The following is a 43228-nucleotide window of genomic DNA, read 5'->3' on the forward strand; positions in this document are numbered from 1 at the left end:
AAATTAGAATTGACAGATTTTCAAAAAGGTAGCGCAATACCAACTTTTGCATTAACTCAAAGAGTTCAAACATTAATCAATTCAGATTATAGTGAACAACGTAAAGAAGTTTCAAAAAAACTAAATATTTTACTAAACGTTTCAGACAAAGGTACTTACTATGATTTGAAAGATTTATATCCCGAATATGCTAGACGAAATGATATCGTGGAAAGTTTATACGGGTTCACAACAAGTTTTAAAAATTCCCCTGTAAGTATTTTTGAAAAAGATGATTTTGAGAATAAATCCTTCAAACCTAAACCTTTCAAACCATCAGTAAAGAAAAATTTAATTGTTGAAGTAAATAAAATTAATTCTGAAATAGAAAAAGAAGAAAAAAATGCATTTGCAACAATAAGTATCATAAAGAGAGGGGAAAAAATAACAAATAAGATTAAAGAAGTTATTTTACCTAATCATCACTCACTTTCATATTCGCCTGAAATCATTAACGTAAACAACAAACAATACATTTTACACCACCCTTTAAGATGTTTGTTTGAGAAAATTGAAAATTATTATCTAATAGAAAATGAAATTTTAGATTTAATTGGAACTGGAGAAACTCAAGATGAGGCTGAAATAAATTTTAACGAAGAGTTTGATTTTCTATACCAAAGATTAAATAACCTAAATGACAATGAGTTATCAGAAAAATTCGTAAGAATTAAAAACTTCATTAATAGTTTTGTAAAAGAAGTTAAATAAATGACATTAGATAAGAAAAAAATACTAAAAAACTTAATTAAAAAAGGTTTTACAGACAATACAAATAGAAGTGTTGACCATAAATACTTGGAATATCACCACAACGGTAAACTTATCGCCTATACTAAATTAAGTCACGGAAGTAAAAAAGAAATTGATAATTACCTAATAATCCAAATGGCTAAACAATGTCAAATTTCTAAAAATGATTTTGTTGACTTGGTTAATTGTCCACTATCTGCTGAAAAATATTTAGAAAAACTTATTGAAAATGGAATTACAAAATAAAAATTATTTTATTTAAAATTTTCAAATCTTAAAACAAGTAAACACTTTAAACAAAATTCCGCATATATTTATTTTAACTTACTGTTGAAAAATATTGTAATAAAATCAATTATTGTATTCTATTGATTAATCAAACTTTATTCAAACTTGAATAATCAAATTATATCCCTATCTATTCACGTGTTTGAACATAACTTTTATCCGACCATTACGCGCATACGCAAGAGTTGAGGTTATCTAACAACTACGCGCGCGTATAGTTTCGATTTTATTGTTTAGAACAAAGACTGTTTTCGAATCAATAAAAAGGAAGTCTTTAAATCAATAAAAAGAGCACTGTTTTTAAATCAATAAAAAAAGACTGTTTTTAGACCAATAAAAGGGGTGTTTTCTTAATCGTGGGGCAATGGTTGGGCAAATGTGTTATAAAGAAAAACGCAACTACCTATAAATTAAGTAATTGCGTTTAATTAAGTGCGGGTAAAAGGACTCGAACCTTCACACCTTGCGGCACCAGATCCTAAGTCTGGCGTGTCTACCAATTTCACCATACCCGCTGATATGATTTTGAGACTGCAAATATATATAATAGTTAGCTATTATAAAATATTTATTTGCTTTTTAATAAAGTTTTTTTGCTTCATTAAAAATAAAAATGCCTCTCAATAAATTGAGAGGCATTTTTTATATACATAAGTCAATATTACGCCTCAAATGGAGTAATAGAAACAAAAGATTTATTATCTTTTTTCTTTTGGAATTGTACAACTCCATCAACTTTTGCATGCAAAGTATGATCCTTACCCATGTAAACATTTTCACCTGGATTATGCTTAGAACCTCTTTGTCTTACAATGATATTTCCAGCAATTGCTGCTTGGCCACCATAAATCTTTACGCCTAAACGTTTCGATTCTGATTCTCTACCATTCTTCGAACTACCGACACCTTTTTTGTGAGCCATGATGTTTAAGTTTTTAAGTTATTATTCTTGAGTATCTTCTTTTTTAGCTTTTACAGCTTTTTTCTTAGGAGCTTCTACTTCATCAGTTGCAGCTTTAGCGGCAGCTTTTTTAGGGGCAGCTTTTTTCTTAGGAGCTTCTACTTCTTCAGTTGCAGCTTTTTTAGGAGCAGCTTCTTTCTTAGGGGCAGCTTTTTTAGTTGCTCCAGAAGATTGAATTCCTTCAATTACAATTTGAGTTAAAGACTGTCTGTGACCATTCTTAACTTTGTAACCTTTTCTTCTTTTCTTTTTGAAGACAATTACTTTGTCTCCTTTTAAGTGTTTTAAGATTTTTGCTTCAACTGAAGCTCCATCTATAGCTGGGGCGCCTATAGTTACAGTGCCATTGTCGTCTAACATAAGAACTTTGTCGAAAGAAACTTTGTCTCCTTCTTGTTCAGCTAAACGGTGCACATAAACCTTAAGGTCTTTGCTTACTTTAAATTGTTGCCCTGCTATCTCTACGATTGCATACATAACAAATGTGTATTTAGTTAATTTTTCAAGTTTGCAAATATACAACAATAATTATATCAAACAATTATATCCTTATAAATATTTTTAAATCTAAAAAAAGTAAAGCAAACATGTAACAATATCTTAAATTTACGTCTTATTTATCTATAGAAGAATATTAAACAATAATTAATTTATGAAAAAATCTTTAATGGCTTTAAGTACAGCTCTATTTATTAGCGCTTCTGCTAATGCACAAAAAGTGGAATTTGAAGAGTTTGATTTAGACAATGGACTTCATGTTGTTTTACATCAAGATAATTCAGCCCCAGTTGTAATTACATCGGTAATGTATCATGTAGGTGCAAAAGACGAACAACCAAACAGAACAGGCTTTGCTCACTTTTTCGAACATTTATTATTCGAAGGAACAAAAAACATTGAACGCGGTGAGTGGTTTAAAATTGTAACTGCTAATGGCGGTCAAAACAATGCAAACACTACAGATGACAGAACGTATTATTATGAGATATTTCCATCAAACAATCTTGAATTAGCATTGTGGATGGAGTCTGAAAGACTAATGCACCCTGTAATAAATCAAATTGGAGTTGATACTCAAAACGAAGTTGTAAAAGAAGAAAAAAGATTACGTGTTGACAATCAACCATACGGAAACCTAATTAAGGCGGTTAAACAAAATATGTTTAAAAACCATCCATACAGATGGACAACCATTGGTGAAATGGAACATTTAGACGCTGCAACTTTAGAAGAGTTTACAGCATTTAATAAAAAATTCTACATTCCTAATAATGCAGTTTTAGTTTTAGCAGGTCAGTTCGATAAAGCACAAGCTAAAGAATGGATTAAGAAATATTTTGGCGCTATTCCAAAAGGAACTCCGGTAACTAGAACAAAAGCGGAAGAAGAACCAATTACAAAAGAATTTAAAGCTTCATGGGAAGATCCAAACATTCAAATCCCAATGCTTGTTGCTTCATACAGAACTCCATCAATGAAAACAAGAGATGCTAGAGTTTTAGACATGGTTTCTTCTTATTTATCAGACGGAAAAAGTTCAAAACTTTACAAAAATATGGTTGACGAAAAGAAAATGGCTTTACAAATTGGAGCTTTCAACTACAGCCAAGAAGACCACAGTTTGTATTTCATTTATGGTTTACCAATGGGAACAAATACAACAGCAGATATGCTAAAAGAAATTGACGCAGAAATTTTAAAAATGCAAACAGAATTAATTTCTGAAAAAGATTATCAAAAGCTGCAAAATAAATTTGAAAGTCAATATGTAAACAACAACGCAAATGTTGAAGGTATCGCTGATAATTTAGCAACATACTACTTACTTTATGGCGATATTAATTTAATTAATACTGAAATTGAAATTTACCGTTCAATTACAAGAGAAGAAATTAAAGAAGTAGCAAACAAATATTTAAATTCAAACCAAAGAATGATTTTAGATTATGTACCAACTGCAGAAAAAGCGAAAAACTAAGAAATTTATTATGAAAAAAATAGTTTATATAGCAGCCTGTTTATTTTTAACAATAACGATGCAAGCACAAGATAGAAAGCAACCAAAATCAGGACCTTCTCCAACGGTTAACATTAAAAAACCTCAAAGTTTTACCTTGAAAAACGGACTTAAAGTTTTAGTTGTAGAAAATTCAAAACTTCCTAGAATAACTTATAGTTTAACACTTGATAATCCTCCATATGCTGAAGGAGATAAAAAAGGTGTTTCTGATTTATTAAGTTCTTTATTAGGTAGTGGAACTGAAAAAATATCAAAAGATGATTTCAATGAAGAAGTAGACTTTTTAGGAGCACGTATTAATTATTCTGCAAGTGGAGCTTATGCTTCTGGTTTATCTAGATATTCGAAGAGAATATTAGAATTAATGTCTGACGGAGTTATTAACCCTACGTTTAGTCAAGAAGAATTCGACAAAGCAAAAGCGCAAATCATTGAAGGAATAAAATCTAATGAAAAGAGTGTTACAGCTATTGCTAGTAGAGTTGAAAGCATTTTAACATATGGAAAGAGTCATTATAATGGTGAATACACATCAGAAGAAACGTTAAAAAACGTAAGTCTAGCTGATGTTCAGTTAAACTACAATACTTATTACGTTCCTGGAAATGCTTATTTAGTAATTGTTGGTGATGTAAACTTTAAAACAATTAAGAAAGAAGTTGAAGACTTATTTGGAAGCTGGAAAAAAGCAACTGCTCCACAATTAAGTTACTCAGATCCTTTAGACGTTCAATACAGTAGAATTAATTTTATTGATGCATCAAATGCTGTGCAATCTGAAGTTTCATTAGTAAACCTTTCTAAGTTAAAAATGACTGACAAAGATTACTTTGCTGCAATTTTAGCAAATCAAATCCTTGGTGGTGGTGGTGAAGGAAGATTGTTTTTAAACTTACGTGAAAAACACGGTTGGACATACGGTTCATATTCTTCATTAGCTTCAGGAAAATATATTGGAAAATTTAAATCAAGTGCTTCAGTAAGAAACACAGTTACAGATAGTGCTGTTGTTGAAATTTTCAATGAATTAAAGAAAATTAGAACTGAATTAGTTTCTGCAGAAGATTTACAAAACGCAAAATCAAAATACATCGGGAACTTTGTTATGCAAATTGAAAAACCAGAAACAGTTGCTCGTTATGCTTTAAACAAAGAAACTCAAGGATTACCTGCTGATTTTTACGAAAACTACATTAAAAACATTAATGCTGTTACCGCTCAAGACATTCAAAATGCTGCAAAAAAATACTTTTTAGACAGCAATACTAGAGTAGTTATTGTTGGTAAAGCTGCAGATGTACTTCCAGGTTTAGAACAATTAAGTAAAGACAAAAAACTGCCAATTTTCTATTTTGATAAATTTGGTAACTCTACTCAAAAACCTGAAGTTAAGAAAGAAATTCCTGCTGGCGTAACAGCTCAATCAGTTATCAAAAAGCACATTGATGCTATTGGTGGTGAAAAAGCATTAAAAAGCGTAAAAACAATTGCTGTCTTTTCAAATGGAGAAGTTCAAGGAACACCATTAGAAATGACGCTTAAAACATCATCTAACAAATTATCTGTAGAAATGAAAGCTATGGGAATGACAATGATGAAACAAGTAGTTAATGAAAAAGAAGCTTACATGGTTCAACAAGGTCAAAGAAAAGACTTTACTGGCGATGATTTAAAAGAGATGCAAGATGCTACAGGGACTTTTAAGGAATTAAAGTTACTTACAAGCAAAGAAGTTACTTTGTCTGGAATTGAAACTATGAATGGCAAAGATGCTTATGCAATTAAGAGCGGTAAAACAACTTATTTCTATGATCTTGTTAGCGGGTTAAAAGTTGCTGAATCTAAAGAACTAGAGCAAGGGGGTCAAAAAATGACTCAAACAACTTACTATGAAGATTATAAAGATGTTAAAGGAATTAAATTCCCTTACATCACTAAAATGAATGTAGGTATTGAATTAGAATTAATTACTTCTGAAGTTAAAATTAACGAAGGAGTTACAGATGCTGATTTCAAATAATAAAAACATATAACTTTTTAAAAGCGCTCAAGAAATTGAGCGCTTTTTTTATTTTTTACTCGAAAAATAAACACCAATTAGAACAATTAAAGCCCCAATTCCTTGAATAGAATTAAGCGTTTCATTCATTACAAAATAGCCTAAAATAATGGCAACAATAGGAATTATGTACGTAACAGATGACGCAAAAACAGGTGACGAAATTTGAATTAATTTAAAAAACAGAATATTTGAAAGCCCTGTTCCTACAACTCCTAAAATAGCAATATAAATCAGTGAGTTTTGCACAATAGTTTGGTCTGCAATTTCAAAAAATCCTGAAAAAAACAAAACAATCAATGCTGGAATTGCCATAATGGTAAAATTACCTGTACTAATGGTTAGTGGTTTTAAATCTGACAGATATTTTTTAATTAGATTCACATTAATACCATAAAACAAAGAGGCTAAAACAATTAAAAAAGCATAATAATAATTTTCGGTTGTGTTGCCACCATCTCCAAACAACACCAATAACACACAGCCAACAAACCCAATTAAAACACCAAATATTTGTCTTCTTTGAGTATCAATTTTAAAAAACAACATTCCCATGATCAAAGTCATTAAAGGAGTTAGAGAGTTTAAAATAGAACTTACAGAACTATCAATTTTAGACAAAGCAATTGCGAATAAATAAACTGGCAAGAATGTTCCAAATAAAGAAGTGATAGCAATATATTTCCACTTATGCAATGGAATTTTAGGCAAATGTTTATGTCCAATAATAATTAAAAATACAGCAGCAAATAAAATTCTCAAACTTCCCATTTGAATAGAATTCATTCCTCTTAAACCTAACTTCATAAGTAAAAATGAACTCCCCCACACAGCTCCTAGAAAAAATAATAAATACCATTTTGTGTTTTTACTTTCCATTTTGATCGTTTATGAAGCCAAAATTCACACTTTATTTTTAAATAACACGCCCTTTTTTTAGTAATTTTGCACTAATAATTTAACAGACCTCAATTTAAATGAAAAATAAGATGAAAAATTTAAAAAACTTTATGTTTGTCGTTTTTGCATCAATACTGTTATTAAGCTGTAAGGACGAAGCGATTGACAACAACGAAATTACACCGACAGAAACCACAACAGACACAATAGCTGCACCTGAAAGCACAGCAAGCCTTAAAACAGAAAGTTTCACTATTGAAGGAATGACTTGTGAAATGGGTTGTGCAAAAACAATTGAAAGCAAATTAGCAAACTTAGAAGGAGTTAAAGAAGCTAAGGTAGATTTTGAAAACAAAAAAGCTACAGTTTCTTTTGACGAAACGAAACAAAACAAAAACTCTCTTATTAAAACAGTCGAAGCTGTTGCTGGCGGAGGTACTTACAAAGTAACTAAAGAAAATATTTAGTTCTTAAACTTATTAGATAAAAAAAATCCCGCCAAAAAGCGGGATTTTTTTTATTTCCATTTCATTGTTTCCATAATTTTTCTAACATCTGCTTTGATATAATTTGCAGCTGGAAGTATAGAATCGAAGTTTGGTTTTGAATAGAAATACAAACTACCCGTTATAAAGTTCTTAGTACTATCTGTAACATAAAACTGAATGTTTGTTGCTGCATTTCCTCCTACTTCATAAAACATTCCATAAACTTTCGTGTCTGAATTCACAAAAGGCTGCTCAATTATGTCGTCTGCTTTAATAACGTGTTCGTATGTTAACTTTTGAGCGTCACGTAATAACTTTTCGATATTATTATCTACAGGCTTATAGGTTAAATAAAGAGTGGCTTTCATTTTTGAATAATTCACCTCTAATGCACAATTTTCTTTAAAAGAAACTTCAGAAAGTGTATTTACATCAAATTCAAAATTACATTTTGAAGCCAACTTATCGTAAGAAGCGCTAGGATATTCTAAACTTAGTTGGCAATTGGGTTTTGGAATAGGTTCGTCTCCGCAAGAACATAACAAAAATGAAAAAGGAACTAATAATAATTTATGTAAATAATTAAATTTCATCTTATGCTAACGTAACTTTAATTTGTTTTATTCTCTTATGGTCTAAATTTTCAATTGTAAAAGTGCAGTTTCTAAAAATAATTTTTTGGTTTTTCTTTGGGAAACTACGTGAAATTTCCAAAATAAACCCAGCCAAAGTTTCTGCTTCACCTTTTGATTGCTCAAAATCTTCTTCTACAACATCGACAATTCTATAAAAATCTTTTAAACTGATTTTACCCTCAAATAGAAAATTATTATCATCTATCTTAGAGTAAATTATATTTTCATCGTCAAACTCATCGCTTATGTCACCAACTATTTCTTCTAATATGTCTTCTAGAGACACTAAACCACATGTCCCTCCATATTCATCTACTACAATAGCAAGGTGATTTTTCATGCCTTGAAATTCTTTTAACAAGTTGTCTAATTTTTTATTTTCAGGAACAAAAAAAGGATCTCTTATTAGACTTTGCCATTCAAAATCTTTATCATCAATATGAAGAATCAAATCTTTAACAAACAAAACACCTTCAATTTGATCAATATTATCTTTGTAAACAGGTATTCTAGAATATCCTTTTTCAACAATTTTGACCATAATGTCTTCAAATTTCTCTTCAATATCTAAAGTAAAAAGATCAATTCTAGGTGACATAATTTGGCGTACTTCTGTATTACCAAAAGTTACAATTCCTTCTAATATTTTTTGCTCTTCCTTTGTGGTTTCTGATTGGTTTGTTAATTCTAATGCTTGTGACAACTGATTTATAGAAAAATTTGACTTAACACTGAATTTTTTTTCAATATAGACCGTTATATTACGCATAGGTATTGTTACTGGCGTCAATAATTTGTCCATTATATACAGTGGCATTGAAACCATTTTAGAAAAACTTAAATTATTTCTACTTGCATAAATTTTAGGAAGGACTTCCCCAAACAACAATATTAGAAAAGTAACAATAACCACTTCTAAAACAAATCGTAAAATCCCTTCAGGAACAGAACGAAATAATTTTTCACTTAAAGAAGAAAATAATATTACAACTGCAATATTTATAAAATTATTAGTAACCAATATTGTTGCTAATAATTTTTTTGGAGTTTTTAAAAGTTTTTCAATTATGTTACTTTTATTATAGTCATTTTCCCCAAGTTCGTCTAAATCAGTTTGAGTTAAAGAAAATAAAGCTACTTCAGAACCTGAAATAAAAGCAGAACAAATAAGTAAAAACACAACAGCAATTATACTGTATGTTAATTCAACATCTATAGTCGAAAGTAAACTGGAAGGATCTGTATCCAATTAAAAAAGTATTAATTAAACATTAAAAAGGTAAATCGTCGTTTTCGCCTTTTTCTTTATTGTCGTCAAAATTAGTCATTTTTCCTGACTCGGTGTTATCAGATTTGAAATTTTGCTTATTAGATGACTCTGTTTCTTTTTTGGTCGTCAAAAAAGTAAATTCCATTACTTGAATTTCATTTGTATATTTCGTTGTTCCATCTTCAGCTTGCCATTGACGTGACTTTATGCGCCCTTCAATATAAATCTTATCTCCTTTTGTCAGGTATTTTTCGCAGATTTCAGCTGCTTTGTTTCTCACAACAATATTATGCCACTCTGTCGAAGTTATTTTTTCTCCCGTAGATTTATTGATGTAAACCTCATTTGTAGCTAATGGAAATCTTCCTATGCAATTTCCTCCATCGAAATAATGCATTTTTACTTCGTCTCCTAAATGTCCTATTAATAACACTTTATTTAAAGTCCCGTTCATGGCGTATATTGTTTAATTTAATCAAATATAATGCATTTGAATGTATTATAAAAAGTTTGTTTCTATAAAATTATGCAATACAATTGGGAATGGATACTCTTTTATCTTTTCAATACTTTCTGCACCTTTTAATTCGCCGTTAAAACTCAGTTTGAAAAAGCGAATATGTAAATCTTGATGTGAAAGTTTATGTTTTATATAATTTTCATTAAGCATAAGTATTTCTATTGGCTTAATATCATTAAACCTAAAGGCCTTAATTAACTCCATAGAAGTATCACTGCTTTTTTCCTCAAATTCTTCTATAAGTGGAAATTGAAATAAGTTTCTCCAAATTCCTTTCCCAACTCTTTTTTCTACTATAATTTTTTTATTAGAATCTTGAAGGATTAAATAATTTAAAAAACGTTTTGTGACTTTTGTTTTTTTAGACTTAAAAGGTAGGTTTGAAACTTCGTTTTTTTGTAAAGCATAACAACTTGTGTTGAAAATACAATCGTAACAATTTGGGCTTTTTGGTACACATTGCAAAGCACCAAATTCCATTATTGCCTGGTTAAATTCGGCAGCATTATTTACAGGAAGCAAGCTTTGTGCTAATTTTTGAAATTCTATTTTGGTTTTTGGTTGTGAAATATCTAAATCAACTCCAAAATAACGAGACAAAACCCTAAATACATTTCCATCTAATACTGCAACAGGTTCATTATATGAGAAAGAAGCAATTGCTGCAGCTGTATACTCACCAATTCCTCTAAGTTTCAATAAACCTTTGTAGTCTTTTGGAAACTCGCCATTTAGTTCACTTGTAACATATTTTGCGGTAAAATGTAAATTTCTTGCACGTGAATAATAACCTAACCCCTGCCAAAGTTTTAAAACTTGTTCTTCATTTGCATTAGCCAGCACTTTTACATTGGGAAATTCAATTAAAAAAGTCTCATAATAAGGCAAACCTTGTGCTACACGCGTTTGTTGTAAAATGATCTCAGACAGCCAAATATAGTATGGGTTTTTCGTTTCTCTCCATGGGAGATTACGTTTGTTTTGTAAATACCAATTAATTAAGACGTTAGAAAATTGCATGTTTTAATAGTTAATCGCAAAATTAAAACTAATACCTTAAAATTTAATTAATTTATGATTGATTTATTCTTTTTTTAATTTGTATATTTGCAACCTCAAAAAAAGTACACAAAACATATAATACGTAAAGAAAATGACGAAAGCAGACATCGTAGCAAAAATTTCTGAAAAATTAGGTCTTGACAAGGGAGATGTTCAAGCAACAGTAGAGTCTTTTATGGAAGAAGTAAAAAACTCATTAGAAACAGGAGACAATGTTTACTTAAGAGGGTTTGGTAGTTTTATTGTTAAAACTAGAGCAGAAAAAACAGGTAGAAATATTTCAAAAAATACTACTATTAAAATTCCTGCGCACAATATTCCAGCATTTAAGCCAGCAAAAATATTTGTTGAAAGCGTAAAAACAAAAACAGAAGTAACAGTATAAATTATTTATTAATCAAAAAAACTACAAGTTATGCCAAGTGGTAAAAAGAGAAAAAGACATAAGGTAGCGACTCACAAACGTAAGAAGAGAGCAAGAGCTAACCGTCACAAGAAGAAAAAGTAGTTTAACACTACTTTTTTTTCTGTTTTAAAAAGTTCATTGAAATTAATCAGCAAAAACTGGTTATCGGGTAAAAACCTGTAAAAAATTGTTAATCCATCCTTGCGATTCAGTTATGAATTATGAGCTACGAGTTGTAAACTCTAAGTTGTAAATTGCAAACTAGATAGTCAGGATAAAAATGTACTGCATGAACAAAGAATTAATTATTCGATCAAGTTCTGAAGCTGTAGATTTTGCCTTATTGAAAGATGGAAAACTAATTGAATTACACAAAGAAGAAGAAAAAGGAGGCGACTTTCAAGTAGGTGATATTTTTATTGCCAAAATAAGAAAGCCGGTTGCAGGATTAAATGCAGCCTTTGTAAACGTAGGTTATGAAAAAGATGCTTTTTTGCATTATCATGATTTAGGCCCTAATCTTCCTTCTGTGATGAAGTTCATTAAACTTGTAAGCGCAGGTAAACTAAAAGATTATTCACTCAAAAACCACCCATTTGAAGCAGAAATTAATAAAGATGGCGTTATCACTGACGTATTAAGTGCTAACCAATCTGTATTAGTTCAAGTTGTCAAAGAACCTATATCTACAAAAGGACCCAGAATTAGTTCTGAAATTTCCTTAGCAGGTAGATATGTAGTTCTGGTTCCTTTTTCTGAAAGGGTTTCTATTTCTCAAAAAATAGAATCTAAAGAAGAAAAAGAACGCTTAAAACGACTTGTAAAATCTATTAAACCAAAAGGGTTTGGGGTTATTGTGAGAACAGTAGCCGAAGGCAAAAAAGTAGCTGAATTAGACAAAGATTTACAAACATTAGTAGATAAATGGTCTGTAATGTGTAAAAAATTACAAACAGCTCATCATCCATCAAAAGTATTGGGAGAAGTAAACAAAGCTTCTTCAATATTAAGAGATGTGTTTAACGATACTTTTACAAGTATTCAAATAGATGATGAAGATCTGTATTTACAAACAAAGGACTATTTGCAAGAAATAGCTCCTGATAAAGTGTCTATCGTAAAACACTATCAATCAAAAGAATTACCGCTTTTTGAAAAATACAATATTGAAAGACAAATTAAAACTTCTTTCGGTAAAACTGTTTCGATGAGTAAAGGTGCCTATTTGATTATTGAACACACTGAAGCGCTACATGTTGTAGATGTTAACAGTGGGAATCGTTCAAATAAAGCACTATCTCAAGAAGGCACAGCCCTAGAAGTAAATATGATTGCCGCTGCAGAAATTGCGCGTCAATTACGTCTTAGAGATATGGGTGGAATTATTGTTGTCGATTTTATTGACATGCAAAGCGCCGAAAACAGAAAAGAGTTGTATGATTTCTTAAGAGAAGAAATGAGTGACGATAAGGCCAAGCATAAAATCTTGCCTCCTAGTAAGTTTGGATTAATTCAAATTACTAGACAAAGAGTTAGACCAGAAGTAAATATTAAGACAAGAGAAGAAGATCCTAATGAAAATGGGGAAATAGAAGCTCCAATCTTAATTATTGATAAAATTGCGTTTGACCTAGAAAAAATTATTAAAGGCCATAAAAAAGTTGTGTTAAACACACATCCATTTGTGGCAGCTTACCTTGAAAAAGGTTTTCCATCGATACGTTCAAAATGGTTTTTTGAACATAAAAAATGGGTGAAAATTATACCTCGTGATGCTTACACGTATCTTGAATACCACTTTTTTAATGAAAAAGGGGAACAACTCAAGTAAAAAACAAAACCGCTATTCTTAATTGATTAGCGGTTTTTTTTATTTTAATAACTTATATTTTATTCTAATCTTACTGTGACTCTAGCTGATTGATTTTTTTACTTTCTCTTTGATTGAAAAAAACGCTTCATTAAGTCACCACACTCTTTTTCCAAAACTCCATTTACAACATTTGTTTTAGGATGTAATTGTGTCCCCATTTCAACAAATCCTCTGCTTTCGTCTGTTGCACCATATACAATTTTAGAAATCTGACTCCAATACAAAGCTCCAGCACACATTTGACAAGGCTCTAAAGTAACATAAAGCGTACAGTTTTTTAAATACTTTCCTCCTAAGAAATTTGCAGCACTTGTTATGGCTTGCATTTCTGCATGAGCTGTAACGTCATTTAATAATTCGGTTAAATTATGACTACGTGCAATTACTTTATCATTAACAACGATAATTGCTCCCACTGGAATTTCTCCGTTTTCAAAAGCAGCTTCAGCTTCAACCAAAGCCTTTCTCATAAAATATTCATCTGTAAAAATATTTTCCATAAGTACAAAAATACAACTTCCAATTAGTACTTTTGTTGCATGAAAGAAAATTTACTTTCTCAAATATTCAATCCTGTTGATTTAAAGAAATTATCTAAAAATCAATTGCCTCAACTTGCTCAAGAGTTAAGAGAGTTTATTATTGATATTGTTTCTGAAAAAGAAGGACATTTAGGCGCTAGTTTAGGTGTAATTGAACTAACAATAGCTTTGCATTATGTGTTTAATACACCTGAAGACCAGTTGGTTTGGGACGTTGGCCATCAAGCTTATGGACACAAAATTTTAACCGAAAGAAAAGATATTTTTCATACAAATAGAGAGTTACACGGAATTTCTGGTTTTCCAAAACGAAGTGAAAGTTTATACGATACTTTTGGAGTTGGTCATTCATCAACTTCTATTTCGGCAGCTTTAGGAATGGCAATTGCTTCTCAATTGAAAGGAGAAAACAATAAACAACATATTGCGGTTATTGGGGATGCTTCAATTGCAAGCGGAATGGCTTTTGAAGGATTAAATCATGCTGGAGTTACAGACGCTAATTTATTAGTAATTTTAAATGATAACGCGATTGGGATTGATCCTAGTGTTGGTGCTCTAAAAGATTATTTAACTGCTGTTAAAGAAGGGAAAAATCCAAGACAAAATAACATTATAAAATCGTTAAATTTTGACTATTCAGGGCCAATTGATGGTCATGATTTTAAAGCTTTACTATCAGAGTTAACAAGATTAAAATCAGTTAAAGGACCAAAGTTTTTACATGTTATTACAACCAAAGGAAAAGGGCTTCAGTTAGCTGAAGAAGATCAGGTTAAATATCATGCTCCCGGTAAATTTGAGGCAAAAACAGGGAAAATTCACCCCAAGGATGAAGACAATTTACCTCCAAAATTTCAAGATGTATTTGGGTTAACATTAGTAGAGTTAGCGCAAGAAAATGAAAAAATTATCGGCATAACACCTGCTATGCCAACAGGAAGTTCAATGAAATTCATGATGCAAGCCTTTCCAAAAAGAGCTTTTGACGTAGGCATTGCTGAACAACATGCAGTAACATTATCTGCAGGAATGGCAACGCAAGGAATGATTGTATTTTGCAATATCTATTCTACTTTTTTACAGAGAGCTTACGACCAAATTATTCATGACGTTGCATTGCAAAATTTACCTGTTATTTTTTGTTTAGATAGAGCAGGTCTTGTTGGAGAAGATGGAGCTACACATCATGGAGTATTTGATATTTCATATTTAAATTGCATACCAAATATGATTATTTGCGCTCCAAAAGACGAAATAGAATTACGCAATATTATGTACACCGCTTCCTTAGGTTTAAAACAACCAATTGCAATTCGCTACCCAAGAGGCAGAGGAAAAAATATAAATTGGCAACAACCTTTTCAAAAACTACGTTTAAACGAAGTGAAATGTTTAACGAAAGGAAAAGATATTGCCGTGTTATCTACTGGAACAATTGCTACAAATGTAGAAAAAGCAATTACTAAGCTAGAGCCTAATAAAATGATTTCGCATTATCATTTCCCCACTATAAAACCAATAAATGAAAAGGAATTGATTTCAATTTTTAAGGATCACCACAAAATTATAACAATTGAGGACGGAGTTTTAAAAGGCGGATTTGGGAGTATCATTAATACTTTTACATTACAAAATGAACTTAAAAACAAAGTTGTTAATCTAGGCATTCCAGACAATTTTGTTGAACATGGAAGCGTCTCTGAGTTGCAACATATTTGCGAATTAGATTCTAACCATATTTATCAAACTATAATTACTATTTAAACATCATGAAAAAAATTATTTTATTAGTGCTGCTATTTTGTTTAGCAGAAAATAATTACGCACAAATTGTAAGAACTAAATTGACAGACACAACAAGTAATTGGGTGAAAAAAAACAAAGTTGGTTTAGATATTACTCAAATAACATTTCTAAATTGGAACGCTGGAGGTAACACTTCTGTTTCTGGACTAGCAAAAGGCAACTTTACTCGAAAATATTTAGAAGGCAATTTAATGTGGAACAATGAATTAGTTATTCGTTATGGCATCAACAAACAAGAAGGACAAGATGCTAGAAAAACAGATGATCAACTTTTATTAAATTCTACATTTGGGTATCGAACAGACACAATCTCAAATTGGTTTTATGGCGCTAAATTTTCATTTAACACTCAATTTGCTAACGGATACGCTTATCCCAATACCGATTTAGCAATTTCAAAGCCGTTTGCGCCAGCTTATGTGTTTTTAGGAATTGGAGCGAATCACACAAGAGATGATTTAAATTTAGATATCTATATGTCTCCCTTAACGCAAAAAACGACATTAGTTTTAGATGAAAGATTAGCAAATCAAGGGGCATATGGTGTTACTAAAGCAGAATATGATGCATTCGGAAATTTAATTCGAAAAGGAAAAAATATTAGAACAGAAATTGGTGCCCTAATCTCTGGAAAATGGGGGAGAACAATTTTTGAGAACATTGATATGGAAAACAGAGTAACTTTCTATTCTGACTATTTAAACAATTTCGGAAATATTGACGTAGACTGGCAATTGCAATTAGAAATGACCGTTAATAAATATGTCAAAGCAAATATTAGCACTCATTTAATTTATGACGATGATATTAAAACCAAAGAAGATGTCGCTGGTGTTCAAGTTACAAAAGGACCTAAAGTTCAATTGAAGCAAATATTGGGGATTGGATTAGCTTATACATTTTAAAAAAAAAGCCTCGCAATGCGAGGCTTTTAAATTTATATTATATTAAAAATTAATTTTTAATAATTTTTGTAGAATAAGAAAAATCATTTCCTTCGATTTTTACAGCATAAACTCCAAATTGTAAACCATTTAAGTTTAACGCTTTTTCACCTGTAAAATCACCCGTTGATTCAGCAACTTTTCTTCCATTAATATCATATAATTCAATTGATAAATCTCCAATATAGTTAGCAATTGCAATATTTACAATTCCATTTGCTGGATTAGGATACACTTTAATCCCTTTTGATAGCGCTACGTCTTCATTTGAAAGCGTTGCATTATTTAATGGACCAGAGAAAACTCCTCTTCCGTATGTAGAAGCAAAAACATTATAAGCAGTTGGTGCAGTTGGAGAATTTGGCTGTAAATCTATATCAGTAACTTTAACATTACTCATACCATTATAAGCTTGATTCCACTGTAAAGCCTGAGCACCTGTTCCTGCTGGATTAAATCCATTAGTATACCAAACTCCTAATTCAGTTCCAATAATTAACTCATTAGTATTTAATGGGTTTTGAACAATAGCTTTTACTGGTAAATCTGGAAGATTTCCTTCAATACTACTCCACGTTACTCCTGCATTGCTAGAATACCAGATATTAACAACACCATAATTATGCATTGTAACAAAAATCTGGTTATCATTAGCTCCAAATTCTACATCAGAGATACTTCCTACAAAAGAAGGTCCTGAAATATCAGTCCAAGTACCTGTTGTTGTGCTTGCATTAACCACTTTCAACAACTTACTATTCATTGTACCAATATATAATGTAGAAGGAGTTGTTTTTCCAACTTTTAATGCAGATGGATAAGAAGTTAATAATGTAGTATTATTTAAGAATAATCTTTGAACTGGACCTCCTGCTAAAATATTACCATATCTTCTAACTTGATAAGGTGGTGTTGCAGCTGCATCTGTAGCATCAGAATAAACAAGATCATTACTTGAATCTAATTCAAAAGCAGGGTAAAACAACCCTAAATTAGTACCACTACTAATTATTTTTTTAGTTGAACCATTCATGTTTCTTACTACTACGTTGTCATTATATACATAGTTTGTAACATAGTATGAATTAGCACTAGAAGTTGCATTTTGTTTGAATAATGGTTTACCACCGTCTCCACCTTGTACTTCGACACTTCCATTAACAGCTGTTGAAGCTCCTGTAGTAGTACTTGCTGATGATGGAAAATAATTAGATCCATTATCTTGAGCTCCTGCAACAAAGAAATCACCAGACATACCAGTAATACCAGTAGGTAAAACAGCAACACCAACAAATTGAGTTACGTTAAATCCACTAACTCTAGCTGTAGCAGCAGTACCAGTAGTAGATAAACTACCTGAATAATAAACTCCACCATCGTTTCCAAATACCGCGATATTTGAATTTCCTGGTTTAAATGTCATTGCATGTTGATCTGAATGTACATTTGTCGTCCAGTTTGATATTGTTGTCCAAGTTGATCCTGAATTTGCAGAACGATATAAATCGATACCTCCTACATATAAAATAGCATCATTAGCTGGATCAGACTCTATCATTAAATCATAAAAAGCTTGTGCACCAGTAAAACCATAAGTAGTTTCTCTAGTTTCATTTCCTGCAGGTAAAGGTAATACTGCTGGAGCTGTAGCAAAAGCATCTGTTGTTTTTTCAAGTTTTATTTCGATTTCAATTCCAGTTGTTCCTGGCGTAACTCCATCTAATTGTGTTAAAACATAAAAAGTATTAGGATTGGTATTAGAAGCTTCTAATTCAACTCTAGAACCTCGACCTCCAGTTCCATTATTTCCTGAAGAATATCCTGTTACAGTATGCTTAAGCGTAAATGTTGCTCCATTATCTGAAGACATAAATACTTTACCTCCACCGTCACCGAAAGTCCAGCTATCTGTAGAAGCTACCCATATTTTACCATCTGTTCCTAACTCAATATCATTAGGACATGTTTCATTTCCTGATGCAGAAACTGGCAAGTTTAATCTTGTCCAAGTTGAACCACCATTTACAGATTTATACATTCCGTAGTTTGTAGAACCCATGTAAGTACTGTTTCTAGCTTCTGAATAATATCCATCACCAACAGCTGCATAAATTTCAGAAGTACCTCCATTATTTTTGACAGCAACATCATTTATAAATTGAATTCCCGGAACTAGAGTTCCTGTAAATTCTCCTGGTGGAGTTGGGCTTAAAGTAGCTGTCATTCCAGCAAGATTAGCAATTAATAAATCACCATTCTCTTTTGAAATCATTACAGAAGGTATTGTGATACCTGGATCTAATCCACCCATAACAATTGATCCTGCACCAGCAGCATTATTCATAACAATAACCGCTAAAGCACCAGCATTTGAAGCAAAAGAAACTTTATCTACAAAAGCACAAGTACCTCTTCTAATTAATACTATTTTTCCCGCTAATGACCCTGCAACTGAAGCTTCACATCCATCATCTGTAGGAGCAGTACCATCGTTAACTAAAACAACTGGCGCTGAAATAGTAGTTGTAATACCAGGTCCAAAGGCCGCTTCAATAGACTGGTATCCACCAGCTACACTAACAGGTGCGTTTATTGTTAAATTATTTGTCGTTTGAGCAGTAGCATTTCCTGTTATTCCACCTAATACTCTTGTCCAAGTTGAACCAGCATTAGTTGTTTTCCACAAACCATTACCATTAACATCTCCAAAAACACAAGATTCTCCTGTTCCTACATACCAAATACTTGAGTTGTTAGGATCAACAGTAATGTTTTGTACGTTTAAATTTTCAGGCAATGTCATTCTTGTCCAAGTAGAAGCTGAACTACTAATATTAGTATTCTTCCATAATCCTCCACTAACACCACCAGCAATTAAAGTGTTGAATGTTCCGTCAGTTGGATCGAAGATAATTCCTCTTGTTCTACCTCCTACGTTATTTGGACCTCTTTCTAACCATAAGTTATCTAAAGCGTCTCCCGGAACTCTTCCGTTAGCTAGAGCAGCAGCTCTTGCGCTTCTTAATCTTTCACGAATAACCTCTAAATTCTCAGGGGTTGGTGTTCCTAAAGCAGGGTTCATAGACATTAACCATTCTTGTTGGTTAAATTTGTCTGGAGACAATCCCATTGCTTTATTCTCAGCCTTAGATGAAAAATAAGTTTTGTTAATCTTGTTATTTGCTAAGTGTTCAGCATGTTTCTTTCTTAATTCCAAAACTTCTTTCGACGGCTTTGAATTTGTAGAAACTTTTGTTTCTTTTTTTGCTGAAGTATTTTCTCCATTATTTTTCTCTTGAGAAAACCCCTGCGTAAATAAAAACAACATTAACCCAATTGTTAATAGTAGATTTTTTTTCATAAAAATATATGTTTTAGGTATTTAACATACAAATAAAAACTATTTTTTTTAATTATTTTAAAAAAAATAGTTTTTATTTTTAGTTTAACTCTTGTTAGATTGAATTATATTAAACAATTGTAAGGCTTTACCATCAGTAAGCATAGAGACGAAATGACAAATATTTAACAATCTATCATATAAAGTTTGTTTATCTTGTTGATAACGTTCAGGTAATAATTTCAAGACTAAATTATCGTAATTCGAAGCATTATCATTTGACTTATTAATGTATGCCGTACAAAAAACATCTAAAAGAACATTGATTACTTTATAACCAATTACTTCTTTTTCAATCACCTCTTTGCTTTGATACACCTTTTTAACGCTTATTTTTATAATATCATCCATTTGTGCTTTGTACTGACTTTTGTCCATTATGGCATATGGAAATTCTCCTGAAAGAATTGCTTCTTCATTTGCTATAAAAATCTTTACGGCGTCTTGAATTAAACTTCCAATTGCTAAAGCACGCAAATAACTTATTCTATCTTCTTTAGTGGTAAGTTCGTTGTATTTTTTAGAATCGATTCCGTTTTTAACTAATTTGATTAAGTATTCTAATGCAAATTCTTCTTGAATTAATCCTAAATTGATTCCGTCTTCAAAATCGATAATCGTATAGCAAATATCATCTGCAGCTTCTACCAAATAAGCTAATGGATGACGTTCAAAACCAATATCGTTACCAGATTTATTTGGAATTAAACCCAATTCTTTTGCAACTTCGGTAAAGAATTCTTTGTCTTGCTGAAAAAAACCGTATTTTTTATCGCAAATGTTTTTGGTTGGCTTTTTAGGTAAACTTTCTTTTGGATATTTTGTAAATGTTCCAAGCGTTGCATAAGAAATTCTTAAAGCGCCTTCAATTCCTTCTCGAGAAGTTGAAAGTACCGAAAACCCATTTGCATTTCCTTCAAAATCAATTAAATCTTGCCATTCTTTATCAGAAACTTGTCCCTTATATTGTTGTCCGTTTCCGTTTGTGAAATATTCGCCAATAGCTTTTTCACCAGAATGTCCGAAAGGTGGATTTCCAATATCGTGAGCCAATGAAGCCGCAGCAACAATAGCTCCAAAATCGTTCATTTGGAAACCGTGAATTTCAGCTAAATAAGGTCTTTTTTCTAAAATTTGTTTTCCAACTAATCGCCCTAATGAACGGCCCACAACTGAAACCTCTAAACTATGCGTTAGTCTAGTGTGTACGAAGTCGGTTTTTGACAATGGAATAACTTGTGTTTTATCTTGTAAACTGCGAAATGCCGCCGAAAATATAATTCGATCATAATCCACTTCAAAACCTAAACGCGTATCGTCTTGCTCTTTTCTTAATCGTTTACTTGTATCGCCTTGTCTTTTTAAAGACAAAAGTTGTTCCCATTGCATCATTGGATGTGAATTTTATAAAATTAAATAGCCTTTTTCATGCACATACTGCTTTTAACTCCAATATATTGACCGTAATTTGGAATATCTTTATATCCAAATTTTCGATATAAAGCAATTGCATTTTCTAATTTTTGAGATGTTTCGAGTTGTGCAGAAGTACAATTTAATTCTTTAGCCCAATTTTCTAATTCAGTTAAAACTTTTGAAGCTATTCCTTTTCCTCTTCCTTCTGAAACTACAAACATTCGTTTAATCTCAGCTGTTTTTGGCTCCGTTTCTTTAAATGCACCACAACCTAAAGGAATGTCATTTTCATAACAAACCAAGACATTACTTAAATAAATTTGATTGTATTGCGCAAAAAAATCTTTTTCGTCGCCATCTATTTCTACCAAAAACTCATCAAACAGTTGCGTTAACTTTTTAAAGTCCTCATTATTTGAATCTGTTCTAACTAGATTAAGCATTTATTTACTCTTTTTTGTTCGCTAAGAAGAATACTTTTGATTTTTTTGGATACTTATCGTAACTGATGTCACTTGGATTTTCAATTATTGTTTTGATGTTTATCTCATCCCCTATTTTAAAAGTAGAAACCACTTGTTTGTAATCTAATAAATATGGTCCACAGAAGAAATTTCCATCTGCATCTTTCTCAATAAGTCCTGTATGAACTCCTTTTTTATCTTTTGACATGATCTTTTTATTATTTTTTTCAAATGTACGAAATGGAACTCAATTTTTATATAAAAGAAAACAGCCATCGAGTGACAGCTGTTTTATAAATTTATATTTCTTCTTAATTAAGAACCACACATATCACAGTCTTCTGGTCCTGCATCTTTAGCACGTGCTAACATTGCTTTGAACTCATCTTCTGTCATTGCTTCTGCTTCAGTTGTAGCTTCTACAGCTATTGGTTCTGCTTTTTTGTCGTTATTTAAGGTAAACTTAATAGCATCTACAGCTGCTTTTGTTCTTAAGTAATACATTCCTGTTTTTAAGCCGCTTTTCCAAGCATAGAAATGCATAGAAGTTAATTTTGCCATTGTTGCACCCTCCATAAACAAGTTTAAAGATTGTGATTGATCAATAAAATAACCTCTTTGACGCGACATATCAATAATGTCTTTCATACTTAACTCCCAAACTGTTTTGTACAATTCTTTTATGTCTGCAGGAATAACATCTATATTTTGAATAGAACCATTATTACGCATTATTTCTTGTTTTAAGTTGTCATTCCATAAACCAAGTTTAACTAAATCGTATAATAAATGCTTGTTTACTACAATGAATTCTCCCGATAATACTCTACGCGTATAAATATTTGAAGTATATGGCTCGAATGCTTCGTTATTTCCTAAAATTTGAGATGTTGAAGCTGTTGGCATTGGCGCTAATAATAATGAGTTACGCACTCCGCTTGCCATTACTTCTGTTCTTAAAGATTTCCAATCCCATCTTCCAGATAAATCTTCGTCTTTTAATCCCCACATGTTGTATTGGAACTCTCCTTTAGAAATTGGCGAACCTTCAAATGTTGAATACGGACCTTCTTCTTTTGCTAATTCCATTGAAGCAGTAACTGCTGCAAAGTAAATAGTTTCGAAAATTTCTTCGTTTAATTTTTTTGCTTCATCACTTGTAAAAGGCATTCTTAACATGATAAATGCATCTGCTAAACCTTGTACGCCTAATCCAATAGGACGATGACGTATATTAGAATTTTCTGCTTCTTTTACAGGATAATAATTTCTATCAATTACCTTGTTTAAGTTACGTGTAATTCTCTTCGTTACATCAAACAAAAATTTGTGGTCAAACTTACCTTCTTTCACAAACATTGGTAAAGAAATAGAAGCTAAATTACAAACAGCAACCTCATCTGGTGAAGTATACTCAATAATTTCAGTACATAAATTTGAAGAACGAATAGTTCCTAGATTCTTTTGATTTGATTTTCTATTTGCTGCATCTTTATACAACATGTATGGTGTTCCTGTCTCAATTTGAGATTCAAGAATTTTTTCCCATAATTCACGTGCTCTGATTGTTTTTCTACCTTTTCCAGCTTGCTCATAAGATGTATATAATGCATCAAATTCATCTCCGTAAACATTATCTAAACCAGGGCATTCATTTGGACACATTAACGTCCAAGTAGTATCTTCTTCTACACGTTTCATGAACAAATCACACATCCACATCGCAAAGAATAAATCTCTAGCACGCATTTCTTCTTTTCCTGTATTCTTTTTCAAGTCTAAGAAATCAAAAATATCAGCATGCCAAGGTTCAATATAAATAGCAAAACTACCTTTACGTTTTCCGCCACCTTGATCTACATAACGAGCTGTATCGTTAAATACACGTAACATTGGGACAATTCCGTTTGAAGTTCCGTTAGTTCCACGAATATAAGAACCTGTTGCTCTTACATTATGAATAGCTAAACCAATTCCTCCAGCAGATTGTGAAATTTTTGCGGTTTGTTTTAATGTATCGTAAATACCATCAATACTATCGTCTTTCATTGTTAATAAGAAACAAGAAGACATTTGTGGTTTTGGTGTTCCTGCATTAAATAATGTAGGAGTTGCATGCGTGAAGAATTTTTTAGACATTAAATCGTATGTCTCCATAACCGATTCCATATCGTCTAAATGAATTCCAATAGAAACACGCATTAACATGTGTTGTGGACGCTCTACAATTTTACCATTTATTTTTAATAAATAAGAACGTTCTAGTGTTTTGAATCCGAAATAATCGTAATTAAAATCTCGGTTATATAAAATTGAAGAGTCTAATTTCTCTGCGTTATCAATTATTACCTTATACACTTCATCAGAAAGTAAAGGCGCTTTTTTTCCTGTACGAGGGTTCACGTAATGAAACATGTCCGTCATTGTTTCAGAAAAACTTTTATTTGTATTTTTATGTAAATTAGAAACTGCTATTCTAGCTGCTAATTGCGCATAATCAGGATGTGAAATTGTCATAGCTGCAGCTGTTTCTGCCGCAAGATTATCAAGTTCTGAAGTACTTACACCATCGTATAATCCTTCAATAACTCGCATTGCAACTTTTACCGCATCTACTAAATCATCTAAACCATAACATAGCTTTTTAATTCTATAGGTGATTTTGTCAAAACTAACTGGTTCCTTATGACCATCTCTTTTTACTACGTACATAATCTTACATTTTTTAAAACAGAAAATCCCTTCTCTATTTTTGGGTTACTTGTATGTATACTAAACTCGTTTTAGTATTATTTTTTGTATTTACTTTATCTTACTTAAAAGCATTGAATTTAATTAAAAATCAGCGTCGAAGCTGATTTTTCCAGATTCAGAGTCGGTACTCATAACTCCTGCCTTTTGATACTCTGCAACACGTTTTTCAAAGAAATTCGTTTTTCCTTGTAATGAAATCATGTCCATGAAGTCAAACGGGTTTGAAGAATTATATTCTCTTTCGCAACCTAATTCAACCAATAATCTATCAGTAACGAATTCTAAATATTGTGTCATTAAAGTTGAATTCATACCAATTAAACTTGCAGGAAGTGATTCGGTAATAAATTCTCTTTCAATAGTTAAAGCATCTACTAAGATTTCTCTAATTCTTTCTTTTGGCACTTTATTTATCAAATGATGATTATGTAAATGCACTGCAAAATCACAATGAACACCTTCATCACGAGAAATTAGTTCGTTAGAAAAAGTTAATCCTGGCATTAAACCACGTTTCTTTAGCCAGAAAATTGAACAAAATGCTCCTGAAAAGAAAATTCCTTCTACAGCTGCAAAAGCAATTAATCTTTCGGCAAATGAGTCAGATTCAATCCATTTTAAAGCCCAGTCTGCTTTTTTCTTAATCGCTGGAAAAACATCAAGAGCGTGAAATAATCTGTCTTTTTCAACCTCATCTTTTACATAAGTATCAATTAAAAGAGAATACGTTTCACTATGAATATTTTCCATCATGATTTGAAATCCATAAAAGAATTTTGCTTCAGCATATTGTACTTCGTTAACGAAATTTTCTGCTAAATTTTCATTTACAATCCCATCTGAAGCAGCAAAAAATGCTAAAATATGCTTTATAAAATATTTTTCATCTTCATTTAATTTATTGTTCCAATCGGCAATATCTTGGTGTAAATCTATTTCTTCAGCAGTCCAAAAACTTGCTTCCATTTTCTTATACCATTCCCAAATATCATGGTGTTTTATAGGGAAAATAACAAAACGGTCTTTGTTTTCTTGTAATATTGGCTCGACTACTGACATAGTTAATTGATTTTTATTGTTTTAAAAAGAATATTATTTACTTCTAATGGGGTTTACAAAGTTTGTCATTTGAAACGACAAATGAAAGCCAAACTTATTCACAATTAGTGCAAGTTTTTAACAACGAGTAAATAAATTCTTACTACTCAACGAAGGTGTATTGTGTTGAATACCAGCTATTTGTGAAAAACAAAAAACGAAGTAAAATTGCCCCTATCAGCGATTAAACCTGCTGTTAAAGAGCGTTTTATAGTATGTGTGAAAAGGGTTATTTTTTAAAGTCGGCAGCGATTTTTTCTAATTCAGAATACCACTCTTCTCCAAATTTTCTAACCAAAGCTTCTTTGACAAATTTATAAACTGGAACTCCTAGTTCTTTACCTAGTTCGCAAGCATCTGAACAAATGTGCCATTTGTGGTAATTAACTGCTGAAAAATCTGAATATTCTTTTACTCTTATAGGATAAAGGTGACAAGAAACTGGTTTTTTCCAATCTACTAATCCTTCATTATAGGCTTGTTCAATTCCGCAAAGCGCGGTGTCTTTGTCAAAAATTACATAAGCACAATCTTTACCATCTATTAAAGGTGTTTCTAATTCTCCAAATTCAGAAACAGTATGTGTTCCTTGTGTTTCAATAGCTGCAATTCCTTCTGGTCGAAGAAAAGGTTTAATTTTTGGATAAATCTCAGCCAATATTTTAGTTTCAGCTTCGTCTAAAGGCGCACCAGCATCTCCATCTACACAGCATGCTCCTTTACAGGCAGACAAATTGCAAACGAATTCTTTTTCTAGAATTTCTTCGGAAATAATGGTTTTATTTAGCTGAAACATCTTAAAATAATTAGTTTACAAAGATACTTATTAGAAATTAGAATTCAGAAATTAGAATTAATAAAGTAACGTTAAAATGAATTTAGCTTTCATTACTTATATTTATATTTGCATAAATAATTTGAAAATGTTTGACTGGAAAGAAATTTTTACCATAAGCATGATTCTTTTTGCCGTAATTGATATTGTAGGAAGTATTCCTATTATTGTTGATTTACGAAGTAAAATTGGACACATTCAATCTGAAAAAGCGACAATTGTTGCTGCAATTATAATGATTGCTTTTTTGTTTGTGGGTGAAGAAATTTTGAAGTTAATAGGAATTGATGCAAATTCTTTTGCCGTAGCCGGTTCGTTTGTTTTGTTCTTTTTAGCGCTCGAAATGATTTTAGGAATTCGTTTATATAGAGAAGACAACCCAACAACAGCTTCTATAGTTCCTATTGCTTTTCCATTAATTGCTGGTGCCGGAACAATGACAACTTTGCTTTCATTAAGAGCTGAATATGATAAAATAAATATTATCATTGCCATAATAATAAATGTTATTGTAGTTTATGCAGTTTTAAAATTGTCTGGTAAAATTGAAAAAATATTAGGTGTTAACGGATTAGGGATAATTCGTAAAATATTTGGCGTAATATTGCTCGCTATATCAGTAAAGCTTTTTGCAGCAAATGTAAAAGGGTTATTTATTTAATACTAAAATTTGATTGAAATGAAAATATTTACATACATCGTTATTGTTTTAGCCGTATTATTAATTGGCTTAAATGTTTCACAAATAGACACAAGTAATCCGCTTGAAGGAAATTCATCGGTTGCTTTAATAGGAGTTGTTGCCACTTTGTGTGCAGTTATTTTAATTGTCATTTTAAAAATGTCTAAAACCATCGAAGAAAAAACAAAAAACTTATAGTTTATGTTTGATGCTTTAATTATTGGCGGAGGTGTTTCTTCTGTTTCATGTGCACTAATTTTAGGTTCTGCATGTAAAAAAACTTTTGCAGAGCACAAGAAAATTGGAATCATTGCACATCAAAAAGCATCTTCTTTACAAAATGCAGTTTTTAATAATGCGTATGGTGTTTCAAAAGGGAAATTAGGCTCAGAATTACTTATTGAAACCACTGAACAACTAAAAGAACTTTACCCTCATGTTGAGCAAATTGAAGACGAAAAAGTTTTACGAATTGTAAAACAAACTTCTGCCTTTCTAATTGAAACCAACAAAAAAAAATACACTTCTAAAATTGTCGTTATCGGAATTGGCGCTGGAAATCCATTTACAATAGAAGGATTAGAAAACTATATCATTCCTCATAAAAAAGCAGCTACTGAAAAAAACAGAATTCAATTGAAAAATGAAGATCATCTTGTTGATGAAGGCATTTATGCCATTGGCGTTTTAGCAGGACACAGAAGCCAGCTTTCTATTGCAGCCGGAAGTGGCGCAAGTGCAGCAACCGATATTTTAACTATATGGAATGATGGAAAACCTGTTCAGGTTCATGATGCTGTGAATAAATAACTTATTTAATTTCCAACACCTTCTTTACCATATCATCTTCATTTAAAATGATTTGGTAATATTCCTTTTCATCAAACAGTTGTTTGACAAATTCGGCAAATAAATAATTGTTTACTTTTTCTTTTTCCGAAGAGAAATTTAAAATAAATCCGCTTTGTGCAACGTATTTTTTGAAGTCTGATAAATACTTTTCATTATTCAGCAACTCTTCTCTTAATTGTTCTTTTGTTAATTTATTGAAGAAGTTTCTATCATTGTCTATTTGTTCAAAAACATAATAACTCAACAATCCTGATTGCATTACCAAAAGTGTAACCTCATCTCCATTTTTAGCCTGGAAAGGCACAAAAACATCTGGTGAAATTCCGCCGCCGCCGTAAACAATTCTTCCTTTTTTGGTTTTAAATTTTAAACTGTCGGCTACTTTTATAGTGTCGGCTTCGTATAATTCTCCGCTTTCAAAACGCTTTTCAAATTCGTTAAAATACTGTACGCCTTTGTCTGCATAAGGTTTTTGAATTGAACGCCCTGAAGGTGTGTAATATCTTGCAACCGTTAATCGAACTGCAGATCCATCGCCCAAAGACATTTCACGTTGAACTAATCCTTTTCCAAAAGATCTTCTCCCTACAATTGTTCCTCTATCATTGTCCTGAACTGCACCTGCTAAAATTTCACTTGCAGAAGCACTGTTTTCATTAATTAAAATATAAACTTTCCCGTTTTCGAAATCACCTTTTTTGGTAGCCAAAGTTTCATCAACTTTTCCTTTTTTGTTTTTCGTTTTAACGATTAGTACATTCTCTTTTAAAATTTCATCAGCAATTTGATTTGCAATTTCTAGATAACCACCGCCATTATCTCTTAAATCGATAATTAGTTCATTCATGCCTTGTTTCTTTAAATCAACGAGTGCTTTGTGGAATTCGGTATAAGTTGTTTCTGAGAATCGGTTTATTTTAATATAACCTGTTTTGTTTTTTACCATTAAAGAAATATCAACACTCTTTATTGGAACAACTCCTCTGGTTACAGTGAATTTATATTTTTTATTAACTGATTTTCTATAAACTAAAAGTTCTATTTTTGAATTTTCTTCTCCTTTTAATTTGGCTAATAAAGTATCGTTAGAAATATTTTTATCAAACAATTGGGTTTTACCTGCAAATAAAATTCTATCTCCAGCTAAAATTCCAGCTTTTTCAGAAGGGCCATTTAGTGTTGGCCTTATAACTGCTAATGTATCTTTATACATATAAAAATTTACACCGATGCCTACGAAATCACCTTTCATGCTTTCATTTACAGATTCAAGTTCATTTTTAGCAATGTATACAGAATGTGGATCTAGATTTTCGAGAATACCGTTTACAGTTAAATCTACTATAGAATCGGTATTAATATCATCAACATATTCTCTTTCAATAAAATCTATAAGTTTATTTAGTTTGTTCTTATAAGTGTTTTTATCAGAAAGTTCAGGTGAGTTATTTAATCTATTTCCCAAAAGCAAGCCAAAGGCTACTGCCATTGCAATTATTATGGGAAAATAAATTTTATTAACTTTCATCTTATTTAGTTAAGTCTGACAATAACTCTACTTCTACTCCTGCTTTCTTTAAGAAATCTACACCTGAAGTATCTTTGTATTCCTGATTATAAACCACTCTTTTTATTCCTGATTGATGAATTAACTTACTGCAATCTTTACATGGAGAAAGTGTAATATATAATGTAGCATTTTCGCAAGACTGTGTTGAACGAGCAACTTTTAGAATTGCATTTGCTTCTGCGTGCAAAACATACCATTTTGTAAGATTATCATCATCTTCACAGCAATTTTCAAAACCTGAAGGTGTACCATTGTACCCGTCAGAAATAATCATTCTATCTTTTACAATAATTGCGCCAACTTGTTTTCTTTTACAATATGACAATTGACCCCATTCTTTGGCAATTCGCAAATATGCTTTATCGTATTTTTCTCTTTTTTCTGACATTATCTATTCCAAATTTCATTTTCAATTAACATTGGCAAAACTACACCAATTATAAAAGCTGACAATACTAATGCCCAGTCTCTTTTTGAAAATCTAAAGAATGTTTGTGCAATATAGCTAACTACTAGCACCACAAATACAACAATTATTTGTGAAGCTTCTATACCTAATGCGAATTCTAATAATGGTAATAATTTGTCTGCTGCACTTCCAGGTAAAATAGAATTAAAATAATTTGAGAACCCTAATCCATGAATTATGCCAAAAAACAATGTAACTACAGCAACAAATGAAATACTTTCTTTTCTAGATGATTTTCCTGCTGTAAACAAATGAAATATCGCAGTTACTAATATTGTAATAGGAATTAAAAATTCCACATATTTTGGAGCAATAGAAACTGTTCCAAAAACAGATAATAATAATGATAATGTATGTCCTAAAGTGAATAGTGAAACTAATAAAAAAACGCGTTTCCAGTCTTTAAATGCATAAGGAACCATTAAAGCGACTAAAAACATAATATGATCGTAAGCATGAATATCTAAAACGTGCTCAAGTCCTAATTTAAAATAAAGCCAAAATTGTGACATAGGTATATTTATTTGGGTTATTCAAACTTACAATTTATTTTATAATTTATTAAACCCTTTAATAAAACCTTGTATTTTTTTTCTAAAAAATGAAATATAAAGTATATTTGCATAACATTAATATATACAATTATGTCATTTTCAGATTTATTTGATAACGAATTTAAAAACAGAAATAAAAGTCATTTTTCTGCAATTGTTAGAGTTGCTTTATCGGATGGAGAATTAACTTCAGAAGAAAGAGAATTTTTAGACAAATTAGCGACTAGACTTGAAATTTCTCAAGCAGAATATGAAGAGATTTTAGAAAATCCTTCAAAATACCCTATCAATCCTCCAGTTTTATATACACAAAGGCTTGAAAGATTATATGATTTGGCTAGAATGGTTTATGCTGACCATATATTAGGACCAAAACAAAAACAAATCTTAACTCGTTTTTCATTAGGATTAGGGTTTACGCCAAGTAACGTTAATCACATTGTAGATAAAGCACTTTCATTATTGGTACTAAATGTAGATTTAGATACTTTTATGTATGAAATGCAACACATGAATAAATAAAAGAAAAAAGCCCTTCATTTAACTATGAAGGGCTTTTTTATTATTATGAATTCTTCATGAATTCTTCAGCTTTTTCTACCATGTTAGAACTTCCACAGAAAAACGGAACTCTTTGATGCAGTTCGGTTGGTTCAATTTCCATTATTCTTCCATGCCCATCTGAAGCCTTACCGCCGGCTTGTTCAGCAATAAAAGCCATTGGGTTACATTCATATAACAATCTTAATTTACCTTTTGGTGCTTTAGAACTTGTTGGGTAAATATAAATTCCGCCTTTAATCATATTACGATGAAAGTCAGAAACCAAACTTCCAATATATCTAGAAGTATAAGGTCTATCTCCTTCTTCTGCTTGACAATATTTTAAATAATTTTTTACACCTTGAGGAAAATGAGTGTAATTTCCTTCGTTGATAGAATATATGTTTCCATCTTTTGAAAACTGCATATTTGGATGCGATAAGTAAAACGTTCCAATTGCAGGGTTTAATGTAAATCCGTTAACACCATGACCTGTTGTATAAACAATCATAGTAGATGTTCCGTAAATTACATAACCCGCAGCTACTTGATTTACTCCTTTTTGTAAAAAATCAGCTTCAGTAACTGGCGTTCCCACTGGAGAAATTCTTCTAAAAACAGAAAAAATTGTTCCCACAGAAACATTTACATCAATATTAGACGAGCCGTCTAAAGGATCCATTAAAACAACATATTTATTGTTATGGCTTTTATCTGAACCCGCAACAGTAATAAAGTCATCATTTTCTTCGGAAGCAATTCCACAAACAATTTCTCGATTAATTAAAGTTTGAATGAAAATTTCGTTTGCGTAAACATCTAACTTCTGTTGATCTTCACCTTGAATATTTTGTTCTCCTGCAGCACCAACAATATCAACCAACCCTGCTTTATTAACTTTGTAGTTAACTACTTTTGCAGCTAAACGTATAGAGTTAATTATTCTTGACAATTCTCCAGTAGAATATTGAAAAGACGTTTGATTTTCAATAATAAATTCTCCTAAAGTTGTATTTCTTTCTTCCATTAGTAATAAATGTTGTTGTGTTATGCTACAAATATCGTGTTTTTTGTGAAATGAGTAAATTATTTCGCTATATGTTTGTCAGAATCTTATTTTTGTACTCTATAAACAAATCTACACTAGAATGATTATTAGAAAAGGAGAGCCGAAAGACATGCAAGCCGTTTTAGATCTTATTATTGAACTTGCAATATTTGAAAAAGAACCAGACGCTGTTGTTGTTACAGTTGAAGATTTAATTCGCGATGGTTTTTGTGAACAACCACTTTTTCATACTTTTATAGCCGAAAGAGACAGTCAGATTATTGGAATAGCATTATATTACTATCGATACTCAACTTGGAAAGGAAAAACTATTCATTTAGAAGATTTAGTAGTTAAAGAATCTGCTCGTGGAACGGGAGCCGGAATTGCACTTTATAGCGAAATCATAAAACAAGGAAAAGAAGACAATGTGCGTAGAATTGAATGGAATGTTTTAGATTGGAATACAAATGCTATTAATTTCTATAAAAAATCTGGCGCAAAAATATTAAAAGATTGGTATGTTGTTCAAATGGACGAAGCGGGTATTGAATCTTTTGTAAAAAACAATAAAGCTTAATTAAAAATGAAAATATTCAAATTTGGAGGTGCATCTGCAAAAGATGCTGATGGTGTAAAAAACATTCTAAATGTAATGGAGCAAGTAGGACATGAAAATGTCTTGGTTATTATTTCTGCAATGGGAAAAACAACCAATGCTTTTGAAGAAGTAATTAAAAATTATTTCGACAAATCTCCAGCTTTGCAATCATCTATACAAGAAGTGAAAAAATACCATAATCAAATTTTACTAGATTTATTTGATGACGAAGAACACGATGCTTTTTATACGGTAAATAGTCATTTTGAAGATTTGGAATATTTTATTAGAAGCAACAAATCTCCAAACTATAATTTTGTTTACGACCAAATTGTAAGTTATGGTGAACTTTTATCAACAACAATTGTTAGTGCTTATTTTAATGAAAAAGGAATTACTAATAACTGGATTGACGTGCGTAATCTTATAAAAACAGACAACACTTACCGAGACGCAAATGTTGATTGGGAAGCAACTCAAAATAAAATAACAAAAAATATAAAAAAGAATACTTTAAACATTACGCAAGGTTTTCTAGGTGCTGATGAAAATAATTTCACAACAACTTTAGGACGAGAAGGTTCAGATTATAGCGCTGCTATTTTTGCCTATTGTTTAGGCGCAGAAAGTGTTACCATTTGGAAAGATGTTCCTGGAGTTTTAAATGCTGATCCTCGTTATTTTGAAAATGCTATTTTACTAAACCAAATCTCCTATCGGGAAGCAATTGAATTAGCATTTTATGGAGCAAGCGTTATTCATCCAAAAACGTTACAACCGCTTCAAAAAAAGGAAATTCCTTTATATGTAAAATCGTTTATTAATCCGCTTTTACCTGGAACAAGTGTTTCTCGCGGCGCTGATTTAGAACCGCATATTCCTTGTTATATTGTTAAAAAAGGGCAATTATTACTTTCGCTTTCTTCAATAGATTTTTCATTTATTATGGAAGAACACATTAGCGAAATATTTTCTCTTTTCCACCAGCATAAATTAAAAGTAAATCTTATTCAAAATTCGGCCATTAGTTTTTCGGTTTGTATTGAAGATAAATTCAATAATTTTAATGAAGTGAAAAACGTTTTAGCTAAAAAATTCAAAGTAACATTTAACGAAAATGTGTCGCTTTATACCATTAGACATTTTGATGAAAAAGTAGCTGAAATTGTTGAAAACAATAAAACAGTTTTATTAAAACAAATCTCAAGAGAGACGATGCAAATTGTAACAAAAGAATAGAACTGTTACTGTAAAATACGTTTATTTAGTTTAATTCATAAAGAATTAGGCTTATAAATACTACTTTTGAAAAATAGGAGTTATAGTATTTATGGCACATAGATGGATTTTATGGATTTTTCTATTTTTTGTTTCTGGCATATTTGCCCAAGAAATAGAAACGCCTTATAAATCTAAAAAAATTGCCGTTTCTAATGACACAGTTTTCATTGAAAAAGTAAGCATAAACAAAGCTTTTTTTAAAATTTTAGATAAAAACGGCAACAACATTGATTCTACAAATTATTCTGTAGATTTTAAAAAAAGCACATTAGTCTTTAAAAAGAATTTTATTTCAAATGATTCTTTAACTGTTCGCTATTTAAAATTTCCTGACTTTTTAACCAAAACCTATTCTATTTATGATGATGATAAAGTAGTTTCTAACGAAGCCGGAAAACTTTATACTATTAATAAGGAACAAAAAAGCATCTTCAAACCTTTCGACGGATTAACAACTTCTGGAAGTATATCGCGAGGAATTACTGTTGGAAATAATCAAAATACAGTAGTAAACTCAAATTTAGATTTACAAATCACTGGAAAAATTTCTGACAAAGTAAGTCTTAGAGCTTCTATTCAAGACAGTAATATTCCTTTACAAGATGGAGGTTATTCTCAAAAATTAGACGAATTTGATCAAATTTTTATTGAATTGTTTTCAGACAATTGGAACATAAGAGCTGGAGATTTATTTTTAGAAAACAGACAATCTCAATTTTTAAATTTCAATAAAAAAGTACAGGGTCTTTCTACGCATTTTACTTTGGGGACACCCGAAAAAAAGACCGATATTTTTGCGTCTGCAGCATTAGTTCGAGGGCAATATGCAAGAAGTTCATTTACAGGTCAAGAAGGAAATCAAGGTCCGTATAAATTGAAAGGAAATAATGGAGAACTATATGTTTTAGTTATTTCAGGTTCGGAACGTGTTTATGTAAACGGAATTTTATTAGAACGCGGAGAAAACAACGATTATATTATTGATTATAATGCGGGTGAAGTAGTTTTTAATTCCGTTTTTCCTATAACTTCTGAAATGCGAATTAATATAGAATATCAATATACCGATAGAAATTTCACTCGGTTTGTGACTTATGGCGGCATAACTCACGAACAAGAAAAGTTTAAAATTGGCGGTTTTGTTTATTCTGAAAATGATGTGAAAAACCAGCCTCTACAACAAAATTTATCGGCTGAACAAGTTGGAATTTTACAGGATGCTGGTGATGACAACACCCTTATGACGGCTCCTTCTGCTTATTTAGATTCATATTCTGATAATAAAATTTTATACAAAAAAGAGTTTATTGGTGCCGTTGAAGCATTTGTTTTTTCTAATAATGAAGCAGATGAATTATACAACGTACGATTTACTTTCGTAGGAAATAATCTTGGGAATTACATTTTAAGTAACAATAATACCGTAGGAAAAATTTATGAATACGTCTCTCCTGTAGCTGGAATTCCTCAAGGAAATTTTGAACCTACAATTCCGTTAATTGCACCAACAAAAATTCAAATAGCAACTGTTTTAGGAAGCTATACACCTACTGAAAAAACTAATGTCGATTTTGAAATTGCAGTGAGTAATAATGATAAAAATTTATACTCAAGTATTGATGATAACGACAACAAAGGAATTGCAGGAAAACTAGAGGTTAATCAAAGAGTTTATTCGGGGAAAATTGACATTGATGCTTTTACAAATGTTCAATTTATTCAAAAAGATTTTAGAAGCATTGAACGTTTGTTTACTATTGAATTTAATAGAGATTGGAATTTAACAAGCCCATTAGGTAACCAAAGTTTAGTTTCCAGCGGATTGAATTTTAATTTGAAAAAGAATGGCTTTGCAAAATACCAATTTGAAAAATTAGATTTCTCCGAAAACTTTTCTGGAAATAAACATCGTGTATCAGGGCTTTTGAAACATAAAAAAAGTGTTTTAAATACCGAAACAAGTATTTTAAAAAGTGATGGTTCATATGCTAAGTCTAAATTTTTTAGAACTCAAAATCAATTAAAATATCATTTTGGAAAAAATTGGGTTGGCGGAAGTTTTAGACATGAAAACAATAAAGAAACATTAATGAGTACGAATGATTTAAGTAATTTAAGTCAGCGGTTTTCAGAATATGGAGGTTTCATTGGTCATGGAGATTCTACCAAAGTATTTGTAGAATTAGGTTATTTAAATAGAGTAAATGACAGTTTACAAAGTGGAGTTTTAAAAAGAGTAAATCAGTCTAATTCATATTATTTAAAATCTCAGTTAATTAAAAACGAAAAAAGCAACCTAAATGTTTTTATAAATTACAGAAATTTAAAATATGAAGACAATAGAGAAAATGAACCTTCTTTAAATTCGAGAATTTTATTTAACACTCATTTTTTCGAACAATTAATTCAGTTTACAACCGTTTACGAAACCACTTCTGGAACAATTGCACAGCAAGAATTTACTTATCTTGAAGTAGAACCAGGTCAAGGTGTTTATGCGTGGAATGACTATAATAATAACGGAATTCAGGAGCTTCAAGAGTTTGAAATTGCTCCATTTGTAGATCAAGCAAAATATGTTAGAGTCTTTTTGCCAAATCAAGTTTTTGTTAAAACCAATAAAAATAAATTTTCGCAATCTATTGCTTTTAATGGTGTAGTGTGGCAAAACGAAAACGGATTCAAAAAATTTATGTCTCATTTTTATAACCAAACTTCATTATTAGTTGAACGAAAAAACATTCGTGATTCAAATGAATTTAATCTCAATCCTTTTGATGGTTCAAGTGAAAGCATATTGGGTCAAAATAATTCTTTTAGAAACAACTTGTATTTCAACAGAGGAAAACAAAAACATTCAACTACCTATTCATATCTAACTAATTCATTAAAAAACTTATTGAGTATTGGTTCGCAAGAAAACAACTTACGTTCACACCAATTCCAATACATGCATTTGTTGCAAAAAAGTTGGTTGTTGCAAATGAACAGTTCAATAGGAACCTCAGAAAGTTTATCTGATAATTATGCAACTCGAAATTTTTTCATCAACAGCTATGAATTGGCTCCAAAAATCTCTTATTTATTTTCTAAAAATGCAAGTTTAGATGTTTTTTACGAATTCAAAAATCAAGAAAACACCATAAATTTAATGGAAAAAGCAACCCAAAATAAGTTTGGATCATCCTTTACATTTAATAGCGAAAAAGGATTTTCAATTAATGGAGAATATGCTTTTTATGACAATAATTTTAGTGGAAATGCAACATCTCCAGTAGGGTTTCAAATGTTAAAAGGCTTACAAAACGGGAAAAATGGAGTTTGGCGCTTACTTTTACAAAAAAATATTACGCAATACTTAGACGTAAATATTAACTATCAAGGAAGAAAATCTGAGACAAGTAACACTATTCACATAGGAAACATACAATTAAGAGCATATTTTTAGTTAATTATTTAGAATTATTCTAATAATCTAATTAATTTTACATTTTTATATGAAAAACAACCCAAATGAAACGTTTTCTACTTATTATAATATTGTTTATTAGCAACTTAGCTGTTTCCCAATTAAGTAACAAACACTGGATTCCGCCTTTGCATGCAAATGAAAGCTCACAAGCTGGTCTAATTTCAGATCATTATTTATATTTAGCTACACCTGAACCTACCCCTTTTCAGGTTACGGTTACTGATGGTGACCAAAACCCTATAGCCGGCTCTCCTTTCACTCTTTCTCAAGGAAATCCTATAAGAATATTAATAGGAAACAGTCAGCCTTCGGTAATGTTTTTAGACAGAATTAATGTTGGTAGTGTTGTTTCTAGAAAAGGTTTAATTTTAGAAGCCCCATTTGATTTTTATGCTAGTTTTAGAGTTAGATCTGGAAATCATGCTGAATTTTTATCTTCAAAAGGATTAACAGGAGCGGGTACAATTTTTAGATTGGGTAGTTTGCCTCAGTCAGACTATGGAGGTATTCGAAATTTTGTTTCTAGTTTTATGGCCACTGAAGACAATACTGTTGTAAACTTATCAAATTACAATGCAAACATTGAATTTATTCAAGGAAGTAACGTTATAAGTGCAACTTCTCAAACTTTCAATTTAAATAAAGGACAAAGTGTAGTGGTCTCAGGTTATACAAATGTTGCTGCAAATCTAGATGGTTTTGTAGGAGCATTATTAACTTCAAACAAGCCAATTGTAGTAAACACGGGTAATTTAGCTGGTGGAATGTCTGGTTCAGGAGATGGGCAAGATTTTAATCTAGATCAAATTGTTCCATTAGACCAAGTAGGTGATGAGTATGTTATCATGAGAGGAAACGGTAGTTCGTTATCTGAAAAACCCCTTGTTATTGCTCACGAAGACAACACTCAAGTTTTTGTTAATGGCAGTACAACACCGATTGCTACATTAAATGCGGGAAACTATTTTTTAATTCCCGATTCAAATTTTCAAGGTGTTGGCACAAACAAAAACATGTATATAAATACCTCTAAACCAGTTTTTTTATATCAAATTGTAGCAGGTAGCCAAAGTGACGCTACTACGGGATTTTATTTTATACCGCCTTTAAATTGCTTTTGGCAAAAAAGTGTTGACGCAATACCGCAATTCAACAGAATTGGAAATACTACATATTCAGACAGTCGAATTATTATTGCAACCGAAACGGGTTCAACTGTAACAATAAATGGATTGCCTATTACCACAACACCTCTTTCCGTAGTTGGAAATGCTAACTGGGTAACCTATAACGTTCCTAATTTAAATGGAGACGTTAGTGTTGTTTCAACTGGAGCACTTGCAGTTGGTGTATTTGGCACAGACGGTCAAGCTGCTGGGTACGGTGGTTATTTTTCAGGTTTTGGCGCTTTACCTAGAGACTCTGAAACTACCATTTGCTCTAATTCTATAGTTAATTTATATGAAGAAATTCCTGGAAATCCAGAACCCGGTGGGATTTGGACAGTTCCAGCTGGCGCTCCAAATTTAAATGGAAATTTATTTGACCCTGCAGTAAACCTTCCTGGTGATTATTTTTATACTTTTACTAAAATCTGTGATGGAACAACAAGCCCTTTTCCTGTTAAAATAACTGTTTTACCTATTCAACCGGGTCCTTTTGCAGGAACTAGTTCAAGTCAATCATTTTGTACTACAGATGCGGTTATAGATTTGTTTACTTTATTAGGAAGTGGTGTAACTACTGGCGGAAACTGGACATTCAATGGAACTTCTATGCCAAATGGTAATCTAGATCCTTCAACTAATATTTCAGGAAATTATACTTACACAATACCAGCAAGTGGTGTTTGCGATAGAGTTTCTGCAACTATAACGATTACTGTAAACCAAACTCCATTAATTATTCCAATTGCTGATTATGAAGAATGTGATAACATTTTAGTTGATAGTGATGACGTAAACGGACAAACAGTTTTTACATTAACAAATAAAAATAGTGATGTTTTAAACGGACAAACAGGAATTAATGTTACTTATCATAATTTACCGACTGAAGCAACTGCAGGAACAAATGCAATTACTTCAATTCATACTGGAAATAGAATAATATATGTTCGCCTAACAAATACAACTACTCGTTGTTACACTACAACATCTTTTAACTTGGTTGTTAACCCAAAACCAGTTGTTCTTAATGAAGTTGTTCTGAAACAATGTGATGATGACACTGATGCTAGAACATATTTTAATTTAACTGATGCTAATCGCTCTATTACTAATGACACTAGCTTAACATTTACATATCACAACTCACAATCAGGAGCAAACAACAGCACTGATTTAGTTGCTAATGATTTAAATTATTTTGCGTCAGATGGAACTATTGTTTGGGCAAGAAGTCAAACTACAAAAGGGTGCTATAGGGTAACTAAAGTAAACTTAGTCGTTTCTACTACGCAAATTCCAGCATCATTTAACCCTGCGCCATTAGAAGAGTGTGATGATTATGTAGATGCAACTAATTTAGATAATGATGGTTTCGATAATTTTGATATTGAAACCGCATTTACACAATTATTCAAAGATATTTTTCTTGCAGCCCAAAGACCATTTCTTGTAATTACATATTATGAATCTTATAATGACGCTTTATTAATTGCAAACCCTATACCAAATACAACAAATTATAGAAATATAACAGCGAATACTCAATCCATTTGGGCAAGAGTTGATAGTCGTTTAAATACTGATAGTGGTTGTAAAGGAATTAAAGAACTTCAACTAATTGTAAACCCTTTACCTGAAGTTGATTTAGGAGTTGATTTTACTCTTTGTATTGATCCTATTACAGGAATAGGCTCTGAAATAGTAGATGCAACACCTAGTAGTGCTGGAAATTTTTCTTATACTTGGACACCTACAAACCCAAATGTTGATGCATTAGGAAATGAAAGTGCACAATTTGACATTACCCAAGGCGGAACATATTCTGTAATTGTAACAAATACTGATACCGGTTGTCAAAACTATAATGATAGTATAACGGCTACTTTTTCTTCAGAACCTGCTACATTTACTGCAAGTGTTGTTACTCCAGCTTTTTCTTCTGGCTTAACAACAATAGAATGCATTGCTACAGGTGGTTATGGAGTATACGAATACAGTTTGAATTTAATTGATTGGCAATCTAGCCCAACTTTTACAAATTTACCAAATGGGACTTATACAGCATACGTAAGAGATCTTCAAGGTTGTGATATGCTATCTGTTTCTAATTTATTTGCAGTAACATACCCTAACTTTTTTACTCCTAATGGAGACGGCTATCATGATACATGGAATGTATTTGGCTTAGACAATAGTTTTGCTGCTATTATATATATTTATGATAGATATGGGAAATTACTAAAACAAATTAGCCCGAATGAAGCTGGTTGGAATGGTACACTTAATGGTCAATTATTACCTTCAACAGATTATTGGTTTAGAATTGAATACACTGAAAATAACGTTAGAAAAGAATTTAAATCACACTTTAGCTTAATTAGATAATATGGACGGAGTAATTAAAACATCTATTGATAATAATATAGCAACTGTTAGTTTTTTTCACCCTGCTAGTAATTCTTTTCCTAGCCTATTACTTGATAATTTAACTCAAGAATTAAATACCTTGAGCGTAAATAATAATATTAATTTAATTGTTTTAAAAAGTGAAGGTAATGGCGCATTTTGTGCTGGCGCTTCTTTCGATGAGCTTTTAGAAGTTAGCAACTTAGATGAGGGTAAACTCTTTTTTTCCGGCTTTGCCAATGTAATTAATGCAATGCGCACTTGTTCCAAAATTATTATAGGGAGAGTTCATGGAAAAGCTGTTGGCGGTGGAGTGGGAATAATTTCTGCTTGTGATTGTGTTTTTGCGACTAATAATGCTTCTACAAAATTGTCAGAATTAGCTATAGGTATTGGTCCATTTGTAATAGAGCCAGCGGTTTCTAGAAAAATTGGAAAAACTGCAATGACAGAAATGACTTTAGCAGCTACCGAATGGAAAAATGCAGAGTGGGCTTTAAATAAAGGCTTGTTTACTCAACTATTTAATACTGCTGAAGAATTAGACAATTCTTTAAATATTTTTGCTTTAAATCTATCTAGCTACAACCCTGAAGCACTTAATAAAATGAAAAAAGTGATTTGGGAAGGAACAGAAAATTGGGATACTCTACTTTATGAAAGAGCTGAAATCTCAGGAAAACTAGTTTTATCTGAATTTACAAAAGAAGCTTTAACTAAATTTAAAAAATAAAGAAAGCTGTAACAGAAATGTTACAGCTTTCTTGTTTTTAACCATCCTGTAATACTTAAACGTTCTTTTTTTACAGGTTTAACTTCGTGTTCAAGGATTTGGCTTTCAAAAACCACCATTCTTCCTTTTAATGGATATATTTTAATATCCTCTTCGCCTTCCTTGTAAATAACTAATTCGCCTCCATATTCTGGCAACCAATCTTCATCATTTAAATAACAAACTAATGATAATTTTCTACTGTCATCATTTTGGAAAGTGTCCAAATGTCTTTTGTAAAAAGTTTCTTTAGGGTAAAGAGCATAATGAAATTCTCTTTCTTGAATTCCTAAAAAACAGGTTCTATTCAAATAATTAGTAAAATGCTCAATTTTATCAAAGAACACCTGCTCTTCTTTGTTTGCGAGTTTTTCATCTATCCAAAAAATAAAATCACCTCTTATGGCCTTAGCAATTAACTCATTAAATTGGTTACCTATTGCAGCTTTTTTAAAATCTTCTTCATCGTATTTATCAATTAAACTTGAACGAAGGTTTTCAACTTCTTCTGCCAAAAAGAAATCGTCAACAATGCTGTACTGTTGATTTAAAAGATCATCAATAATCTTTTCGTATTTTGTATTTAACTGTAAATCTTCCATATTTAAAAGTGAACAAATATAGTGTTAATTAGGAAATAAAATAAATGACATTAATTTAGTAAATTTGCATTTATAATATATCATATATGAGTAATATAAGAATAACAAAACAATTTACTTTTGAGACAGGACATGCATTATATGGATATGATGGAAAGTGCAAAAATGTTCATGGTCATAGTTATAAATTATCTGTAACTGTAATAGGAAAACCAATTACAGATGCTTCAAATGTAAAATACGGAATGGTTATAGACTTTACTGATTTGAAAAAAATTGTTAAAGAAGAAATTGTTGACAACTTTGATCATGCAACTGTATTTAACCAAAATACACCTCATGTAGAATTAGCAAAAGAGCTGAGAGATAGAGACCATCATGTGATTTTAGTAGATTATCAACCTACCAGTGAAAATATGGTAATTGATTTCGCTGACAAAATAGTAAAGCGTCTTCCAAAAAATATTAATTTATTTTCACTTAGACTTCAAGAAACAGAAACTTCATTTGCAGAATGGTTTGCTTCTGATAATTAAAAAAAAATCCCGATTCAATTTGAGTCGGGATTTTTTTATTCACTTAATTTAACTAACTTTTATTTTTTCACGATTAAGAATTCCGAACGTCTGTTTTGAGCGTGTTCTTCGTTTGTACATTTTTTACAATCTACT

Annotated in this window: 39 protein-coding genes and 1 tRNA gene (1 of these 40 only partly in view); 19 read left to right on the forward strand and 21 right to left on the reverse strand. The window is 31.2% G+C overall.

What is annotated here, in order from left to right:
• Together UXY25_RS11710 and UXY25_RS11715 are read left to right on the forward strand one after the other, a co-directional pair.
• Nucleotides 1–750, forward strand: the 3' portion of a protein-coding gene (locus UXY25_RS11710) for a hypothetical protein (RefSeq protein ID WP_320816210.1). It extends 243 nt beyond the left edge of the window; 750 of the gene's 993 nt are visible here — the last part of the coding sequence; its start codon lies beyond the left edge, outside the window; its stop codon occupies nucleotides 748–750.
• Entirely contained in the window at nucleotides 751–1038 is a 288-nt protein-coding gene (locus tag UXY25_RS11715) for a hypothetical protein (protein ID WP_320816211.1), read from the forward strand.
• A gap of 475 nt (nucleotides 1039–1513) precedes the next feature.
• On the opposite strand, the gene UXY25_RS11720 is transcribed toward UXY25_RS11715, so the two are convergent.
• The 3 genes from UXY25_RS11720 to rplU form a co-directional block, all read right to left on the reverse strand.
• A tRNA-Leu gene (locus tag UXY25_RS11720) sits at nucleotides 1514–1595 on the reverse strand.
• A 146-nt stretch (nucleotides 1596–1741) separates the two neighbouring features.
• Nucleotides 1742–2002, reverse strand: coding sequence for a 50S ribosomal protein L27 (gene rpmA / locus UXY25_RS11725; RefSeq protein ID WP_320816212.1), 261 nt, complete (start codon nucleotides 2000–2002; stop codon nucleotides 1742–1744).
• 21 nt (nucleotides 2003–2023) lie between these two features.
• Nucleotides 2024–2518: a 50S ribosomal protein L21 gene (gene rplU, locus UXY25_RS11730; RefSeq protein ID WP_320816213.1), complete on the reverse strand. Its 495-nt coding sequence runs from the start codon at nucleotides 2516–2518 to the stop codon at nucleotides 2024–2026.
• A 175-nt stretch (nucleotides 2519–2693) separates the two neighbouring features.
• Between rplU and UXY25_RS11735 the strand changes: the two genes are divergently transcribed.
• Nucleotides 2694–4019 (forward strand): pitrilysin family protein, encoded by a 1326-nt coding sequence (locus UXY25_RS11735; protein ID WP_320816214.1) that lies wholly within the window; start codon nucleotides 2694–2696, stop codon nucleotides 4017–4019.
• Nucleotides 4020–4029: 10 nt separating this feature from the next.
• Entirely contained in the window at nucleotides 4030–6081 is a 2052-nt protein-coding gene (locus tag UXY25_RS11740; protein ID WP_320816215.1) for a M16 family metallopeptidase, read from the forward strand.
• Nucleotides 6082–6129: 48 nt separating this feature from the next.
• On the opposite strand, the gene UXY25_RS11745 is transcribed toward UXY25_RS11740, so the two are convergent.
• Nucleotides 6130–6999: a DMT family transporter gene (locus tag UXY25_RS11745; RefSeq protein ID WP_320816216.1), complete on the reverse strand. Its 870-nt coding sequence runs from the start codon at nucleotides 6997–6999 to the stop codon at nucleotides 6130–6132.
• Nucleotides 7000–7109: 110 nt separating this feature from the next.
• Here UXY25_RS11745 and UXY25_RS11750 point away from each other — a divergent pair, with 110 nt between their 5' ends.
• Entirely contained in the window at nucleotides 7110–7487 is a 378-nt protein-coding gene (locus UXY25_RS11750) for a heavy metal-associated domain-containing protein (RefSeq protein WP_320816217.1), read from the forward strand.
• Between the two features lie 50 nt (nucleotides 7488–7537).
• Here UXY25_RS11750 and gldD read toward each other — a convergent pair whose 3' ends face one another.
• The 4 genes from gldD to mutY are packed head-to-tail and all read right to left on the reverse strand — an operon-like array spanning nucleotide 7538 to nucleotide 10953.
• Nucleotides 7538–8101, reverse strand: coding sequence for a gliding motility lipoprotein GldD (gldD, locus tag UXY25_RS11755; RefSeq protein ID WP_320816218.1), 564 nt, complete (start codon nucleotides 8099–8101; stop codon nucleotides 7538–7540).
• A gap of 1 nt (nucleotide 8102) precedes the next feature.
• Nucleotides 8103–9392, reverse strand: coding sequence for a gliding motility-associated protein GldE (gene gldE / locus UXY25_RS11760; RefSeq protein ID WP_320816219.1), 1290 nt, complete (start codon nucleotides 9390–9392; stop codon nucleotides 8103–8105).
• A 22-nt stretch (nucleotides 9393–9414) separates the two neighbouring features.
• On the reverse strand, nucleotides 9415–9867 hold the full coding sequence (locus tag UXY25_RS11765; RefSeq protein WP_320816220.1) for a single-stranded DNA-binding protein: 453 nt from the start codon (nucleotides 9865–9867) through the stop codon (nucleotides 9415–9417).
• 45 nt (nucleotides 9868–9912) lie between these two features.
• Complete coding sequence (mutY, locus tag UXY25_RS11770) at nucleotides 9913–10953, reverse strand: A/G-specific adenine glycosylase (protein WP_320816221.1); 1041 nt, start codon at nucleotides 10951–10953, stop codon at nucleotides 9913–9915.
• Nucleotides 10954–11086: 133 nt separating this feature from the next.
• Here mutY and UXY25_RS11775 point away from each other — a divergent pair, with 133 nt between their 5' ends.
• Both UXY25_RS11775 and UXY25_RS11780 read left to right on the forward strand, forming a co-directional pair.
• The gene (locus UXY25_RS11775; protein ID WP_320816222.1) at nucleotides 11087–11380 is read left to right on the forward strand and encodes an HU family DNA-binding protein; all 294 of its coding nucleotides are present in this window, start codon (nucleotides 11087–11089) and stop codon (nucleotides 11378–11380) included.
• A 310-nt stretch (nucleotides 11381–11690) separates the two neighbouring features.
• Nucleotides 11691–13232, forward strand: a complete 1542-nt coding sequence (locus UXY25_RS11780; RefSeq protein ID WP_320816223.1) for a ribonuclease E/G — start codon at nucleotides 11691–11693, stop codon at nucleotides 13230–13232.
• Between the two features lie 98 nt (nucleotides 13233–13330).
• Here UXY25_RS11780 and UXY25_RS11785 read toward each other — a convergent pair whose 3' ends face one another.
• Nucleotides 13331–13774 carry a nucleoside deaminase gene (locus UXY25_RS11785; protein ID WP_320816224.1) on the reverse strand — a complete coding sequence of 148 codons (444 nt, stop codon included), beginning with the start codon at nucleotides 13772–13774 and terminating at the stop codon, nucleotides 13331–13333.
• 39 nt (nucleotides 13775–13813) lie between these two features.
• On the opposite strand from UXY25_RS11785, the gene UXY25_RS11790 reads away from it, so the two are divergent.
• Both UXY25_RS11790 and UXY25_RS11795 read left to right on the forward strand, forming a co-directional pair.
• Nucleotides 13814–15583 carry a 1-deoxy-D-xylulose-5-phosphate synthase gene (locus tag UXY25_RS11790; protein ID WP_320816225.1) on the forward strand — a complete coding sequence of 590 codons (1770 nt, stop codon included), beginning with the start codon at nucleotides 13814–13816 and terminating at the stop codon, nucleotides 15581–15583.
• Between the two features lie 5 nt (nucleotides 15584–15588).
• Nucleotides 15589–16530: a DUF3078 domain-containing protein gene (locus UXY25_RS11795; RefSeq protein WP_320816226.1), complete on the forward strand. Its 942-nt coding sequence runs from the start codon at nucleotides 15589–15591 to the stop codon at nucleotides 16528–16530.
• A gap of 49 nt (nucleotides 16531–16579) precedes the next feature.
• On the opposite strand, the gene UXY25_RS11800 is transcribed toward UXY25_RS11795, so the two are convergent.
• From UXY25_RS11800 to UXY25_RS11830, 7 genes are all read right to left on the reverse strand, one after another.
• On the reverse strand, nucleotides 16580–19930 hold the full coding sequence (locus tag UXY25_RS11800; protein ID WP_320816227.1) for a PA domain-containing protein: 3351 nt from the start codon (nucleotides 19928–19930) through the stop codon (nucleotides 16580–16582).
• A gap of 84 nt (nucleotides 19931–20014) precedes the next feature.
• Nucleotides 20015–21358 (reverse strand): dGTP triphosphohydrolase, encoded by a 1344-nt coding sequence (dgt, locus tag UXY25_RS11805; protein WP_320816248.1) that lies wholly within the window; start codon nucleotides 21356–21358, stop codon nucleotides 20015–20017.
• A 23-nt stretch (nucleotides 21359–21381) separates the two neighbouring features.
• Nucleotides 21382–21828, reverse strand: a complete 447-nt coding sequence (locus tag UXY25_RS11810) for a GNAT family N-acetyltransferase (RefSeq protein ID WP_320816228.1) — start codon at nucleotides 21826–21828, stop codon at nucleotides 21382–21384.
• Between the two features lie 4 nt (nucleotides 21829–21832).
• A complete protein-coding gene (locus UXY25_RS11815) occupies nucleotides 21833–22057 on the reverse strand; it encodes a hypothetical protein (protein WP_320816229.1) in 225 nt (74 codons plus the stop codon).
• Nucleotides 22058–22164: 107 nt separating this feature from the next.
• Complete coding sequence (locus UXY25_RS11820; protein ID WP_320816230.1) at nucleotides 22165–24561, reverse strand: ribonucleoside-diphosphate reductase subunit alpha; 2397 nt, start codon at nucleotides 24559–24561, stop codon at nucleotides 22165–22167.
• A gap of 123 nt (nucleotides 24562–24684) precedes the next feature.
• On the reverse strand, nucleotides 24685–25662 hold the full coding sequence (locus UXY25_RS11825) for a ribonucleotide-diphosphate reductase subunit beta (protein ID WP_320816231.1): 978 nt from the start codon (nucleotides 25660–25662) through the stop codon (nucleotides 24685–24687).
• A 268-nt stretch (nucleotides 25663–25930) separates the two neighbouring features.
• Nucleotides 25931–26497: a DUF3109 family protein gene (locus UXY25_RS11830; RefSeq protein WP_320816232.1), complete on the reverse strand. Its 567-nt coding sequence runs from the start codon at nucleotides 26495–26497 to the stop codon at nucleotides 25931–25933.
• Nucleotides 26498–26624: 127 nt separating this feature from the next.
• Between UXY25_RS11830 and UXY25_RS11835 the strand changes: the two genes are divergently transcribed.
• The 3 genes from UXY25_RS11835 to UXY25_RS11845 are packed head-to-tail and all read left to right on the forward strand — an operon-like array spanning nucleotide 26625 to nucleotide 28028.
• Entirely contained in the window at nucleotides 26625–27197 is a 573-nt protein-coding gene (locus UXY25_RS11835) for a MarC family protein (protein ID WP_264560134.1), read from the forward strand.
• A gap of 18 nt (nucleotides 27198–27215) precedes the next feature.
• Nucleotides 27216–27416, forward strand: a complete 201-nt coding sequence (locus tag UXY25_RS11840) for a hypothetical protein (RefSeq protein WP_320816233.1) — start codon at nucleotides 27216–27218, stop codon at nucleotides 27414–27416.
• Nucleotides 27417–27419: 3 nt separating this feature from the next.
• The gene (locus UXY25_RS11845) at nucleotides 27420–28028 is read left to right on the forward strand and encodes an FAD-dependent oxidoreductase (protein ID WP_320816234.1); all 609 of its coding nucleotides are present in this window, start codon (nucleotides 27420–27422) and stop codon (nucleotides 28026–28028) included.
• 1 nt (nucleotide 28029) lies between these two features.
• Here the strand turns inward: UXY25_RS11845 and UXY25_RS11850 are convergent, their stop codons facing one another.
• The 3 genes from UXY25_RS11850 to UXY25_RS11860 are packed head-to-tail and all read right to left on the reverse strand — an operon-like array spanning nucleotide 28030 to nucleotide 30621.
• Complete coding sequence (locus UXY25_RS11850; RefSeq protein WP_320816235.1) at nucleotides 28030–29598, reverse strand: S41 family peptidase; 1569 nt, start codon at nucleotides 29596–29598, stop codon at nucleotides 28030–28032.
• A gap of 1 nt (nucleotide 29599) precedes the next feature.
• Nucleotides 29600–30028, reverse strand: a complete 429-nt coding sequence (locus UXY25_RS11855) for a dCMP deaminase family protein (protein WP_320816236.1) — start codon at nucleotides 30026–30028, stop codon at nucleotides 29600–29602.
• On the reverse strand, nucleotides 30028–30621 hold the full coding sequence (locus UXY25_RS11860; protein ID WP_320816237.1) for a HupE/UreJ family protein: 594 nt from the start codon (nucleotides 30619–30621) through the stop codon (nucleotides 30028–30030). Before UXY25_RS11860 ends, UXY25_RS11855 begins: the two co-directional genes overlap by 1 nt.
• A 132-nt stretch (nucleotides 30622–30753) precedes the next feature.
• On the opposite strand from UXY25_RS11860, the gene UXY25_RS11865 reads away from it, so the two are divergent.
• A complete protein-coding gene (locus tag UXY25_RS11865; RefSeq protein ID WP_320816238.1) occupies nucleotides 30754–31185 on the forward strand; it encodes a TerB family tellurite resistance protein in 432 nt (143 codons plus the stop codon).
• Nucleotides 31186–31228: 43 nt separating this feature from the next.
• Here the strand turns inward: UXY25_RS11865 and fbp are convergent, their stop codons facing one another.
• The gene (gene fbp / locus UXY25_RS11870) at nucleotides 31229–32233 is read right to left on the reverse strand and encodes a class 1 fructose-bisphosphatase (RefSeq protein WP_320816239.1); all 1005 of its coding nucleotides are present in this window, start codon (nucleotides 32231–32233) and stop codon (nucleotides 31229–31231) included.
• A gap of 121 nt (nucleotides 32234–32354) precedes the next feature.
• Here fbp and UXY25_RS11875 point away from each other — a divergent pair, with 121 nt between their 5' ends.
• From UXY25_RS11875 to UXY25_RS11895, 5 genes are all read left to right on the forward strand, one after another.
• Entirely contained in the window at nucleotides 32355–32834 is a 480-nt protein-coding gene (locus UXY25_RS11875; RefSeq protein WP_320816240.1) for a GNAT family N-acetyltransferase, read from the forward strand.
• A gap of 6 nt (nucleotides 32835–32840) precedes the next feature.
• Nucleotides 32841–34094, forward strand: coding sequence for an aspartate kinase (locus UXY25_RS11880; RefSeq protein ID WP_320816241.1), 1254 nt, complete (start codon nucleotides 32841–32843; stop codon nucleotides 34092–34094).
• 91 nt (nucleotides 34095–34185) lie between these two features.
• Nucleotides 34186–37584 (forward strand): hypothetical protein, encoded by a 3399-nt coding sequence (locus UXY25_RS11885; RefSeq protein ID WP_320816242.1) that lies wholly within the window; start codon nucleotides 34186–34188, stop codon nucleotides 37582–37584.
• Between the two features lie 65 nt (nucleotides 37585–37649).
• Nucleotides 37650–41162, forward strand: a complete 3513-nt coding sequence (locus UXY25_RS11890; protein WP_320816243.1) for a T9SS type B sorting domain-containing protein — start codon at nucleotides 37650–37652, stop codon at nucleotides 41160–41162.
• Nucleotide 41163: 1 nt separating this feature from the next.
• A complete protein-coding gene (locus UXY25_RS11895) occupies nucleotides 41164–41916 on the forward strand; it encodes an enoyl-CoA hydratase/isomerase family protein (protein WP_320816244.1) in 753 nt (250 codons plus the stop codon).
• Between the two features lie 20 nt (nucleotides 41917–41936).
• Here the strand turns inward: UXY25_RS11895 and UXY25_RS11900 are convergent, their stop codons facing one another.
• The gene (locus UXY25_RS11900; protein WP_320816245.1) at nucleotides 41937–42557 is read right to left on the reverse strand and encodes a 2OG-Fe(II) oxygenase; all 621 of its coding nucleotides are present in this window, start codon (nucleotides 42555–42557) and stop codon (nucleotides 41937–41939) included.
• Between the two features lie 86 nt (nucleotides 42558–42643).
• On the opposite strand from UXY25_RS11900, the gene UXY25_RS11905 reads away from it, so the two are divergent.
• Nucleotides 42644–43093, forward strand: a complete 450-nt coding sequence (locus tag UXY25_RS11905) for a 6-carboxytetrahydropterin synthase (protein WP_320816246.1) — start codon at nucleotides 42644–42646, stop codon at nucleotides 43091–43093.
• The last annotated feature ends 135 nt before the right edge of the window (nucleotides 43094–43228 follow it).

The organism is Flavobacterium sp., from assembly GCF_034111225.1.
GTDB lineage: Bacteria > Bacteroidota > Bacteroidia > Flavobacteriales > Flavobacteriaceae > Flavobacterium.

Bases quoted from the DNA above. Each gene is read 5' to 3' on its own strand.
- UXY25_RS11715 (WP_320816211.1), top strand. From the start codon at position 751: ATGACATTAGATAAGAAAAAAATACTAAAAAACTTAATTAAAAAAGGT.
- rpmA (WP_320816212.1), bottom strand. From the start codon at position 2,002: ATGGCTCACAAAAAAGGTGTCGGTAGTTCGAAGAATGGTAGAGAATCA.
- rplU (WP_320816213.1), bottom strand. From the start codon at position 2,518: ATGTATGCAATCGTAGAGATAGCAGGGCAACAATTTAAAGTAAGCAAA.
- UXY25_RS11735 (WP_320816214.1), top strand. From the start codon at position 2,694: ATGAAAAAATCTTTAATGGCTTTAAGTACAGCTCTATTTATTAGCGCT.
- UXY25_RS11740 (WP_320816215.1), top strand. From the start codon at position 4,030: ATGAAAAAAATAGTTTATATAGCAGCCTGTTTATTTTTAACAATAACG.
- UXY25_RS11745 (WP_320816216.1), bottom strand. From the start codon at position 6,999: ATGGAAAGTAAAAACACAAAATGGTATTTATTATTTTTTCTAGGAGCT.
- UXY25_RS11750 (WP_320816217.1), top strand. From the start codon at position 7,110: ATGAAAAATTTAAAAAACTTTATGTTTGTCGTTTTTGCATCAATACTG.
- gldD (WP_320816218.1), bottom strand. From the start codon at position 8,101: ATGAAATTTAATTATTTACATAAATTATTATTAGTTCCTTTTTCATTT.
- UXY25_RS11765 (WP_320816220.1), bottom strand. From the start codon at position 9,867: ATGAACGGGACTTTAAATAAAGTGTTATTAATAGGACATTTAGGAGAC.
- mutY (WP_320816221.1), bottom strand. From the start codon at position 10,953: ATGCAATTTTCTAACGTCTTAATTAATTGGTATTTACAAAACAAACGT.
- UXY25_RS11775 (WP_320816222.1), top strand. From the start codon at position 11,087: ATGACGAAAGCAGACATCGTAGCAAAAATTTCTGAAAAATTAGGTCTT.
- UXY25_RS11780 (WP_320816223.1), top strand. From the start codon at position 11,691: ATGAACAAAGAATTAATTATTCGATCAAGTTCTGAAGCTGTAGATTTT.
- UXY25_RS11785 (WP_320816224.1), bottom strand. From the start codon at position 13,774: ATGGAAAATATTTTTACAGATGAATATTTTATGAGAAAGGCTTTGGTT.
- UXY25_RS11790 (WP_320816225.1), top strand. From the start codon at position 13,814: ATGAAAGAAAATTTACTTTCTCAAATATTCAATCCTGTTGATTTAAAG.
- UXY25_RS11795 (WP_320816226.1), top strand. From the start codon at position 15,589: ATGAAAAAAATTATTTTATTAGTGCTGCTATTTTGTTTAGCAGAAAAT.
- UXY25_RS11800 (WP_320816227.1), bottom strand. From the start codon at position 19,930: ATGAAAAAAAATCTACTATTAACAATTGGGTTAATGTTGTTTTTATTT.
- dgt (WP_320816248.1), bottom strand. From the start codon at position 21,358: ATGCAATGGGAACAACTTTTGTCTTTAAAAAGACAAGGCGATACAAGT.
- UXY25_RS11810 (WP_320816228.1), bottom strand. From the start codon at position 21,828: ATGCTTAATCTAGTTAGAACAGATTCAAATAATGAGGACTTTAAAAAG.
- UXY25_RS11815 (WP_320816229.1), bottom strand. From the start codon at position 22,057: ATGTCAAAAGATAAAAAAGGAGTTCATACAGGACTTATTGAGAAAGAT.
- UXY25_RS11820 (WP_320816230.1), bottom strand. From the start codon at position 24,561: ATGTACGTAGTAAAAAGAGATGGTCATAAGGAACCAGTTAGTTTTGAC.
- UXY25_RS11825 (WP_320816231.1), bottom strand. From the start codon at position 25,662: ATGTCAGTAGTCGAGCCAATATTACAAGAAAACAAAGACCGTTTTGTT.
- UXY25_RS11830 (WP_320816232.1), bottom strand. From the start codon at position 26,497: ATGTTTCAGCTAAATAAAACCATTATTTCCGAAGAAATTCTAGAAAAA.
- UXY25_RS11835 (WP_264560134.1), top strand. From the start codon at position 26,625: ATGTTTGACTGGAAAGAAATTTTTACCATAAGCATGATTCTTTTTGCC.
- UXY25_RS11840 (WP_320816233.1), top strand. From the start codon at position 27,216: ATGAAAATATTTACATACATCGTTATTGTTTTAGCCGTATTATTAATT.
- UXY25_RS11845 (WP_320816234.1), top strand. From the start codon at position 27,420: ATGTTTGATGCTTTAATTATTGGCGGAGGTGTTTCTTCTGTTTCATGT.
- UXY25_RS11850 (WP_320816235.1), bottom strand. From the start codon at position 29,598: ATGAAAGTTAATAAAATTTATTTTCCCATAATAATTGCAATGGCAGTA.
- UXY25_RS11855 (WP_320816236.1), bottom strand. From the start codon at position 30,028: ATGTCAGAAAAAAGAGAAAAATACGATAAAGCATATTTGCGAATTGCC.
- UXY25_RS11860 (WP_320816237.1), bottom strand. From the start codon at position 30,621: ATGTCACAATTTTGGCTTTATTTTAAATTAGGACTTGAGCACGTTTTA.
- UXY25_RS11865 (WP_320816238.1), top strand. From the start codon at position 30,754: ATGTCATTTTCAGATTTATTTGATAACGAATTTAAAAACAGAAATAAA.
- fbp (WP_320816239.1), bottom strand. From the start codon at position 32,233: ATGGAAGAAAGAAATACAACTTTAGGAGAATTTATTATTGAAAATCAA.
- UXY25_RS11875 (WP_320816240.1), top strand. From the start codon at position 32,355: ATGATTATTAGAAAAGGAGAGCCGAAAGACATGCAAGCCGTTTTAGAT.
- UXY25_RS11880 (WP_320816241.1), top strand. From the start codon at position 32,841: ATGAAAATATTCAAATTTGGAGGTGCATCTGCAAAAGATGCTGATGGT.
- UXY25_RS11885 (WP_320816242.1), top strand. From the start codon at position 34,186: ATGGCACATAGATGGATTTTATGGATTTTTCTATTTTTTGTTTCTGGC.
- UXY25_RS11890 (WP_320816243.1), top strand. From the start codon at position 37,650: ATGAAACGTTTTCTACTTATTATAATATTGTTTATTAGCAACTTAGCT.
- UXY25_RS11895 (WP_320816244.1), top strand. From the start codon at position 41,164: ATGGACGGAGTAATTAAAACATCTATTGATAATAATATAGCAACTGTT.
- UXY25_RS11900 (WP_320816245.1), bottom strand. From the start codon at position 42,557: ATGGAAGATTTACAGTTAAATACAAAATACGAAAAGATTATTGATGAT.
- UXY25_RS11905 (WP_320816246.1), top strand. From the start codon at position 42,644: ATGAGTAATATAAGAATAACAAAACAATTTACTTTTGAGACAGGACAT.